The following is a 57,671-nucleotide window of genomic DNA, read 5'->3' on the forward strand; positions in this document are numbered from 1 at the left end:
AAAAGCGCAAGCTAAGAACATCGGGAGCCGTGTACACGGAAACGGGTACGCACGGAGCTAACTGAGAGGTGCGGGGAATAATATCCCCCATCGACTCAACCAAGGATATGCTTGGCAAGTGCTACTGTTCAAACAGAATTACAGTAGTCCGGTAAAAGATTTACGGTTGCGCTTGGTTGCTTTTCCGGGTGTTGTTGAAATTGCTCACACCCAACCATTATTGATTGAGACAGTAGCAGGAAAATTGTTGAATGCATCGGATGCATATGCTCTAACTGCACCCGTCCCTAATGTGGGCGAATATAACTTAACTGATATCTTGCCTAAATTACCAACAACTGATGCACTCAAACTCTATGTGCCACTCTCTAGTGGACAGCAATTGGTTCTCAATATATCTAACACTGTAGTCACTGAGTGGCAATGGCTAGTTACAGAAATTGATTAATAACCCAATGGTGATGTGGGCTATGATGACTGCCTTCAAGACAGAAATCCTAGTCTTCATACGCTTATAGCCTCCCACATCACACGCAGCACTTGTAATGTTACTCTTGAGGCTCCTCAGAGATAGGTTCCGATTCGGTTTCAAGTTCTTCTGTTTGGACTTTGACTGGAGGTTTAACGGGTTTTGGGCCACGTGCTAGGGCAGGATTCCGCTGCTGCCTGTTTTCTTCTCCATAAGATGCTTTTTTCCCTTTGTCAGACGAGCGATTACGGCTGGGTTTTGAGCTTTTGGGGTTGGATTCAATAGGAGGTATAGAATCCGTATTTTCGGAATTATTGTCAGTGCTTCCTTGGGACTGACGTTCCGATTTCTTGATTGGGCGTTCTACCATTGTTTATTTTTGTAAACTTATCTGTATAGTACATCAGTTTGGTGAATATAAAACTGTTAAGTAGCATTTTGTAAAGATTTTACTGTCAAAATTACTTAATGGCTATATTTATTGATTTAACCAGAAAGCAGCCATCCGACTTGATCAACAAGCTCAAAAAGCATTCATAACCAATAAGCAATTAACTTACCAAATGTTTAAATGGGTGCGTTATCAATAACGTAACGCACCCTAAAACTAATCAACAAAATCAGGTCGTGCTTTCCCTGTTGATTTCAACTTTTGTTCTAAAACTGCCCAATCTTCTTGCTCAATTAAGTTAGTCAACTCATCGAGATTGTGACGATACTGTTGCAGCGATCGCAGCAAGGCTTGACGATTATACCGGGCCATCATCACACCCAACTCTGGATTCCCACCACCCACACGACTAGTATCCCGAAAACCTGAACTAGCTAACTTTTGGGCTAATTCCAAAACATTAGGGTCAGTTTCACTCAAACAAGCAGCAATCAACGAGGAACTGACCATTACAGGTAAATGAGAAATCCAACTAACAGCGCGATCATGTTGCTCTGGTTGACAATAGTAGATTTTAGCCCCAAGCGATCGCACAATCTCTTCCACAACCGTAATTGCACTAATTGGTGTTGTATTTGTCGGTGTTAGTACATAAGGTTTATCAACAAATAAATGTCGCTGTGCAGCTTCTATGCCACTGTCTGTCCTTCCTGCCATTGGGTGACCGCCGATAAAATTATCCCAGAGGGGAGAAATTGCCTTAACTATCTCTGCTTTCGCCGATCCCACATCAGTTACCACAGTAGCGGCAGACAAATGAGCGATCATTTGCTCAAATTGGGGCACAATAAGCGCTAGAGGTGTACAAATAAATACAACCTCTGCGGCTGCCAATAGGCTCAGATCAACGGATGCTTGATCAACACTTCCCAGAGCAACTGCCTTTTGACAGGTGGCTTCACGGCGACTGACTCCTAAGATATGATGTCCTTGCGATCGCAAATCAAAACCCAAAGATCCGCCTATCAGTCCCAGTCCTAAAATCCCAATATTCATTTTTGATTTTGACATTCCGTTTTTATGACTTTACCAACTATTAAAGTTGGCATCCAAGGGGTAGCATCAATGACTGTAGAGGAATTACTGGAACAATACGCAGCAGGAGTCTTAAACTTTAATGGTGTTGACCTTGCGGAAGCTAACCTAAGTGGGGCCAAACTCAGTGGGGTGAATCTTAGCAATGCTAATTTGAGTATAGTCAACCTGAGCGGCGCGAATTTGAGTGAAGCTAACTTGAGCAATGCCAAGCTGAATGTAGCAAGACTAAGTGGCGCGAATTTATGTAGCGCCATCTTGAACAACGCTAGTCTCAACGTCGCTAATTTGATTCGAGCGGATCTAAGTCGCGCTCAACTTAGAGGAGCTTTATTGATTCGTGCCGAGTTAATTCGTGCTGATCTAAGTCGCGCCGACCTGTTGGAGGCTAATCTCACCAGCGCCGATCTGCGAGAAGCAACACTCCGCCAAGCGAATCTCCGCCACGCTAACTTGAGTGAGGCGGTCTTGAAAGGCGGTTCTTTGACGGGAGCCAACTTGGAAATGGCTAACTTAAATGCTAGCGACCTCAGTCGTTGTGACTTGAGCGGTGCAAATTTGCGAGACACCGAACTCAGACAAGCGAATCTCAGCCATACTAACTTGAGCGGAGCAGATTTGAGTGGAGCGAATCTCCGGTGGGCAGATTTGAGCGGCGCAAATCTTCGGTGGGCAGATTTGAGCGGCGCAAAGTTGAGCGGGGCTACTTTAATTGGCGCAGATTTAAGCAATGCTAATTTAACGAATACAGTTTTCATCCACGCAAATTTAACTCAGGTCAAATTAATTAGGGCGGAATGGATTGGTGCTGACTTAACAGGAGCAACTTTAACAGGAGCAAAGCTTTATGCCACCTCCAGGTTTGGTTTAAAAACCGAAGGCATGATTTGTGAATGGGTTGATCTTAGCCCCGCAGGCGATCGCTCCATTATCCAAAACTTCCATGCCGAAGACTCACGAGATTTTTTTAACGAAACACCGCCAACAATCAGAATTATTGTTGACGCAGCCCTAGAACACGAAGCCAATTTTGCTCTTGCTGGTGCTTATTATCAAATTGCTCAAGAATACCGGGGGCTGAAACAACCCCCAAGTATGGAAAGTGGGCGTCGTCGAACTGTTTTCACATTTCATCTAGATAGTGATGAAGCATTATTTCCTACTGCTTACATTGTGATTCTTCCCTTTCTAGATGCGGTATCTACCCAAAAGAATATTTCCAGAATGGTGGAAATGATTAACAATGAAGTTGTTGTAAACCAAAATTTAAAATCGCTAAAATCACCCCAAAGCGTGAAAGAATTAAGTATTCTTATAGAGCAAGCGATGAGTCAGGCTACAACAATTAAACAGATGAAAAAAAATATCGAAGTAGCTGCAAAGTTAAATTTTTGTAAAGCGCCAACCCAAATAATTTTAACGAATTCCAGCGCCCAGACTTTGATTGCCCATGACAATCCTCACTTTGGAAAAAGATTTATTAATCGCTCTGCTCTCAATGCTTCAGCTTATGATGATACATCTAGTGAAGCAACAAAATATATATTGCCTTCGTTGAATATGGTTATGGATTTTGTCAAAGGATTTCACAATATCAATATTAGTTATTAGGCATGGGGCATGGGGCATTGGTCATTGGTCATTAGTTATTGGCCATTAATTATTAAACTAATATCTAATGAAGAAAATAAAATTTGGAGGAAAGAATGCGCGATACCTTTAATAGAATGATTGGTCGAACTCGCTATGTAGTCTTTCGCTTATTTCTGCACTTAGGGGGAGGTGAGGTAGCACCAATTTTGGGAGTATTAAATAGTGCAGGACGAGATGCGATCGATGCCGATGGTGATTTAGAAATTTTAGGAGAAGGATTGGTAGAAATTAGCCAAACCTTACTGCAATACGATGAATATTGGCTTTCTGCTGCTAACGAAGGTGACGTATTTTTTGATGAAGGCGAGGCAGGAGATTACGTGAATGAATTATTTACTGACTCTGCCCAAAGATATCTCAGCGAACCAGATTACAGTTCTGACTCTGGATTGAATGAACCTTTATCTATACCTGTAACCCGCAATGTCATTGTGATGCTAACAGTAGCTTATGAAGGAGAAGTACTAGAGCTAGAAACTGATCTGTCTAACGTTCAGGCACTTAAGGAAGGATTGAAAGCATTGATAAATTTGCATTATAAACATAGATTGAAGGCAATCCAAGTACATTTTTCGCCAGCACAATTAGGCGATGAACTCACTAGCGACCAACTGTTGCAATATTATCCAGAATTGATTCCTTTGTAATGTGTTGGGTAGTCCCTACTTACTACTCACATCGAGAAATTGTTAAGCTTGGAGATAGGACAATAATCCAATGATCATGACCATAGTGCGTAAATTTACAGCCGTTTTTTTAGCTATGAGTTTGTGCCTGACAACAGTGGCCTGTGGGGGAGGAGAGCAAAATACTACTACCCCTCCAGCTAAGAATGTTAGCCAAACTTCTCCTAACACCAAGCTGAGTGACGGAGAGTATCAAATACAGCAAGCTACATACGACGATGGAACTGGTGAGTACAGCCTGTTTTTACTTAACAATAATCCCCCAACCTTTGCAACCGAAAATTTGCAAATGGCACGGTTAACTGATGATGAAATCAAGCAGGGCAAGAAAACCTATCTGAAGGTAGACAAAGGTCAACCGATTTTATATTTGACGGAAGATTTTAAAATCGAGTACGTCCACAACGTTACCGAGAATAAAGTTAATCCTCAAACAGGGCAACAAGAGACGGTTGTAGTCCGTCGAGAAAATAACTTCTGGGCACCATTTGCGGGGTCTGTAGCTGGTAGCTTGGCCGGTCAGGCAATTGGTAGTATGTTGTTTAGACCCCAGTATTATGTACCCCCTGTCTATCAATCAGGACAAGGATTAAGTGGCTTCGGTGGATACGGTGGAAGTTATGGCCAAGCAGTTCAAAGCTACCAAAGCCGCTACAATACACAACCCGCAGCCGTGAGGAATCGCACTACGTTCCGCAATACAGGGACAATTAGAAGGTCATATCCTGGTAATTCAACTGTACGCAATGCACCGCGTAGCACTACTGGTAATAACCGTCCTTCTGGTTCTGGTTTTGGTGGTAGCACGTTGCGACCCTCTGGCAGAGCTACTTCACCCAGACGCAGTTCTGGTAGTAGTTTTGGTAGCGGACGTAGTTCAGCACCCCGCCGCTCAACTGGTTTTGGCAGCAGACGCCGTTAGAAAATTCTAAATTCAATAAATAGACTGCCTAAAAAGTGAAGGTAGTGTGTTGCATAAAGAAGTCGGAGGCTAACAAGTTAACCCTCCGGCTTCTATTTTTATATGCAATTGGTGACGATTAATTATGAATTATTCAGTAAAATAATATGAAATACTAAATACAAATATTGCTAATAGAACAGGAACCATTTTATTAAAGTCTATTTGCTTTTTTTGAACCATTTCTAAACAAGCCATCGGAATCATTAAAGGCCAGAAGATAGTTGTGACCAAAAACATTACAACCGATAAAAATTTGTCTTCTGGAGTGGAAGCAGGATGACGTAGGGAGAATATTAACCAATTTATTAAAAAATAGCATGTCATTAACAGGTAACCAATAGTTAAAGTCAGTTGTATCTGATTCATTGTAAGTACTCCTGAAGTTATTTGAGCTTTACTATAGCCCAATACAGATAGCACAGATACTCGTAGGTACACGACAATGCCTTGTCCCTAGCCAGTACTCATTCAAATGAGAATCGCTATAAATTTTCTAGCGTTGCAGAGAAAGCGCGATAATTTGGCAACTTCTAAAATTCCCCACCCTGCCTCCCCTGCTCCCCTTCCTCACCCGCCGACATGAACGCCAGGACGCATCTGGGGATTCTTTTCAGCCCGACGGAGCACTTCACGGGTGACCACAGCAATATCACCTTCCCCAAACAAGATAAAACGTAGTAAATATTGTATGGGGTTGCCCTCAGCCCAGCCGAAGTAGGCATGGGGAATCTTACCTGTTTGGTCACGAATATAAAGCAGTAAAGCCGCGATCGCATTAGGTACTGCTGCACTCTCAGCCCGAAGGATGCGGTAATCACCAACTTGCACCCCTTTTACATTGATGACATCTGCAAATTCCGATGCATCTGATACCTGAATCTCTAGAAACAGAATTGGATCGTTGGGTGGAATATGGTTGTCCTCGCGTACCTCTTTCTCTTTTAAAAAATACTCTTGGACATCACCTGCATTCAATCGATTAGCAATTAGCCGTATTACTCCCTGGCTCTCTTCGGCAAGGAATTGACTAGCAAGTTCGTCAACTTCGATTCGCTCTGCTCGCAGTTCTGTTGAACGCCAAACACGAGAAACTAGCGAGGTAAAAATGATCGCACCGATGAAAAAACCAGCGATCCTAATGCCTTCTGGTCTTTCGATGATATTAACAACAGTCGTATATAAAAATAACAGTGTGATAGTTGCAAATACTAGTCTTGCCCGCTTCTGTCTGTGACGGTGGGCTGATAAGGTTACGGCAAAGGCGGCTGAGGTAATTAGCACAAGCACACCAGTTGCATAAGCCCCACCTTGGGCTTCCACATTTGCTCTGAAGATAATTGTGACAACAAAGGCGATCGCTGTGTAGACTAATACTAAAGGTCGCGTTGCTCGGGCCCAATTGGGTGCCATGCCATAGCGTGGTAGGTAGCGAGGCACAATATTCAGCAACCCTGCCATTGCAGATGCACCTGCAAACCACAAAATCGAAATAGTACTTAAATCATAAATTGTGCCAAAGGCATTGCCTAGATGCAGATGTGCCAGGTAAGCAAGGGCCCGTCCATTAGCTTTGCCCCCAGATGCAAATTCTGCGGTTGGAATCAGTAGAGTAGTTATAAAGCTAGTGGTGAGCAAAAAGAAGCTCATAATCACAGCAGCAGTGGTAAGCAGCTTGCGTGTATTTTGAATCCGCCCCTTGGGATGCTGCGGAGTGTTGCTACTACCTTTGACTAGGGGCATAACGGTCACGCCAGTCTCAAAACCTGATAATCCCAGCGCCAGCTTGGGGAATATGAGCAGAGATATGCCAATAAGTATCAAAGGGTTGGAATGGCGGGCAAAAAGTGCAGTCTGCCAGTTAGCGATCGCTTCCGGGTGAGTTAAAATCTGATAGAAACCGACGCTAACGACAATGAAGTTTAACAGTAGATAAACTCCTACCAAAAAGACTGCAATCCCAATCGCTTCTCGGAAACCTCTCAAGAAAACTGCGCCTAGTAATACAACTAATATCAGAGTGATTGCGATCGTCTGATTGTGAAGCCAATGTGGGGTAAGCGGATTTTCGATAATATGGGCTGTGGCATCGGCAGCTGACAAGGTAATGGTAATAATAAAGTCAGTAGCTACAAAGCCGAGTAAGCACAGCACAAGTAATTTGCCTTGCCACCAAGGGAGCAAACGCTCTAACATTGCGATCGACCCTTCACCATGAGGGCTTTCGGCAGCAATGCGCCGATAGATTGGCAATGCTCCAAAGAGCGTCAGCAAAACTAGAATTAGGGTAGCTATCGGAGAAAGAGCGCCAGCCGCCAGTGCTGCAATCCCAGGTTGATAGCCAAGGGTTGAGAAATAATCTACACCAGTCAAGCACATCACCTGCCACCAAGGATGTTGGCGATGTGGTTCTTCCTTGCGGTAAGGCCCTTCCTTTTCTCCTCGGTCTTCTTCAAGCAACCAGTGGATTAACTGGTTACTGAGCCGTTTTGTTGAAACAATTGATTTAGCCATCAAATACGATTGTGTTGCAAAAGTTGGCTTTGTGGTTTATGAAAATTTTCAACTATAAACATATAGCACTATTATTGTAGATTAAGCATACTGTGCAATTTACAAAATAATAGTAGTTCTTTGTAGCCATTTGGCGTATCAATATCAATATATCTATTGCAACTTATGGTATATAAATAATCAATCTTATTAAGTATATTTCTTAATTAGCATCTTAGAACCTTCAAGCTACATCAGTTATAAAAAAAGGGTAATGCTAGGTAAGGCAGCTACGCAATTAAAAAATCTCTTCTAGCAAGTTGTTTTAAAAGCCACGAAAGGAATAATATTGGTATTCTGACTTAGCCATTTCGATTTTGTAGAAACTAGCAAACAGGCGAACATTATTCATCTTTTACATAGGCTGGATTTGGATAGTATTAAAAATTTTATGCTTGAAGTAAGCCTATAAATATTAATAATGACAAATTATAATTATTGCCTGTATAGTGCGGTTGTACAAATATTATCTATGGAAGACTTTATCACAGAAAGGAGTATTTTGTTGTGTAGATGATCTAGTCACCACAATAAACATTTAAAATCTCTAGCAGATGAGTAGGTAGATTGGTATGAGTGAAACTACAGAAACGATTTTCAGCAAAATCATTCGGCGGGAAATTCCCGTTGATATTGTTTATGAGGATGATTTAGCCCTGGCATTCAAAGACATCCACCCCCAAGCGCCTGTTCACATCCTCGTCATTCCCAAAAAACCCATTCCCACACTAGCTGATGCTGAATCTCAGGATCATGCTGTATTGGGGCATCTTTTGTTAACCGCCAAACGTGTTGCAAAAGAAGCTGGACTGGAAAACGGTTATCGAGTTGTCATCAACACTGGTGATGATGGTGGTCAGACAGTCTACCACTTACATCTGCATATTTTAGGAGGGCGGCAGTTGAGCTGGCCGCCTGGTTGATAAAACCATAAAACCGGATGAATTGTGTCTCTAGACGCGATTCATCACTAAAAATCAGTGTAATAATCAATACCTGTATAAAATTTCTTGACAAACCTCAATTTTGCTTCTAAATATAGTGAACATTGGGCAGATGTCATCAACCAGGCTAACCTGGGTATGGAAGTAATGCACAATCACAATGCTTACAACTTCCCCCTAGATTTGGCTGCTGGTGATGTTGATCTTGTTGCTCTTACCGCTTCTGCTATCAACGGATAATTGGGAAGTTTAGCCGAATCAAAAAGCGCTCTCCCATATTATTAGGAGGGCGCTTTTGTTTTTAGATGTATCGAAAACAGAAACCTTTTATAGTTCAATGTTGAGAAGAATGGACAATCACAGTCGTAATTTATCTTAAATGCTGACTTTTAGACAAGCAGAGCTAGCTTTTTCTTGTCAAACTCTTCACGAGTAATGATTCCAGCATCTCTAGCATTTTCAAGCTGCTTGATTTTACCCCCAAGTTCGGATTCTCTCTGAATCGTTGCCTTCTTGCTCTCGTACTCCTCTTGTGTAATAATCCCGGCAGCGAGAGCAGCATTGAGTTTAGAAATTTGGACATCTAATTCCGAATTAGAAGGCTCTCGCATCAATTCAGCCTTCTTCATTTCAAATTCACCTTGGGTTAAAATTCCTGCATCAAGCAAGCTCTTAAGTTGTATCAACTTTCCTTCAGTCTCGGCATTTTGGTAACTAACTCGCATTTGACCTTCAATTTATAGCTTCTTAGCATTGTATGCAACCTCATCAATAAAACCTTGGTCGTAGGCATTTTTAAGCTGCTTAATTTTCTCTTCCAAGGTGTTTTTAGTCTTGACAACAACTAACTCTTGAAGAGACTTAGCTTTTTCCCCAAACATAACCTTCTGGTCAATAAAATTCCACAAATCACCCTCAATCTTCTTTGACCAGCCTACGGCAAGACCACTAACAAGCAGAGTGACACCACCCGTCAATACTGCCGCAACACCACCAGCAGCTAAATTCGATGCCCATTCTCCAGTGCTAAGTTCCACAGAGAAATCTTTTGGTTGTCCTTGAATCAAAACGTTGAATGCTCTAGATGCACCAACTGCTTTCCGCCACATCTCAGTTTTTGCAGCTTGTAATAACCAAGTTCCATCTGTTTTATTGCTCTGTATCTGATACCCTTGTTCACTAAACCAGGTTTCAATATCTCTCAATAAGGCATCTAGATTACGGTCTTTATCTTGGTAGGTCTTCTTAGTCATAGTATGTTCTTTCTCAATTCTTACTGTCTAGCCAGAGATTTTTCAGGCTATCTTGCTTATGATTCCCTAAATAATTGCACCAACTTTTATGACGTGGTTTTTTGCAGTGCAGCTGGGCTGTGCAGATCCCGCTTGACATTTGATAAATTAAATGACTACTCCAAAATCCTGTAGGAATGTCATCATAGTTAAGGTAAAAACATTCTGGAGATAAGACAACGGTTTACGCACGCCCTTTAGCACGGTTAATTGAGCAATTGCAACGCCTACCAGGAGTTGGCCCCAAATCTGCCCAACGACTGGCTTTGCATATTTTAAAGCGACCAGAAGCAGAAGTAGAAGCTTTGGCACAAGCGCTGATTGAGGCAAAAAAACAGATCGGCTTGTGTTCTGTTTGCTTTCACTTGTCTGCTGAACCTGTTTGTGAAATTTGCCGTAATGTCAACCGTGACAACAATACTATCTGTGTCGTAGCAGATCCTCGTGATGTGATTGCGCTGGAAAAAACCCGCGAGTACAAAGGCAAATATCACGTTTTGGGTGGGGTGATTTCTCCAATTGATGGAATTGGGCCAGAACAATTAACTATAGTGCCTTTGCAGCGCCGGGTGAATCAGCAAAAACCTCAAGAAGTTATTCTGGCAATTAGTCCGAGTGTAGAAGGAGAAACAACAACACTGTATATCGGTCAGCTATTGAAACCATTTACCAAGGTAACGCGGATTGCCTTTGGTTTGCCTGTAGGTGGTGATTTGGAGTACGCCGACGAAGTGACCCTGGCAAGGGCATTGGAAGGACGCAGGGAGCTAGATTAGGCTTAATTAAGAGTTATAAACCAATACGCAACCCAACAAAGCCCGGAAATGTTGGGTTACCCTGCGCGGATATTGCTACGTTCTTCAACTTAACCTATTAATTATTATTTATGAATCATTTTGAATAAGTTTCAAAAGATTAATTCGGTTTACCTGTAATCGTGAATGCTGCCCAGTAGTAAGGATGATTATAAAGATTTTTATCTGATGCCATTTTACTATTTCTATATAGTTGTGTCGCTAAATAAGTTTGAATTCGTAATTCTTCAGGATGCAGATTATTCAAGATATCTTCATACCATTTTGTCAGTTCCCCAGCAGTTAGTTCTTTCAGCCATCGTATTGCCTCAGCTAGGGCAGTAACTGCTGACTTATTAGGCTGTAATCTTCTATAGAACTCTATCATCACCAAGGCACTAGCCGAAGATTCTACACTCCAGAGAGTACTCACTACATGAGGAACGCCCTGACTCACAAAACCAGTCACTAAACTTATATATTCGCTGCTGATAGTGTGGTTGCTAGTACTTAAATTTTCACAGGCAGATAGAGTAATCAGGTTGTAACTTCCTAGATTTTGTTGGCAGATTTCATCTAGAGTAAGTCTGTCTTCGCCTGCTAATGTTAATTCTGACTTTTTAGGTTCAGCTAAATTATTAGTTACACGACCCGTAAAATGAAAGATGTTGTAATTATCAAACAAAGCATTTTCGACAATATCTTTTGTAGCTTCTGATCCCTGAATTCGTTGGATATTATTGAACATCTGACTAATAACTTCAGACTCAAGTTTGGCAAATTTAAGTGTGGGAGAACCTGTACTCTCAGGATGTTCAACACTTAGCAATAATTGATTTTGCCACTGCCAAATATCTTCAGTTCTTATTGATAAACCTATTTGGGCACTAGGTAGATAGGTAACAGGGAAATTTGACTCCACATTCGGCAACTCTTCCTGTGATGGGGAAGAAAGATGGAAAAGGGTATGAATGGGCAATCTGTACAAATCACGGTGAGGAATTAAAACCAGTTGGGTGATGCCTTCGAGTTCCTGTGCAATTGTGGAAATATTTAATATTTCATACAGTTGCAACAGCTTCTGTTCCATATCAACTCGCCAAGAATGCTGACTTTTACTTTCTTTATCTTGTGATGTGGTGCGATATTCTTGATATTGTTGCTCCCAATCTTCTAGCCAAGTTTCAAATTCAATTAGGCGTTGCACTGCTTCGGGTAAGGGTAATTCATTTAGAAGAATTGCATCTTCTCCTAAAGGTATTGCCCCAGCATCTTGCATGGGTGTAAATAGGAGGATCGGTGATGGCGCTTGGTCTTTGAGAATGAAGGTATGTAGGGCAACTGGACTAATATGCCAGTAAATAATTGCTGTTGTGGGATTGAATAGCTGTTGAATCGCCCCATAATAAGGTGAGTAAATATTATCATTCCAACCAGAAAGCAGCCAGTTTAAACAAGCATTTTTACCTTGTTCGGCAATTTCCCAAGCTTCAACTAAATCACCGGACTCTACGGCTAAATCAACTGCCAATTGATCAAAGCCTGCAAATTTTAAAGCTAGCTGTTTTTTGCTTTCGTCTGAGCGAGTTTCTTCACTTAGTAATTGCCGCAATAAATCTGTACCACGTTGCAGTAATTCTTGAACTTGTGTTGTTTGTCCCAAACCCATCAGCACTTTGCTTAGAGATTGCAGAACTTCTAGGTGCAAGTGGGGAAAGTATTCTAATGTGAGGGTTAACAGCGCCTGGTGATACTCAGATGCGGCTTTGCGCCAATAATCGCGGGGATTGGTATGTTTTTTGCCTTGCTCATAGTAAGTATTAGCGATCGCAAAATGCAATCTACCCCAACCTTCTGGGTGGGTATCTGTCCGCAGATGCTTTAACCCTTCTTCGTAACTGGCTAATTTTCCTTCGTAGCCGACCTGTTGTAAGGCGGGATTTGTCGCTGTGATACTACTCGACAAGTTCAGTAAGGCGTCAGAATCTACTAAATTACCGATCGCAGTTCCCCTACCAATCCAAGCTTCCCAATAGTCTTGTTTAATTTGCAAAGCACTGTCATAGCAGGCGATCGCTTCGGCAAATTGTTCTAAATAAAACAATGCTACTGCCTGATTATACCAAGCTAGGTGGAAGTCGGGTTTAATGGCGATCGCTTGCCGATAGGAGGCGATCGCTTCTTGGCGGCGGCCTAAGTTGTCTAAGGCTATACCCCGGTTGTACCAAGCTAAGTAGAAGTCGGCTTGAACTGACAGTGCTTTATCCCAGGAGGCGATCGCTTCTGACCACTTTCCTAAATTAAACAGCACTACACCCCGGTCTATCCAAACTTCGTGATACTCTGGGTCAATTTCTATAGCTCTGTCGTAAGATATAATCGCCTCTGTAAATTGTTCGCCGACAGCTAGGGCTATACCACGGTGATACCAGTTTTCCTGGTCTTCTGGTTCCAGATGTAACGCTTGGTCATAACTAGAAATAGCTTCGGGTAGCCAACCTAACTTCAGCAGTGCCAAACCCTTGCTAGCCCAAGCTTCTTGGTAATCTGGTTTGATTTCTATGGCTTTGTCAAAAGAAGCGATCGCTTCTTCAAAATATCCTAATTCTCCCAGAGTTCCACCCCGGTTGTACCAAGCTTTGTAGAAGTCGGGCTTCAGTTGTGTGGCGGTTTCGTAAGATGCGATCGCTTCATCAAAACGTTCTAAATGGAACAGCGTCAAGCCTCGGTTAAACCAATATTCTGAAAATTTAGGTTGAAGTTCAATAGCTTGATCGTAAGATGCGATCGCACCCAACAAATCACCTGTTTTTGCTTGCTGAAGACCTTGGTAAAACCACCCTTGAGCGTTGGTAATCGGATTATCGCTATGTCGCTCAATAATACCTGGGGAACTTGGGGTACTACCTTGAACAGCCAAGTTAGAAGCAAGTTGCTGGATTAAATTGGTACTTTGATCCAACCTTACCCACAACTCATCCAGGGTATAAGCCACATTTGCCTCTAAATTCGTCAGAGTGTTATCCCAGGTTTCTTCCGAAGCAGATGTTGTTAATTCAGTTCTTTGCCTAGTGGAAAGGAGATTTGCTCTTGTTGTAATTGGAGTAACCTCCTCTTCATCACCGAACTTTAGTTGGGCTAATGAGGTGATTGAATCTTCGGCTGCGGGGAGAGGGACATTTTCGAGGATCGTGGGTTGGGTTTCCCTTTCAGACTCCAATGCCATTTCCTCTAAATTCTCGGACAATCTTTCCTCAAAAGTGGCATTTTCAGGCGTTGGCGTTATTGGTTCAATATCGGGCGCATCATATTCCCATAACTCTTCACCTAAGCTACGAATTAGCTCTTGTCCAGGCGAAGTTGGGAGAATTTCTTCATGGGTTGTGATTTCGACAACATCTGGCTCATGATAATCCCATAACTGCTCGCCCAAATTGCGAATCAGTTGTTGCCCAGGAGTGGTTTCTATGACATTTGGCTGATCATACTCCCATAACTGTTCGCCGAAATCGCGGATTAGTTCTTGCCCAGGAGTAGTTTCTACCTCTTCTTGCGTGTGATTGTCCTCATACTCTATCTGTGTAGGTAAGTTTTGCATCAGCCGGATGCCAATGTCATAAGCAACATCGCCAATTCTACCAACACCAAGTTCCCCCAATTGCACCATCTTTGTTGCTAAAAGAGGATCTGACGTAGGTGAAGCTAGCAAGCTTTCGCCAAACATCACCAACCAATCTATCCAGCGTTCAAGCGGAACCCGATTTTCGATTCGTTGCAGAAACCTCAATGCCCACTGTCGTCCTCTTGCTTGATGCACGCCTTCTAACAATTGGATAAATAATTGTTCCAGATCCGCATTGGTTAATTCTGGTAGTACCTCCACCAGATTGTGTCCTCTCGTACCCTTGAGAGAATTACCCTGCTTACTTTCAAGGAGGCGCTTTAAAAACCTTTTAAGCGACTGCGATATCCGCCTGAGCATCTGCCACACTCTTGGATTTTGTTTTTCTAGATTGTAGCCATCGTTGTGTTAAAAAAATCATCAATTACGTAAAAATCCATTAGATCAGGACAGCGCTTTCGTCGCAAATTAGCAAAAAATATACCAAACTACAAGAGCATAGCATTACAACGTTACAATTCCCAGATTCAACTCTTGGTTTTGACTTTGCGAAGCAGTTAATTTTCTGTTTGCTCTGTAGTCAATTGACCAGCAGGATATAATTGATTAATCAATGCCTGGACAAGCACTTCTGGGTCATCCGTCTCAACGGCAAGCTGTTGAGCAATCTGCTGGCGTAAGTTTTCATCCTGCTGTAACATCACAAACAACTCTTCTAGGGTAACAGTTTGGTATTCTCCTTCTGGAAGGTTTTCTGGGGCATCTGCTGACTCTGATATCGGGGCGGTTGGCTCAGATGGCAAAGTCGTGCTGAGAACATCTGGCCCTTCATATTCCCAAATTGGCTCACCTTGATTGCGTGTCAACAACTGCATCCCAATACTATAGGCAACATCTCCGATTTCTCCGATGCCCAACTCACCCAGTTGCACTAACCGCGCAGCTATTTCATTATTGGGCGTGGGTGATGCCAGCAATCTTTCACCCAAGCGTCCTAACCACTCAACCCAGCGTTCAGTTGGGATGCGATGTTCAATATTATGCAACCACTTCCGGGCCCACTCTTCCCCTCGTGCTTGATGTACTCCTTCCAACAGTTCGTTGAAGAGAAATTCCAGATCCGTATCGCTTAGGGGTGGTGCTGGTTTTCTTTCCACATTCGCCCTAGATTTTGAAACAGTCTGTTTTCCACCAAACAAGCTCTGAAAGAGCTTTTTGAACCATTGAAATAGCCGCTTGAGCATCTGCTGCACCATCGAGTTTTGCTTATCTTAAAATTGTAGCGATCGCACTGGGCTATGGCGCTAGTTCATTCAATAAAATGTATAGTCATTAGTCAAGAGTTATTCTCTCCCGCTCAAAAACAACTTCCCCTGCTTCCTCATCTCCCTACCTTGTTAGTAGAACAAATGTACTAAATGCTATGCTATAATTCCGATATATTGATGTTGAAATCATAGTAAAAAATATGATCTACTTGCTTGCTCTCCTGAGTGCCGAAATTAACAGCATTAGTTGAGTGTAAGCAGTATGCCGGCATCGATAAACAAAGCAGGTACGAGAGTTTAAAATAATTGAATCCCAAACTCGACTCGGTGCTAGTAATTAACTTTGAAAGGCATTGAAGTCTATTTTTCCATGTCTTACGAACCCCTGCACCACAAATATCGCCCCAAAAGTTTTGCTGAACTGGTGGGCCAAGAGGCGATCGCTACCACCCTCACGAACGCGATCGGCACATCCAAAATTGCCCCCGCCTATTTATTCACTGGGCCCAGAGGTACGGGGAAAACTTCTAGTGCCCGGATTCTGGCTAAATCTCTCAATTGTCTCAAAAGTGACAAGCCCACTGCTGAACCCTGTGGCGTGTGTGAAGTTTGTCAGGGGATCACCAAGGGCTACGCCTTAGACATAATTGAAATTGACGCTGCCAGTAATACTGGTGTCGATAATATCCGCGAGTTGATTGAAAAAGCCCAGTTTGCTCCTGTGCAGTGTCGTTATAAGGTTTATGTAATCGATGAGTGCTTAACTGGAGATTCTCTGGTTTTGACTGATGAGGGACTTCAAAGAATTGATGATCCTAAAATTAAAGACAAGAAGGTTCTGAGTTACAACGACTCATTAAGTAAGTGGGAGTTCAAGAAAGTTGTTAGGTGGTTAGATCAAGGAGAACGGCAAACCCTGGTTATCAAAACAACTAACCGAGAAATTAGATGTACGGGTAATCATTTAATTAGGACAAACCAGGGATGGCTACCAGCAAAAGACGTAAAAGAAGGAGTGAAGATACTATCCCCTGTGAATGTGGATGCGGCATCCTCATTTACAAATTTGGTATCGACGGACGTACCCGAAGATTTGTTAGCGGACACCAGTTTAAAGGCAATACATCTGGGCAAAAATCATACGACCTGGAATCTATCCTTAAACAAGCTGAATTACTCCGACCTTTCTGTGCTTGCGGGTGTGGAGAAAAGCTCGATATCCCAACCTTTTTACAAAAAAAATGGCTGGCAGACCTTAAACAATATTCCATCCCCTCGATGGATTACAAATTTGGAGACAGTCGAATCTGTTCACCTCGCTGGGGTTGAGCGAGTTTATGACATTGAAGTAGCAGATAATCATAATTTTGTGGCAAATGGACTTTTAGTTCATAATTGCCACATGCTCAGTACCCAAGCATTCAACGCGTTACTTAAAACCCTAGAAGAACCACCTAAACACGTAGTTTTTGTATTAGCGACAACAGACCCGCAACGGGTTTTACCAACGATTATTTCACGCTGTCAAAGGTTTGATTTTAGACGCATTCAATTAGAGGCGATGGTTAAGCATTTAAGTGCGATCGCATCTAAAGAAAATATTCATATTTCACCCGACGCTGTAACCTTGGTAGGCCAACTTGCTCAGGGAGGGTTACGGGATGCCGAAAGTTTACTTGACCAATTGGGTTTATTAGCAGGTGAAGTGACCCCGGATAGAGTTTGGGATTTAGTGGGGACAGTAAGCGAACATGACTTGTTGGGGCTTCTAAATGCGATCGCTCAAGATAAACCCGAAGCTGTTCTAGACTGTACCAACAAAATTCTTGATCGTGGTCGAGAACCCCTAACTCTTCTGCAAAATCTTGCCGCCTTCTACCGCGATTTACTCATTGCTAAAACCGCACCTAATCGTCATGATTTGGTTGCTTGTACTCAACAAACCTGGACAACGCTAGTTGAGTTTGCTCAATACTTCGATATGAGCGCGATTTTGGTAGGACAGGAACACCTGCGAAAAGCTGAAGTGCAAATTAAAAATAGCACCCAGCCGCGTTTGTGGTTGGAAGTGGCATTACTAGGATTGTTACCCAGTGCGAATATTCAGCTACAAACTCCAAGTGTTCCGCCGCGAGTTAACACACCTGCTGTATCTCCAAGCTATCCTCCAGCAGTTGCCCAAAATCATGTAGTCTCTCCTTTACCTGTAGCTGAACCGCAAACAAATCATAATTCTGCGCTTCTGCGCGAGACGCTGCACGAACAACAAGGCTCAGTGACTACAAACCATCATCTAGCGACTGCCCAAAATCAGCCCGTCACTTCATCTCCCCCAGTTGAACGGCAAACAAATCACAATTCTGTTGCTAACTTAGTTTCACCACCAACCCCAGAACCTGTAGCTGTTCCTGTGCCACCTGCGAATGTTGAACCAGTAACTTCAGAAGTTGTTGAGGAAGCAGAATATGACTTAACTCAGGTTTGGCAACAGGTGCTTGCTAACCTCCAGCCAAAATCAAGGCAAGAAATGCTGCGTCAAATGAGCCAACTCGTAGAGTTCGACGGTGTTGTGGCGCGAATTGCGATCAAACAGGCATGGTATGACAAGGGGAAATCTTATCTACCAATGATTACGGCAGCTTTCCAGCAGACTTTCCAGCGTGAAATCCAGATAAATTTAGAAAAAGGAAGTTCTTCAAACTCTACCTCAGCTAAAAAAAATCTTCCCCCAAAAGACTCTACTCGCCCTCAGCAGCCACCAACTCCCAGTTATAACCAGCAAATTCCGCCTCCAGCGCCAGTACCGCAGCCAGTAACTCCATCACCAGCACCACAAAAAACCGAGTTGGCAGCAAAGAACGGAAATGGAGTCAATGGAAATGGAGTCAATGGACATGGAGTAAATAGAAATGGTGTAAATGGAAATGGGGCGCAAACTTTGCCTCCACCGCCACAGCCAACACCTACACCTGATTGGGAAGTTGATGAAGTAGCGATCGCAGCTCAACGTCTAGCAGAATTTTTCAACGGACAAATTATTCGTTTCGCAGAAGATTCACCAGAATTCTCCGATTCCATAACTTCATCTGAATGGGTAGAGGAATCAGATGTGGATGATGAATAAAAAAATGCAAAATTACTAAAAATAATTTTGCATTTTAAATTTTAAATTTAAAATTTTAAATTCCCTAAAAGGGCTATTCCCCATTCCCCGTATGCAAGGTTTTCACCCATTTTAGCCGCTTTGGTCTTACCGACATCCGGGCAGTAGTACTGCTCATGACGACTAACCAGTGCAACATATATAAACTGCCACGCAGGGTTTGCACCAGCATCAGAAAATATGTAGAAGGTGAAAATTTCTGATCTTGACGTATGCGCCTTAGACCTGTGTACATTCCCACCATCGACATAGTAACCGACAAGCTTGTGATGGGACTTAATATTGGTGGACGATGACGGGCGATCGCCATTAATAAATCTGGGACTGCTGCTGTCGGCAAGATATACATAATCAGCATAAAAATCAGCAAATCCCAGCTTTTGCGCCATCCCATGCGGTTTTTGAGAATTAAATCCCAATAATCGAGATAGCGCTGATAACCGCCTTCTGCCCAACGGTTGCGCTGATGCCAAAGTGCGATCGCACTTGTCACTCCTTCTTCTTGCACCGCCGGATGGAAAACACACTCAATGTCCCATTTATCCAAATGTAAACGGATTGTTAAATCCAAATCATCGGTAATGGTTTCCTCGTTCCAGCCACCGCAGCTTTTCAAGGCTGAACGCCGGACAAATTGACCATTGCCCCGCAGTTCGCCAATACCACCAAGGGCAGTACGCTGTTGCTGGAACCAGGTATCAAGTGCCATTTCGGCCATTTGACCCTTAGTCCAAAAGTTTTCTTTAGCGTTGGCGATCGCTTTTCGCACCTGTACCGCCCCCACTTTTTCTCTTTGAAATAAAGGTATTACCTGTTGCAGCAAGTCTGGTGTAACTTGGGCATCAGCATCAAATACTGCCACAATGTCGCCCTTTGTCAGGGGCAATACCTGATTCAACGCCCCTGATTTGCCACCACTAGCTTCTGCTGAACGCCTTAGTACTTTCAGTTGATCGTGTTTCTGTTCTAGTTCTGCTAATAAATTTGGTGTGCTATCACTGCTGTGATCGTCAATAATCCATACTTCGTACTGCCCACCTGGATATTCCAGATTACAAAGATTTTTGACTAATTTAGCAATTACTGCTTCTTCATTTTTCGCAGCCACTAACACAGATACAAAAGGCAAATCTCCCTTTATTTCTTTTGGATAGCGACGGGATTTAGTAAACACTACCACCAAGGCATGAAAGCCTAAAATGGTGGTCAGTCCTAGAATAAATATGGAAGCCCAAGAAACTAAATGTAGAGCGATCGTGCCACTCCAGACAACAGTCAAGACTAGAGCTGCTTTGCGTCTACGACCTTGAAACCGGGATGTTAGAGACACAGGATCTGTCTCTAGCACTGACTCCTCATCTACTGATAGGTCAGACAACAAGGAGTTGAACGGATCAAGCTCTTGATAAGAATCTTCTTCGGGCCAGGAATTCGCTGGCATAGGTTAGGTTGCTTAATTCAAAGACCACTATTTGTCTACAGTTAGTAATTTTACGGACAAATATCCCTAAGCTACTTTTCCCGATATTAATCGGAATGGGCAAACTGCAATACCCGCTATCCCTAAATCAAAAGCTGCTGGGACTAACTTTTTTGTCACCGCCACTCTGGGTAATTACCTCGAATTAACCACGTTTGCTACTCTTAGACAGAGGCTTGATTCCTTTGATAGCCACTTGGCCAGGAAGCTTGTAAAATGGTGCTTTCTCCAGTGAGAACTCCAGTTTGAGCAAAGTAATAGCAAGCTAGCAACAGCTAGTTTTTGGGAGAAACAGCAATAATAACATCCATAACTTTACATTGGGGATTTTTTATGTTATTGCGCCCAGCTTTGATAAAAGTTAATGCAGCCTTATTCTAACCGAAATTTTAATATTTCTTTGCAGTAACTTCATTTTTGAGACATGGGGCATGGGGCATTGGGCATAAGGGATGAGTCTTTGAACTCCACTCCTCTGCTCCCCATGCCCTATTCCCCATTCTCCACTGTGTGCTTTAGACACATCTTTTGGGAATACTACTAACATCCAATAAGATCCCCAGTTGCCAACTAACTTAAGGAATATTTAATAATGTCTATTGACCAACTCCAGCCTGCCACTCAACAGCAAGCCAGTGTTTACTTACCTTACGTTCAGGGCACTAAGCGCAATTTCTTACCTTATGCCATCAGTCTCTATCAAAAAGGGGTCTTGGAGGGACACCGGAAGATAGAGGGCAGCGAACATGTTCCCTTCGTCGCCTCCTGGAATGTTGCTACTTTACCCTCAGACTTAACCCGTTGCCGAATTCAGTTTGATGGCAACGCTGACTTGAGTTATGAACTGATGATGGCTAGTTTTGAGTTTATTAATTTTTTAATTGAACTTATGGATAATTATAAACGTCATCGTGCGACCGATTTTTCACAACCGTTTTATCGCAAACTACTGCGAATAGACGATTGATTAAATTCAGCCGGACTTTTTCCAGTTCGGCTCGTATTTAGAAACATAATCTCCATTGCCTCTCTTCACAAGCCACTTCCTCCATTGCGTAGCTTGCTGCCGTAGGCATCGCGCAGTATCTCCAAAATTTGCTCGAGTCTTATGGACTGCTCATCAAGCTTTGCAGTGTCAATATTCAGTATTTCTGTTTGCTGAGACTGGACAGTAAGGAGTTGGGCGATGCATACGGCGGGCGAAGCCATCGCGGCGCTATATGTTTTACTCATTGTCTGCTTTTAGCCCCTGTTCAAATTCATCAACAGCCTGAATTGAATCTGAAATTGTAATGCATTCCTCTAGCAAGGAAATGTCTAATCCTGGTAGTATCTCACTTGTTGTTATTTGCTCATACCCATAGGTATCAGTGTAAACAGTGGCTTGATCTTCCTGAGAAGTGTCGCGTAGATGATATAGCTTAAACTGGTTTCTCTCCCAAAACCAAACTTCTGCAACTCCTAATCTTCGATAGATTTCCAATTGTCTTATGTTGCCACTAGTGAGAACTACTTCTATAGCTAAGCCCGGTACTTTTTTCTCTTCACCTATGCAGTAACATTCGTCTGGTTCCGCACCTGCTTTTTTTGCTTTGTTTCTAAAAGTAGAACTTCCCATAGGTACAAAACGAATACGCTTGCTGTAAAAGAAACGCTCTAAAAGCATCCCTAAATTCGTTTTGATTTTTTCATGCCTGATTGATGGCGACACTATCTCTAATATTCCATCTAAATAAGTAACACGGTAATGAGAGTTGTTTTCTAGTTTGACTAGTAGCGATTCATAGCTTTCCCAACTTACGCCACTGCTAATAAACCTTTCCTCTGGGTCGTCAGTATGTCCCAATTCTGGCTGATCAATTAGTTCTTTAAGACTGCTGACCATTGTCAATTCTCCTGTTTATCTTTTGGCGTTAGCGTAGCTCGCCGTAGGCATCGCCTCTCTTCACAGTCCACTCCCACCATTGCTTAAGCATTCTTTATTTCTTGAACCTCGCATTGACGTGAAGTCACGCGATTCCTGCTTCAATGATCTGAGCTTGAATATTTTCAGGACTTACAAGTTCTCCACAGGCGTTTAGAGCCTCCCGGATACCCACGGCGACATTAGCTGTGGTCTTTGGACAACTATCTCTTCCGGTTTCATGCCTGCGTTAATAATCGATGGCAACAGCAAAATAAAACATTTATCCCTAATGATTAGGAGTCTAGTACTAATCCAAGAATATCAAACATCCTGCCTAGATCGAAGACGATAGACTTTTTATAAGAGTAATTTTTGCAAAAGCTCGAATTTCCCAACATTTCAAAGCAGGTATGGGGCAATGGTGCGATTAAAACCGTGGCAGTGGGTAGTCTTAGCAATCCCGATCGCGTTTATCATTATTTTCTTACTGGTATCCGCCGGTTTACAAATCCATGCGTGGGGCATTAATTGGATTTGGGGTATATTCACCCTTTTATTCGTTGGTTGGCGTTGGCTGTTGGTCAAATGGACTCAACCAGCTGTTAACCAAGTTGAAGCTGTATTAGCCCAAGTCCAAGAAGAATTAGAATCGACAGCAGAGGATACAGTAAGTCCACCAGTAGGAAGTGATGTCACAAAGCTTGCAGAAGCCGCCCTTCAAGAGATTCTGCAAGCAGCACAAAGGGATCGCCCGATTTGGGAAGACTGGGCAACTTTTTGGACGCGATGCCAAAATTTGGTGGTAGCGATCGCTCATATCTACAATCCTCAAATTCAATATCCTCTGTTGAATATTTACGTCCCCCAAGCTTACGGGCTGATTCGAGGAACGGTGGATGATATGGATCGGTGGATGCAAAAGTTATCCCCTATCCTCAATCAGCTAACAGTTGGACAAGCATACCAAGCATACGAGGTTTACCAAAAGTTGGAGCCATCGGCTCGGAAATTCTGGAAAGCTTGGAACTGGGCACAGTGGGTTTTAAATCCTGTCGCGGCGGTGGCAAAACAAGCCAGCAAGGGTTCTAGTAACCAGGCAACTCAGCAATTGTTGGGGAATTTGAGCCAGTTATTTCGGGAAGCTGCCCTGAGAAACTTATGTCAGCAGGCGATCGCACTTTATGGACGTAGCACATTACCAGTTTCAGCAACCGTATCCACACCAACTCTACCCAAGGCAAAAACCCAAACACTCCGAGAAATCCTGACTCAAGCTCAACCAGCTGAAGTGGTTGAGCAAAAACCCGTGAATATTCTGCTGGTGGGGCGCACGGGATCGGGAAAAAGTAGTCTGATTAACACGCTATTTCAGGCAGATTTAGCAGCTGTTGATGTTTTGCCCAGTACCGATCGCATTCAAAACTACCAATGGCAGACTGAAAGTGGGGAAACTCTAACGCTTTGGGATACACCTGGTTATGAACAAGTCAACCGTGCCGATCTCCGAAACCTAGTGCTTGATTATGCCATCAACGCAGATTTGCTGCTGTTAGTCACCCCTGCCCTCGATCCTGCCCTGCAAATGGATGTAGACTTTTTGGAAGATATGAAAGCAGAAGTTGCAGATTTACCTGCAATAGCGATCGTCACTCAAGTAGATCGTCTGCGTCCCATCCGCGAATGGCAACCACCTTATGATTGGGAATGGGGTAATCGCCCCAAGGAAATTGCTATTCGAGAAGCTACTGAGTATCGTGCCAAACTGCTGGGAAACTTTTGTAATCTAGTTGTGCCTGTGGTTACAGGTGACAGCAAAACAAATCGAATCGCTTGGGGAGTGGAGGCGCTATCGTTGGGATTAGTAAATGCGATCGCACCTACTAAGCAACTCCGTCTCGCCCGCTTTTTACGTAACCTCGAAGCCCGCATCGTCGCTGCTGCCAAAATCATCGACCATTACACTTTCCAGATGACGACAACACAGGGACTAACGGCATTGCTCAAAAGTCCCGTTCTCCAGTTTGTTTCTACTTTATCAACGGGATCTCCAGCCCTAGCGTATATGCTGGCAGAGCAAATTCCTGTGGAACAGTTGCCGATTGTAATTGGCAAACTCCAAATGGGATATGAACTTTTCTCGCTCTTAAATACAGGTAATCTTAACCCGCTCAACTTTGAATTGCTATCCCTCTGGCCGCTATTGCGGGAAAACTCCGCTTCACCAGATCGCAACGCCTGGGCATTTGGTCACGCCCTAGTGGAGTACTGGACTCAAAATTTGACGGTTGAACAACTCCGGGAGCGATTTGAGTATTATCTCTCGATTGCCAATTGAAGAAGGCAGGAGGCAGGAGGCAGAGGGCAGGGGGCAGGGAGCAGGGAGCAGGGGGAGGGAAAGTCGTAGTGAAGTTCAGAAATTGGATAATTTATTTTTTGGAGTTCCCCAAGATGCTAAACATAAACAGGTATAAGATTTTAGGAAAAATCACATAAAAATGCTTACTGTTACTAAACCCAAGCGAATTGCAATGGCTATGCCCACCGCAGGCATCGCAATCTTTTCTTTCACTCTCTTTGTTTACACCCAAGTTGCATCAGCCGCCTTAACTTTACCCCTACGCAGCAAAAAGGGAATGGTGGTTTCAGCCCATCCCTTAGCAAGTGAGGCGGGAATTTTAATCTTACGCAAAGGTGGTAATGCAGTAGATGCAGCTGTAGCCACAACCTTTGCAATCTCGGTAGTTGAGCCTTTTTCGGCAGGAATCGGTGGCGGCGGATTTTTGCTGATGCACTCTGAGAAAACTGGCGATATGAAAGCGCTAGATTTCCGCGAACGCGCACCCCTGAAAGCTACAAGAAATATGTATCTGGATGCAGAAGGCAAAGTGCGTCCCAATGCAAGTATTAATGGTTATTTGGCAGTAGGGACACCAGGAACTGTGGCGGGACTTTATGAAGTGCATCGTCGCTATGGTAAGCTTTCTTGGCAAGAGGTGATGAAACCTGCGATCGCACTCGCTAAAAATGGCTTTATTGTTAGTAATGTAGTAACTTGGCGTTCTCTGCAAGCAAACAATCCCCGCAAGAAAGTAGTTCTCAACAATCCAGCCGCGCAAGAAATTTTCACTCGCAACGGTGAATTTTATAAACCAGGGGAGAAACTGGTGCAGCGTGATTTGGCAGGCACTTTAACAGCAGTTGGCCAAAATCCCCAAAGTTTTTACACCGGAAGTATTGCTCGGGCGATCGCTTCTGATATGGTAAAAAATGGTGGTTTAATTACTCTAGAAGACCTCAAAGCCTATAAACCAATCTGGCGTACTCCCGTTTGTGGAAACTTTCGCAAAGCTAAAATTTGCTCAATGCCACCACCATCATCGGGAGGCGTTCATCTATTGCAGATTTTAAATATTATCGCTGATACTGATTTTAAATCTTTAGGATGGCATCATCCCGATGCTTTACATTTAATGATAGAAGCAATGAAGATTGCTTACAGCGATCGCTCAGAATATTTAGGCGATCCTGATTTTGTCAAAGTTCCTGTACAAGAACTTCTCAGTTCAGCTTACGCCAAAAAACGCCGTCAAGAAATTAATATGCAAGTGGCTAGACCCTCGACCGAAGTCAAGCCAGTAGACAAAAAGACGCTACAACGTTTTAGCCAAGCTAATATTCACAAAGGGGAAGAAAATATTATCCCATCACAAACTAATACAAGCCGACATGAATCTCCTGAAACCAGTCATCTTACAGTTGTGGATGAAGAACGCAACGCTGTAAGTCTGACTTTCACGATTAATCTCAGTTTTGGTGCTGGTATAGTGACACCGGGAACTGGAATTGTTCTCAATAATGAGATGGATGACTTTGCTGTTGCGCCAGGAGTGCCTAATGCTTTTGGTTTAGTTGGTAACGATGCCAATGCCGTCGCACCCCGTAAGACTCCCTTATCCAGCATGACTCCCACAATTGTCACAGAAAATGGTCATTTCCGAATGGCAACGGGTGCGCCTGGCGGTAGCACCATCATCACCCAGGTTTTGCAAGTCATCTTAAATGTGCTGGAATACAACATGGATGTTGGTACAGCTGTTTCGGTTCCACGCATACATCATCAATGGCTTCCAGATGAGTTACGCGTTGAACCTTGGAGTTTGGATGCTCTGACTATACAAGACTTACGCAGACGGGGGCACAAAATAAAGGAAACTACTCCTTGGGGTAATATTAACGCGATCGCTGTAACATCTGATGGAACTTTAGAAGGGGCGGCTGATCCTCGCGGTGAAGGTTCTCCCAGAGGTTTGTGAGGGAGATGAGAGACTGGGAAGACGCAGGAACGCAGAGAGTAACGAATGACTAATAACTAATGACTAATGACCAATAACTACTGATTTTGGGCTGTTGACTCTACGTAGCTGCTCCTGCCAAACTCATTTGCCCGTGCGCTAGGTACTAGTGTCCAACCTGCTTTGAGAAGTTTTTGATAAGTTGCCCAACCTTTAGAACCATTTGGTATTTGATAATCTGGGACTTTAAAATGTCCAAAAGCAGTGTAAGGACGCCAAGGTTGATTGGGTTCTGTTTGCAAATACAAAATTTTCTCTCCGTTGCCACCAGACTTAGGTAACCAGCACATTTGTCGATGCATTGCAAACTCCTTTGCCTTTAGATAATAATGCATAATAACAGATTTTTGTCAAGGACATTGTCACCCTTGTGGGGTACTTTTTTGCCTAATACTTTAGACAAAGTGTAATTAAGTTCTATCCACTAAGAGTTAATTACTTAACAAGTCCTACCCTGAGAAAGCTGCTAGTCGGATACAAAAATAAACAGCTTTCTCTCACCTTCCTTGTAGGGGAGATTTTTCTAATGTTATCCGCGCTTTTTATGATTGTGTGTAACAATAACTACTGTTTTGACTAAGGTTCGCAATCTGGCTATTTGTTTTTCTGCTTACATACATAAGCGCAGATTTTGGAAACTACTTATTGAAAAGGAGGCAGAGGGCAGAAGGAATACTGCCCTCTGCCTTTCTTGTTGAATATAATACTTTAGCCTAGTTCAATAATTGTATTTTTAATTAAGCTGGAGTTGCAGTTGCGCTAGGCGCAACCGCCATCTCCTCATGCGCCTTGGCATTCAATAAAAAATTGGTCTTTGATAACCCGTAACTTTGGTTATCACAAAGATGGAGCATACAACTTATCGCCAACAATCTGGCGAATTGTCTCTACTAGTTGCGTGTATGCAAAGTCAGATAAAACTGGTTTTGCTCCTTGCAAGTCAATTGGTTGATCTAAATCAATCCATGACTTGCAACCGCCGTATTTAGGTTGGTAGGGAATTTCTTGTTGGCGTAGTTTATATGTCCGTAGGAGGAGAATATAAAGCGGCTGGCGTGGTTTCCATTTGAGGCGATCGCTAATAAAATGCTCGTTCCAAATATGGAAGGGAAGCAAGGTGTTGACAATAGACTCATCACTAACTGGCAAAATATCTGTAATTTCAGCCCAACTGCCGATGGGAACTGTCTCTGGATGTCAACCTGATGTTACTGGATAAACACGATCGGCATACTCAGCTTTCAGCATGAAAGCTTGTTGATGTTCATAAGTAGGATAAAGTAAAACTTGCTTGTGGGCAACTTGGAAATGTCCATTTCGTTCATGGATACCCCCTTTGCGGAGCAACATAATTGTTTTGCCACTTTCTAAGGCATTTACGGCGACTGCCCATTCTTTGAGAGCATGAAAACTTGTAGTTAATTCCATCAGCATCTACTGTAACTCTGATTTAATTTCAATCTAAAACCGATAAGGTGTAAAACTATCCAGGGAAATGAATTAGGAAGCAGTTATGGAAAAGCGCTCGCTTGGTACAACTGATTGATGTGCAAATCACACCCATCTTGATGGGAACTTGGCAAGCTGGTAAAAGAGCGTGGGTGGGAATTGAGGATGCTGACTCGATTAAAACGCTCCGAGCCGCTTATGAAGCTGGGATCACCACAATTGATACTGCTGAAGCTTATGGTGAAGGGCACTCTGAGCGAATTATCGCTGAAGCTTTGTCTGATGTACGCGTAGACGCGTAGCGGCTTGTCGCCAGACATCGCGTGGAGTATGCCAGAAAAGTTTTCGCTAACCATCTAAAGTATGAACAAGTCATTCAAGCTTGCAATCGTTCCTTAACCAACCTGAAAACTGATTACATCGATCTTTACCAAATACATTGGCCCTCCGGTGCTTTCAATAGCGCAATAGTACCTATTGAAGAAACTATGAGCGCTCTTAACCTGCTCAAAGAGCAAGGTAAAATTCGAGCCATTGCTGTTTCCAATTTTTCCCACGCCCAATTAGCAGAAGCATCAAGCTATGGACGTATTGATAGTTTACAACCACCTTATTCTTTATTCTGGAGGCAGGTAGAACAAGATGCATTGCCCTATTGTATCGAAAACAATATTTCTATCCTTGCTTATTCGTCTTTAGCACAGGGATTATTGACAGGTAAATTTGCTATTGATCACAAATTTGACCCGGCAGACAACCGTGCTAAAAATAAACTCTTTCAAGGCGAAAACTTTGAAAATGCTCAACAAGCACTACAAAAATTGCGTCCCATAGCCCTTGTTCATAATTGTACCCTTGCTCAGTTAGCTTTAGCGTGGTTAATTGCCCAACCCCAAACAAATGCCATCGTCGGGGGGCGTTATCCCGAACAAGCGCTAGACAACGCACTAGCCGCCCAAATTAAGCTTTCTGCCGCCCAATTGGCAGAAATTGATGCCATTGGGCGTATTGTCACCGACAATCTAGATGATAGCCAGATTATGTGGAATTGGTGACAATTTAGTTTGGTTAGGTATGCTGGTCTATCCAAGATCCCATTAATTCTCTTAAAAAGAAAGCTGGGGATCAAATCTATGGGTCTAGATTGCAAAATCTAACAGAACATCAACTTTAGTAAACTAAGAGTTGTAACTCACCAAAGTAAGTGATAACTTAAATAGTAGGACACCAAACAAAGCAAAACCAAACAAAAAGGGTCAATGACTTAGTGTCCCCTTGTCATGAACCCAAGCAAATGTCAGCATATCAAATAGAGAAGTGGTAAAAAGCCTAATGTAGAAGGCAAAACCAAATTTTAAAGCGGAAAAACGCAAGAATGCTGAATTTGTTCGCTGTTTAGTCCACCTTAGTTATTAACTTTCAATTACTTAATTAGTTTAACAATTTGAAGCCTGTAAACTCGATAAAACCTGGTCAACCTCGACCAGGTTTTTGGTGTTTTACCAAAACAGAATTCGGGAGTCAGGAGTTAGAATCCAGTTGGATATTCTGACCGATAAAACAGATAGCGTACCCGCATTTCTCACAAGCGCTACGATCTCTATGACCAAACCTTTATCAGGGTCAGATTTTGAGCGTTTTAGACACTGCATGAATCACAGCAGTATGTGAACGGGGTATTTTATCTCAAGTCTAAGTGGCATAAGGGTTTTGGGCTACTTACTTATTTAAACCTTGGTGAGAAATCCGGGCGTAGCGGTAGCGAGTCTACGAGCGATAAGATTGTGGAAGCTTAGGCATGAGTAATGAATGCAAATGCTAACATTACCGTGGTAGTCCAAATACCTACAGTTAATCCTGTACGTTCCTGGTTATCACTTACCTTTTGTCATGCTTATGGCTAAAACAACTAGGATTTTTAGCGCGAATTTTATAAAAATTAAAAAACAAAGGCAGTCAGGGCGTTGGCAGAACACGAGGCTGGCTTACTTTTTACGCTTGCCTTTGTACTTCCTGATAGGATTGCTATGCATCCTTGGTTCACCTGTGCTGGCAAAAGTTCCTGGCACAATTAATTCTTCATCTCAACTACCAATTAACAGTATTACGTCGCTAACTGTGACCTCTGACCCGGCCTCACTACTACAACAAGGCAAAGTTTTATACGATAGCGGAAACTTTGCCAAGGCGGTAGAAGTGTTACAAGGGGCTGTCCAAGCATATAGGCAACAAGGGGAGAGTCTTAGACTAGCAGCAACACTGAGTAATCTTTCTTTAGCTTACCAACAACTCGGTGCGTGGAATCAGGCACAGCAGGCAATTACAGAGAGCTTAAATTTGCTCAATGAACAGGGTGACAACCAAAATCTGCAAATATTTGCCCAATCACTGGATATTCAAGGTCGTCTCCAACTGACAATGGGACAGGCAGACAAGGCTTTAGCAACTTGGCAGCAGACAGAAGAAATTTATAGGCAAGCAGATAATAAAAGTGGCGTGGTGCGATCGCAAATTAATCAAGCACAGGCGTGGCGAAGCCAAGGATTTTATCCTCGCGCTATCAAAACACTCGAACAGGTGAGCCAGACGTTAAAATCTCAACCAGACTCTATAGAAAAGACAGTGACTTTGCGATCGCTCGGTGATACCCTTTTGGTATTGGGTGATTTGGAAAAGTCACGTCAGGCGTTAGAAGAAAGTTTGATAATTGCTCGAAATCTGCAATCAAACGCTGATATTGGGGCCAGTCTGTTCAGCCTGGGAAATAATGCCCGTAAACAAGAAGACATACCAAAGGCGATCGCCTATTATCAACAAACAGTTGCAGCATCTCCCTCACCCCTGATAAAAGCCCAAGCGCAACTCAATCACTTGAGCCTACTCATTGAAGATAAACGAGCCGCAGAGGTTCAAACTATCTTGCCGTTGGTAGAGTCTCAAATCGAGCAACTCCCCCTTAGTCGTGCTAGTGTTTACGCTCAAGTTAACTTTTCTAAAAGTCTGGCAAAAGTCAAGAGTGGTATATTGCAAGCATCAAGTCAAAATTATTACTCAGGATTCAGCACTAAAGACTCAGCAGTATTACTTGCCAACGCCATCCAAGAATCTCAGAGTTTAGGAGACAAGCGAGCAGAAGCCTATGCGCTGAAGAGTTTAGGCGGCTTGTACGAAGAAACTAAGCAGTGGAAAGAAGCGCAACAGCTTACCCGGCAAGGATTAGCCTTAGCACAGAGCAGCAATGCACCAGAAATTACCTATTCCTTAGAGTGGCAATTAGGTAGATTGCTCTGGGCACAAAAAGATATTAATGGTGCGATCGCAGCGTATGATTCTGCTGTAGGCACTCTCGAGTCTCTTCGCAGAGACTTAGTAGCCAATAAAGACGTAGTGAACCAGGATGTGCAATTCAACTTCCGGGACAGCGTGGAACCCGTTTACCGAGAGTCAGTAGAATTACTGCTGAAATCCCAAGAAGGAAAACCACCAGATGAAAAAATATTGGAGAAAGCACGAGAGCGGATTGAAGCACTCCAGCTAGCAGAATTGGACGACTTTTTCCGGGAAGCTTGCCTACAAGGCCAGAGAGTAGCCCTCGATCAAGTGGTAGATAAAGATAATCCCACGGCTGCCATCTTTTATCCGATTATTCTTCCTGACGAACTCCAGGTAATTGTCAAAATTCCCAAACAACCTCTACAAAGCTACAGTAACAAGATACCCCAAGCAAACGTAGATAAACTCCTAGTAGAACTGCGAAAAAATCTTGTCAATCCTACCGCCACCAAAGTCGTTCAAACCCAGGCACACCAGGTTTACGACTGGCTGCTCAAACCTATGGAGTCACAATTGCAAAAAAGTGGAGTAAATACCCTAGTGTTTGTGCTGGATGGCCAGTTACGCAATTTACCAATGGCTGCTCTCTATGATGGTAAGCAATACTTGGTAGAGAAATATGCAGTTGCTCTGAGCCTGGGTCTGCAACTCCTCGACCCTAAACCGCTAGTACAACAGCAATTAAGAGCGTTAACCGCAGGACTAACTCAGCCGCCACCAGGTTTTTCCGAGTTTGCTCCGTTGCTTGCGATTAAATCTGAATTCGAGGGCATTACCAAAGCAGGTGTCTCGACAACTAGCTTACTAGATGGAGATTTTAAGAAAAAGAATTTAGAGAGTGAAATTGGTGATACTTCATTCAACATAGTCCATTTAGCAACCCACGGTCAGTTTAGTTCTCGTCTTGAAGACACTTTTATTTTGGATTTTGATGGTCAGATTAATGTCAAGGATTTTGATACTCTCTTTCGCAGTCAGGGGAAAAGTATAGTAGAGCTATTAGTTTTGAGTGCTTGCCAGACAGCAACAGGAGACAGCCGTGCAACACTCGGTCTTGCAGGAGCAGCTGTACGAGCTGGGGCACGCAGTACTATAGCCTCCCTGTGGCAGATTGATGATCAATCGACAGCAATGTTTGTTAGTGCCTTCTATCGAGAACTCAAGAGTGGCAAAATCACCAAAGCCGAAGCAATCCACCGTGCCCAGCTAGAGCTGCTGAAACATCCTAACTACAAAGCACCAAGCTTTTGGTCTGCTTATGTGTTGATTGGGAATTGGTTGTAAATAACTCCATACAACTTAAAAAACCGGGGATCTCGACTGAGCAGTTTGTTGTAGCTAACTTGACTCTGTTACCCTCTAGAAAAAGTGCTGATAAATAAACTCACCAGCTTTCTCCCAAAAACAAGCCAATCCAACCAAAATACAATGTGAACAGCTACTATTATCCAAAATACAATTTGGTATGAAACCTTGCTACTTTTATGACGTAATTTTCGTTGAGCAATAAATGCCCCCAACCATCCACCCATAAATTCACACAAGTGTAATCTCTTTTCTGATACTCTCCAACGCCCCTGTTTTGCACGAGATTTATCATCCGCATACAGTGTAAAGGTAATAAAACTCATTACAGGATAAAGAATCAGAGGAATTGGGTTGAAAGTTGTAAATGCAAAATGTATTGCTCCTAAACCTGGTAATAATGATAAGAGCAACACTTCAAATATTAAAGAAGATTTCACTGTGGGCTTGAATATTTTTTTCCCTATTGCAGAAGATGAGGTTATTGGCATAGATTTGGATACCAGTCCCTGAATGAAGGCGTTGCAAGCATGAACTCTTCCGTCTTTATCAACTGTTAGCTGATAGCAAATTACATCACCAACTTGTGGACGATGATTTGTTTCTTTGAGTGCAGTGATATGAAGAAAAACGTCTTGACTGCCATCACTGGAGCGGATGAAGCCAAAGCCCTTGTCATCTTTCCATGTTGTTAGTTGACCTTTACGCAAAACAGGTTTCATAAAAAACGCTGATCTTAATACTTTATTGTTAAGGTTCCCATCTCAATACCAACAGACAACATTAATCCTGAACCCGTTCACAAATGACTTTCAGGGCTACGCCTACGCAAAACCCATTGAGCCTTTATATCCTGGGGTTGATTGTCATCGTCTGCCTACTCAATAAGAGCTAATACTGGAACAATGGGAGTAATGCTAAACCGATATAATCAACTATGAGTGAACTTCCCAATAGTCTTGAAGATGCGATCGCTCAATCTCGTGTAGCCGTCCAAGCTGCTCTTGCAGATGGTTGTACCCGCATACAAGTTGAGTTCCTGTTTCCAGAACTCAAGTTTATGCCGGTGGCGGAACAATTTCTGCCGCTGTTTACAGAATATGATTCCCGTTTGAAGATTTTCTTTGCTGACGCTGGTGCTGCGGCCTTAGCCCGACGCGATTGGACTGATGCACCATTTCAAATTTTGGATATCGGGACGGGAAGGGCTGCTTCCTTAGAAACCAAAATTCAGCCAGAGGATGAAATTTTCTTATTCATTGCCCCCACTTCCGTAGAAGTACCGCAGGTGGAAAAGTTGTGTGAAATAATAGGCGATCGCCCTTTAGTTTTGTTAAATCCTCGCCTAGAAGATTCTGGAACTGTGGGCATTGGTTATACAGCTAGAAAAATCCGCGATCGCTTTATCAGTACCATTGAATCCGCCTATTACCTCCGCCCTATAGACGATGAAACCGCCGTGTATCGCTCCTACCCAGGACAGTGGGAAGTTTGGCTGGAAACCGACGGCGAATATCAAAGAATTGCCGAATTACCCAAAAGGCCATCGGGTGATGAGTTGGATCTCATCCTCTTGAAGGGACAACCGCAAACAACAACAGATACTGCACCTGTGAGAAAGCCCAATGTGTTTAAGAGTTTGCAACGGTTTTTAAAGGCATTGAGTAGTTAGGAGAAAGTAGAGGTAGCAGAGGTAGATTTTATTATCTGCTACCTCCTTCTATGCAAAAGCTACAAAATAATGCACTGTTTAGACAATTATTATATAGAAAGCTTTTAGATGATTACGATTTAATGCTCTACACCAGACATATAAATACTTTATAAATCAGAGCATTTGCTTGGCTAGGATGGATGAGTTTATTTAGTAGTAGTTGTATATTTGAACTAGTTGAGTAAAGAGCTTGATGTTCATGAATATAAGTACTCTACATGATATTGAGTGTGCTGTCAGTCAACTTTCACCGGAGGAGCTTGCTGCTTTCCGCGTCTGGTTTGCAGAATTCGATGCGGCTGTATGGGATCAACAGCTTGAGGCAGATGTAGCTGCGGGTCGGCTTGATGCTCTGGCTGAGAAAGCGTTGCAAGATTTGAGAGCAGGACATTGTACTGAACTGTGAGACACCGAGCAAGCCCAAATTTTTGGTATTGCTATCGACAATTGCCAAGTGATGTTCAAGAATTTGCAGATCGATGCTACGAGTTACTAAAGCAAGACCCTCGTTATCCATCACTGCATTTTAAGAAAGTAGGACGTTTTTGGTCAGTACGAGTGGGTTTACACTATCGTGCGCTAGCTGTGGAGCAGGATGATGATTTTGTGTGGTTTTGGATTGGGTCACACGCAAAATATGACAAACTGTTGGAGTATTAGGTAGCCAGTGGTCTTTTTGCAATCCCCCGCAATCGGGATAAGTTACCTTTATTTTGTAATGCGCGGGTTTCCTGCTGTAAGGATTCCGGCAAGGTTTGGACTAATGGCCAGCGATGCCTGCGGCGGGCTACGCCTACGCTAGTCGATAATTGTAGCGCCTGTTTTTGCAAGTTCTGTAATGTCATTAGCTTTTTCGTGCCTTTATCTATGCCATCTAAATTGGCAATTTAATAGCACTTAGACAACAAGCCTTTATCCCACAGCATAATCTGTATACTGCCGGATGTAAGGCGGGTGAAATCCAACGACAATATCTTGTTTTGCTACTCCCATTGCCACCAGTTGCTCACCGACATCCTCTTCTGTACCATTCCACTGAATCCAAATTTTGCCGTTTTTGATATCAAAATGCATCACAGGGCCAAAAACCCTATGTCTATTTTGCCAACCAATATATATCAATTGGTAATGGTCTTGTTCTCCGTCAAAAATTGTTTGAGCTTCAATTTCATCATTAGATGAGGCACGTTGAGCATATTCTGTAAGTAATTGACGAATACAGTTTCGATATTTATCTAAATCTGCCATCGGATAATTTCCTCCGTTTCCACATCATAAACTATCAAATTGATTTGACTGCGCTGGATAATAGTTTTAATAAATGGTTTATTTAAAAAATCGTTATAAGTGTTTAAGGGCACTGCTAAATATAAAACTCGCTCTGAATTTATCTCTTCTAATGCATATCGATAATTAATAAACTGTCCAACCGCCGTATGAAACTCATAAATAGTTGAAGTGCCGATAAAACTTTTAACTTCTACCGCAATTATTTCTCCTTCTCTTTCTGCCGTAATAATTCTCTCTGCCCCCAAGTCTATGTACATATCGGTAATATTTTCTATGCGAATTAGCAAAGGGTCATGAGTAATTCGCCACCCGTCCTTCTGTAATGCCGATTTCACAACATTGTGAAATTTATCTCTAGCTGACATAAACTGTTTTCTCAGCCTGTATGGGCATCTAAATATATTTTGCCGAAGAGACGCGATTAATCGCGTCTCTACAACTTTTTTAATTCGCTTGCAACGGCGCATTTAATACTTTCTCGATGCGATCGCGCGTTTCTAGTAAGTGCGCTTTGGTATATTCATCATCTGAATTAACCTCTTTGAGCTTATCATTAAGTTGTCTAAGTTTATACCAAGCTAAAGTACGAGCATCTTCTGGCACATATTCTTTTCGCAACACCATACCAGTCAAAATGTCTAGGTATTGTCGCTGTAAGCCTCGCCGTAAGCTAGCAATCTTCATTGGTTTGCCTTTTGGTTGGATTACTTCTGTCCAGATACCTGACTGCAAAGTTTCAAATAGTTCTGGTAGAGTCAGTGCATTTTCGAGCTTCGTTTTCAGTTCGATATCCTTGAGACGAGAAAGGCGATCGCCTGAGAGTAAATCCCGCAACACAGAACCCTGCATGAATAGCACTAAGTCATGAATTGGAAAATCCAAACGACCAACTTGCGGTGTACTACCCCAATGTCGCCAACGGGAAGGTGCTAATTTATTCAGTAGTTCTGGGGAAAAGCTCAGGGCATCTTCTGCAAATATATATTTTTGCAGCGTTGCTAAAGCCTGTCGTTGTTCTTCAACTGGTACTGGTTCAAATGGTAGTCGGCGTTGGCCGACTTCGGAGGTGTTCCCGGAAGGAGTCTCGCTAGGATGAATGCGAGAGAAAGACTGTCCCCCAATGTATTTTGTCGTGTAATATATTTGCTGAAAATAGTTACCCAATACTGTACTAAAACGTTCGCTCACATCGCTGTAACTATCACCAGCCATTGGGAAACGCTTATCGAGACGTTCCCACATCACCCGCGAATTATTCAACTGCCACTGAGAATAAAGCAGCACATTGCCGCTGTTATCCCAAGCATCGGCTGTGGGGTCAAGGTCATACACATCTTCATCTGTGGAATAACTCAACTCTGGCTTGTAGGATTGTCCAGCAATTTCCTCTAAAATTGGCTTTTCTGCTATGGGAGTTGATGTCTGAATTGATAGGTAGCCGTATTTAATCGCCCACTCATCATAAGGCCCCACCATACTGGGAAAATAATCTCCCTGTTTTGTCCCTTGAGGGGCAATATTTGGAGGAATATAATCCATCACCGAAGTTGTCAGACCTTTAGTTTTGGTAATTTCCGTATTATTCATCTCCTGTGGTGATAGCAGTGTACTACCACGGAAATTATGGCGCAAACCAAGAGTATGTCCAACTTCGTGAGCGATGATTAAACGTAAATATTCGTTGATATATTGTTTCATCTGGTCTGGAGTGGCCGTCGTCTCTGGCAGCAGTGACATTGCCAGTGAACCAACGGCAAACTGGTTAGCAGCTTCCATCCCGTAGCATAAATCGTACTCGCCTGCCATTTTCGATAAACGACTCAACAACCCTTGTTTTCCTTGCATCTGCTGGGGGACACCGTTATTTTTTGCATCTAAACCATTGGCGCAAAGTAGACGATTTTGCATCAAAGCTGATAAAGTGGTGCGATTTTCTGTTTGGCTAGGTTGGACGATTTTGCGATACTCACTCTTGAGTACTCGCACGAAGCTAGCATCTACAAGAATATCTGCATCCAAAATTTCCCCAGTCAATGGATTAACGCGAGATGGCCCCATTGCAAAATAACCATCTACTGTGTTGATCCAGCGAATCGTGTTATAACGAATATCTGCTGGGTCCCATGTGGCATCATCTGGCATTTGGCGAACTTCAATTGCATCCTTGAATCCCGCTTTAAGAAAGGCTTTGTTCCACATTAAAACGCCTTCTTTGATAGGATCGCGGTACTCTAAGGGCACAGCGTTATCAATCCAGAATACAATCGGTTTTTTGGGTAGAGAAATTGCTGCTTTCGGGTCTTGTTTTTCCAAATTCCAGCGATTGATGTAGCGGACAAAAGAATCGCCGCGATCGTCTTTGGATAAATCTTGGTAGGCGGTGATGAAATAGCCGATGCGTTCGTCAGCAATGCGCGGGCGATAATTTTTATCGGGTAGTTGGGAGAGACTGTAGTGAACACGCAGGGTATAACCACGGTTATCAGCTAGCGATGCAAATTTTGCCACTTCACTGTCACTACTACTGCCACCAGAGAAATTTAAAACTGACTCAATTTCTAAGTTTTGGGGAAAAGCTTTAGCAGTACCAAAATAAGATTGGTCTGTGGTTTCTGGGACTCCTAAACTTCCAGCTAATCCACCTAAATCTTTCAGTAGCAAATCTCCTAAGTCGATAAGAAGAGTTTTGCGTTCTGGATGAATGCTTTTAAGGGAAATGCTGTAGAGAACAGAATCACTAAAAGACCGGGCTAGCGATCGCACTTGAGGATCTCCCTCACGAGTGCGAAAATTAACATTGCGGATGACAAAGTTTAATTTATCATCCACGCGCTGGAAATAAAACAAAAAATCTTGTAGAGGCATACCACTGTAAATACCTCGTTCGCCAATACCCGATTCCAGAGTTGCCGTAGCTAAGTAATTTTTGTTAAGTTGCTCTGGCTTAATTTCTAAATAAATTTTATTCTTTTCTTTATTACGATAAAGAGTGAACAATCCTCCTGACTTTTGCGTGTCTTTGATTACTTCATCAAACGGCTCTAAATCATCCTTTGCCGTTGATGTTGGTGTTTTGCCAGGTTTAGGTTTTTCTGCGGGTTTTGCAACTTGTAAAAATGGTTGCTGTCCTGCTTTTTTAAGATCTTCCACTACCCAAATAAACGGTTGAGGCTGTGCGTGTTTATTTTGATTAACCACCCAAACTTGCCCTGAAGGTAGCGTCTGCTTCTGAGAAATATTGATATTGTTTAGCGATAATGCTGAGGTTTTAGTTGAAGAAGTTTCTATCTTTAACTGACTATTGGATTTCTCTTTGCTTCTGGCTGTTACTACGGCTTCTACAACCCGCGCAGCTTTACGGTTAGCTGACAACTCTGTATCAATGTTAACAGACGGTGACTTGGCGCTAGCTGTTGCTACTCCTAAAAATAAACCATGTAACAAAATCATATAAAAAGTTAATCTGTTCTTCATACCATGTATCCCCGATAGCTATCTCGTCATTAATTTTTAACTTTTGCAAAGCTATGTAGCCTGCTTTTTGCAGATTCTCTAAACTGCTTTATATCAAGCAGCAAACTTTAGACTTCAATTTTAGTTGCTATTCTTCAACAAGATTCACACTGTTGTCCAGTAGGATTTTTCCTGACAATTGCAACTCTCACAAACAGTAAGTATTATTTTTACATCAGACTAATAAATATTTTGGGAAAAAAGTATAACAAATTAGCCAAAGGTGGAAAATTACTTGATTTTTGAAATAATTTTTTTGATCACACTTCATTTGCATCAGCAAAAGAAGCTTAAGCTTACTACGGGTTAGCAAGAAGCCGACCTCCAGGAACACCGTCGGTATATACCAGTGCAGATGTCGCCAACGGATGATATTTATCGTGTAGTATTTATTGATACTATTAACTTCCGGCAATGAAAAGCAAACCAGCATAGAAAAATTTTTAATTCAGAATTATCAAAACAGTAATTTAAATGTAACAACGGACACAGAAATGTCAACATATTTATCTCAAGTCTGGCAACTGCTGAGAAATTATGTGAGGGATATAAGGTTAGAAGAGATGCCAAAGACCACATCTGTAAAAACCGAAGCAGTTTTACCTCTAGGAAAAAGTATTAAAGAACCATATAAAAGCGTTAATTTTGCTCAAGATAATTTACAAGAAGATTTATGGTTTCAAAGACTGCAAAAAAGCTTAGAAAAATGGACAATACCAAAGAGCAGTTTTACTTCTGAGATAGTTGATCAGACATCTGACGCACTAGCTTCTGGGTTCTCTTTCGGAGTGTGCGATCGCCAGATGCATGAAGAGATTTATGATTTACTGGGAAATCTGGCGCTAAAACCAGAAATAGTTAACCAACTAATGGAATTGGTTGTGAATAGTCAAAAAAATCGCCCAGAACTGCTTTTTTGGCGGCTAGAAGATTTTTATCGTCGCTGGTGTCAGGGAGAATTTATCGATGAGACACCAGATGATAACCTACCTCAGAAAACAATGATAAAGCTAGCGGCACAAAATATTGCGATCGGGCTGAGGCAGGTAGACATATATACAGGGCTGAACGTATTGATTTTACTGTTAGAGTTACACCGTTACGCCCAAGAGCGAGATGAACTCAAACAAAAAATCACTTTTTTTCCATCTGCTCAACCAGATACAGACAATTTTTTCACATCCCAACTGCTGCGGATCATCAACTATAGTGATGCCCTGGAAATTGGTAATTTTAGTAATATAGTCGGGCAATTCCTCAAAGGCGGAAACTTTAGAGGTGCTTATCTGGGCGATGCCAACCTCATCGGTGCAGACTTTAGGGGGGCTGATCTAAGCCTTGCTTATCTCGGCGATGCCAACTTGACTGGCGTAAACTTCAGTGGTGCCAACCTTAGCGGTGCCAACCTCGGCGATGCCAACCTCAGCAGTGCCAACCTCAGTGGTGCTAACCTCAGTAGTGCCGATCTCAGCAGCACCAACCTTAGCGGTGCTAACCTTAGCTGTGCCAACCTTAGCCGCGCCGACCTCAACCGTGCTGACCTTAGCAGCGCCAACCTCAGCCGCGCCGAACTTAGGCGTGCCGACCTCAACCGCGCTGACCTCAGCAGCACTAACTTTAGCCATGCCGACCTAAGTAACGCCATCCTTTTCGGTGCGAATCTAAGTGAAGCCAACCTCTGTAGCGCCAACCTTAACCATGCTGATCTCTGTCGCGCTGACCTCAGTGGTGCTGATTTGAGTCACGCCATCCTCAATGGTACTAACCTCAGTGACACAATTCTTTTTAGTACCAACCTTAGTGATGCCATTCTCATGGCCGCTGACCTCAGCTATGCCAAACTTAACGGTGCCAAGCTTAACAACGCCAGACTCAACGGTGCAATGTTCTTAGGCGCAGACCTTAGCGGTGTAGACCTGAGTGGGGTTATTCTCAACGAAGCCGACCTGAGTGGGGTGCTTCTCAGCGAAGCCGACCTCAGTGGTGCCGACCTCACCGACGCGATCCTCTTCGGTACAGACTTCAGCTATGCCAACCTTAACAGTGCTAACCTCAGTGGCAGTAACCTCAGTGGTGCTATGCTCAACGGTGCGGATCTCAGTCATAGTAACCTCAGCTACGCCATTCTCGGTGGTGCCGACCTCAGCGATGCCAATATGGAAAAAATGACCTGGGGTAAAAAGCAGCAGTGGGAAGGTGTGCGGGGATTAGAGACAGCAGTGAATGTGCCGGAGGCATTGAAGGAAGAATTAGGGCTGAATTGAGATGAGGAGGTAAGAGGGACAAGGGGACAAGGGGACAAGGGGACAAGGGGACAAGGGGAAGGTAAAATCCAAGCTTTGAACAGCAACTTTCGAGTTATGAACACGACTTTTCGAGTTATGAACACGACTTTTCGAGTTATGAACACGACTTTCCGAGTTCCGAACACGACTTTCCGAGTTCCGAACACGACTTTCCGACTTCTGAACACGAACTTCCGAGTTCCGAACACCAACTTTTGAGTTCCGATCTCAAAAGATGGGGATCTGAGCTTAAGCAGTGATGAATACTAGCTCGAAGCCCGCTCTGAGTATGTTAACTGTACATAAGATGCCTATATCCCGCTTGCTAGAGTGTGAGTAGTTCACGTAAAATATAGTGCCATTGTTGCAGCAGTTCTCATGACCTCATCTGCGTCTTTTGACACATTAGAGTCTTTACAGGCGGATATCGCTGAATTGATCGTTCGCTTACCGACATTAAAAAATCGGCAATTTATTCAGCAAGCACTTGCTACTATTCTTCGTCTAGCTGATACCGAAATTGAACGTCTCGATTGGAAAATCTTGTCGGCTGCATTAGTAGATATGGAGAGGGGTTTCCAGCTATTTTATGATTACCGACACGTTCGCAAAGTCACCATCTTCGGTTCTGCTCGTTTAGCGCCAGATACACCAGATTACCAAATGGCTCTTAAGTTTGCTCGCGCTGTTTCTCAATTAGGATTTATGGTGATGACAGGCGGTGGCGGTGGAATCATGCAAGCGGGTCAGGAAGGGGCTGGGCGAGAAAATTCTTTTGGATTAAACATTCAGTTACCCTTTGAGCAAGAAGCGAACCCGTTTATAGAAGGTGATCCTAAGCTAGTTCACTTCAAATATTTCTTTACCCGCAAGCTGTTTCTCCTCAAAGAAAGTGATGCTGTAGCCTTGTTTCCTGGAGGTTTTGGCACTCAAGATGAAGCTTTTGAATGTATGACATTAAGCCAGACTGGTAAATTTGGGCCAGTACCTGTAGTTTTAATTGATCACCCTGGTGGCGATTATTGGCGATCTTGGAGCGAATATATTGATAAGCAACTAGTGCAAAATGGTCTTGTCAGTCCTGAAGACCCCAACCTTTATACGGTGACGGATAACGTGGATGTGGCTTGTGATGCTATTACCCGTTTTTACCAGGTTTATCACTCCTGCCGATATGTAAGCAATAAATTAGTCATCCGTCTGAAGACAGATATATCAGATACTCAGGTAGAGCAACTCAATGCTAATTTCAGCGACATTATTATTCAAGGGCGGATTGAAAAAAGTCAGGCATTACCCCAAGAAGCACAAGATGAAACTGTTGGACTACCCCGGCTGATTTTGTGTTTTAATCAACGTGACTTGGGGCGCTTGTATCAGATGATTGCCACAATCAACCAGATGGGTACGCCTTCACCAGAAGATGCAGCGCATCCAGAAAGAAAGTAGGCCTTAACTAATTCATAATTCGTAATTCGTAATTACGTTCGCGGACTCCTTCTCTTTGAGACGCTAAGAGCGAACGCGCTACGCTAAAGTAATTTTTGGGTTTGAGTCCCATACTAAATTCTAAAATTGCTGCTCTATAATTAGTCGGGGTATGAATCCTTAATTAATTCAATTACGAATTACGAATTACAAACTATTTTGATTTTTATTGCGAATTGCGTTAGCGGAGCGGGGCGTTAGCCCATTGCGAATTGCGAATTTAATTTATGCGGCTATCTTCATGATCAATGGGCACTTTGACATTGTCAAAGGAGCCGTGAAAACAATATTATTCACCCTACTTACAGATTAGAAAAACAGCAGTTATTATGACTCAATACTGATTCTTGTAAAAAAGCTTGTATATTAGCACAGTAAACTCAAATCCTAACAGAGGAATAAAAAATGCTGGAATTATTGGGTTCAGGTTTAGTGTCGCTCTGGCTAGAGATGGCCGGGGTACAAATCAAACCTCTAGATGCCTTAGATGCTTTGACTTGGCAAAGTAGCCCTGGCTTGGTTCTTGCCCCTGATCCCAATCCAGCTGGGGCGACTACGGTGCAGCAATATCTGAAACAGTTAGTAACATCGAAACTAATAGCCCAAAATCTGGCTGAGAGTCAGGGGATTTGGATGCAGTCGGGGCCGATGCTAATGGCAAATCACCAAGGTACAACTCCTCTGCCGGCTGCCTCTTTAACCAAAATTGCCACTTCACTAGTTGCTTTGAAGACTTGGGGACCAGACTTCCAATTTGATACCTTAGTCAGTGCTACTGGGCGAGTAGTAAATGGGGTTGTGCAGGGCGATTTGGTGATTACTGGTGGTGGTGATCCTTTGTTTGTTTGGGAAGAAGCGATCGCTCTTGGCAATACTCTCAATAAAATGGGCATCAAGCAGGTAAAGGGAAATTTGATCATTACTGGCAATTTTGCCATGAATTTCCAACGTCAGCCGATGCTGGCGGGTCTGATGCTCAAGCAAACACTAAATCGTGCTACTTGGGGCCGTCCCGCTATTTATATACACTCAATCATGCCCAAGGGAACGCCCAAGCCTGAAGTTGTGATTGCGGGTGCTGTGAAAGTTGAAGCGCAACCAAATCCTCGACAAACTTTGTTACTGCGTCATCGCTCACTGCCCTTGAAGCAATTAATCAAAGAAATGAATGTTTACAGTAACAACGAGATGGCAGAGATGCTGGCAGACTCAGTGGGAGGAGCCACTGTAGTGCAGTCAACTGCTGCTAACCTTGCTAGGGTGCCACAAGTAGAAATTCAGTTAATCAATGGTTCTGGATTGGGACCGGAAAATCGTATTTCTCCCAGAGCTGCTTGTGCGATGTTGATGGCTATTCAAAAAGAAGCAGCTGCCCATCAATTGAATCTGGCTGACTTGTTCCCCATGTCTGGATTTGATCAGCGGGGGACACTACACTCCAGACACATTCCGGCCGCAACTGTAATCAAAACTGGTACTCTTCGGGATGTGAGCGCTTTAGCTGGAGTGATGCCCACACGCGATCGCGGTTTGGTTTGGTTTGCTATTATCAACCGTGGGACAAATGTCTGGGGTTTGCGGACTGGACAAGACCAACTACTGCAAAATGTTGTAAAACAATTACAACTACCTTTGACTGTTCCTGTTAATCTCACTCCCCACTCAGCCATCAACTCTTTACCCCAGCTAGGCGCAGCCACTCGAAATGAAATTTTATTCAAAAGTTAGTTCATCGTCTAGAGTCACATCTGACAAGGTTTTGAACTAAAAGTAAGTATGGGTGTCTACGATCTCTTACCTCCTTTTGATGTGTGTCACTACCTCGAAGGGTCTAGTACAGCACGGCGTAAATAAGCAGACCATTGAAAAGTCCTAAAGAGCTTATTCAATAAACCTTTTGACTTTTTATTTTTGACTTCCGCCTTACGGTACTAGTATTATTTAGAAATCCAAAAGTTTTATTAATGGGTAAAAACCGAACTTGTAAAGGGTAAATGTCCATAATAGCTTTTGGGTTAAATTTTCAATTAAGTTGATTACAAGTAGTTCGCAAAATGCCTCGCTTCCTGCTCCCCTGCCACTTCGGTCACGACTAAGCAACAATTAAGCTTATAAATTAGGTTGTGATTATGCGATTTCCGAAATCATCCCGGTCTATACGTCAACTCAGTAGTCATGTTTTAGCGATCGCGCTAGGAGTTTTGCTAACCGTTAGCACATTGCAGGTTTTGCCCTCCCAAGCCGAACCCGCACCCACAGTAACTGCTGGAGATACTTCGCAACTGATTGCCCAACGGCAATCACCAGCCACTGCTGCGATCGGTAGCAGTAGCTTTGTCACAACAGCAGTAAATCGTGTTGGTTCAGCAGTTGTTCGGATTGATACTGAGCGCACAATTACTCGTCGCGTTGATCCATTTATGGAAGACCCCTTTTTCCGTCGGTTTTTTGGTGACGGTTTCTCTCAACAGATGCCTCCTGAGCAGCAGTTACGCGGTGTAGGCTCAGGTTTTATTCTTGACAAGAGTGGGTTAGTTCTGACTAATGCTCATGTGGTCGATAAAGCTGATAAAGTAACAGTCCGGCTCAAAGATGGTCGCACCTTTGAAGGGAAAGTTCAAGGTATTGATGAAGTTACAGATTTGGCAGTAGTCAAAATTAATGCTGGTAACGATTTGCCAGTAGCGCCCTTGGGTTCTTCCAGTAATGTCCAAGTAGGAGACTGGGCGATCGCAGTTGGTAATCCTTTGGGATTTGATAACACCGTTACCTTGGGAATTGTCAGTACTCTCAAACGTTCCAGCGCCCAAGTCGGCATTAACGACAAACGCTTGGATTTCATTCAGACAGACGCTGCCATTAACCCTGGTAACTCTGGTGGGCCGCTATTAAATGGCCAAGGTGAAGTGATTGGCATTAACACAGCCATTCGTCCTGACGCGATGGGTATTGGGTTTGCCATTCCTATTGATAAAGCTAAAGCGATCGCAGCCCAACTACAACGTGATGGCAAAGTTGCTCACCCTTATTTAGGTGTGCAAATGCTAACTTTAACACCCGAACTTGCCAAGCAAAATAACACCGATCCCAACTCTCCTATTCAGATACCAGAAATTAATGGTGTTTTTGTAATGCGAGTTGTCCCCAATTCTCCAGCTGCATCTGCCGGTATCCGACGCGGAGATGTAATTCTTCAAATTGATGGTAAACCAATTACCAGCGCTGAACAATTGCAGAATTTAGTGGAAGACAGCCGCCTTGGTCAAGTATTACAGGTGAAAGTGCAACGGGGTAATCAGACACAGCAGCTTTCAGTCCGTACTGCTGAGCTGCAAAATGCTTCGTAGGGGCAATACAGCAGTTTTTTTGCATGAGGTACAAAGTCACTGGTTTTGAGGCAGAAGGCAGGAGGCAGGAGGCAGGAGGAAGAATAATTTGATTTGTGAATCCTTGGTTCTGTACCTCATTTAGTTACAAAGTGCTGTATAGCCGATTTTAATAGTGTGGAATAGTAGCGGCACCATTGGTGTCAACTTAAGCTTAGGTTTTACCTTAAGTTGACATCAATGTGCCGTACCCCTACCAAATCAGGCGATATCTACGAAGGGCCGCGCCTATGCGCCATTTCTCTACAGTTTTAGCGCTAACTCCTGGAACTCTTTCCAAGTCTTGTAAAGATGTAAATTTTTGCTGTTGACGGCTAATAATTATCCGTTGTGCTAACTTCTTACCCACACCAGGGAGAGTTGCTAATTCTTCTAGACTTGCAATGTTGATATTTATTTGTTTAATTTCTTGTAGTTCAGTTGATGAAGAACTTTTGATTTGGGGACAGCGTATTTGTTCTAATTTAATTTTTTCTTGAATTCCTGGTGGTAAACCGGGTTTAACTTTGGTATAAAGACGAGCAAATTCGCGCACATAATGGGCAGCAACTATAGGATTTTCAATCACTACAAGTGTCTCATCGTTACTGTTATTGGCAGCATCTGACCAATTATGAGAACCTGTAATTACTGTTTGGCTATCAATAACACCAAATTTGTGATGTAATAAATCACCTTTGGGTAAAACAGGTACGCCTACAGTAGTAATTGGATTTTGCCAAGGATGGTTATCAACTTCATATTTACATTTGTTACTAAGAGCAACCCCCATCATATCCAATGCCTCGCTATAAGGACGATAGGCAAATTGTGGTTCAATTAAAGCGCGAATTTGTACACTTTGTTGATGGCGATTTTCTAAGATATTGCCAAGGCGCTGTTCGGAAAAGACAAATAACGCCATATCAATAGATTTGGTTGCTGAATCTAAAGTTTTGCCAATCAAACCATTACTACTGTTACTCCAGGGTTGAGTTGGGGAAGTAGGCGAAAATTGCACAGTAATTTGGGTGTTACCTAAAGTTATTTGTTTAGGTAAACGCATTGGTTTGTGTATACCAAATTGACTATCTGGCTTACCTCCTGCCCCATCTCCCCACATGAAGTTAAACTCTTCTGTAAATAAAGATGCTAATTCCGAACTGTCAATCTGCAATAAGTTATTAGCATTGCCTAAACTGCTGGAATTTGTGTAATCACCATAAGTATCACTCAAAGTAAAATTGGCAGAAGTTATAATTACGATGCGATTATCCACAATCACAAATTTGTGGTGCATCAAACTACTACCCGCAGAACCATCTGCTTGATCATCTATCCAAGGAATTTTGGCATTCTGCAAAATTATCAAAGCATCTCTTTGATTTATTTCTGTTGGACTAAGTTGATTATCTTGGTTAATATCGATAAATTTGCGAACTTCGTTGTAGCGTTCCTGCTCCCTTTTATCTAACTTACCTACTTCAGCAGATGTTAAGCTACTCCAAGGTCGGCTATAGGTATTTTCTAAAATTATCCTGATTTTTACCCCAGCTTTTTGTTTATCAACCAGTGCTTGGGCAACTTTGGGTAAACGTAATTCTTGCACCGCCACATCTACTGTAGATTTAGCTTGAGAGATAGCATCGACAATCTGTTTTTCTAAATCATCCCCAAGTCGAGTTTGCTGACGGTAAAGTTCTTTGTATTCTGAAGACTCAGAATGGTTAAAGTAAACTTGAACTAACGGATCTTGTGGTAAAGCTGCTGGACGCTGATTGAAAGATTGCGCTCGTTGACAAGCAGCAAGGGGAAACATCAGTAAAAAGATATATAAAAAATACCTTCGTCTAGATAAAAGTTGCACTGTAATCTGTTAAAAGTGGATTGTGAGGGGACATATTTATCATTCCCAAAATTTGGTCTTCTGAATTAAGTAGAAAAATAACTTTCTAAGTAAAGGGAAAAATCCACTGCTAAAGGCAGAATTACAGAGATTTTTTCAGGATTTGTCCACTCAAACTGGATATGCTGACAAGATCGGCAGCCTACTACCAACGTGTGTTCTCACCATTATCGGTTATATGCAAATTTATCTAGATTACAGCGCTACGACTCCAACTCGAAAAGAAGCGATCGCAGTTATGCAAACAGTCCTTACCCAAGAGTGGGGCAATCCTTCCAGCTTACATGAGTGGGGACAACGGGCTGCAACGGTTGTGGAACAAGCCAGAGTCCAAGTTGCTGGATTAATTAATGCTGTCGATCCAGCATCAATAATTTTTACCTCTGGTGGTACAGAAGCAAATAATCTAGCGATTATGGGTATGGCTCGGTTGTATGCTGTTCCTCAACATATAATTATCTCCACAGTGGAGCATTCAGCAATTTCTGAAACAGTAAGGTTGCTAGAAATGTGGGGTTGGGAAGTTACACGCCTATGTGTAGATGTTAAAGGCAGAGTTAACCCCTTAGATTTGAAAGCAGCATTGCGACATAATACAGTTTTGGTTTCTATAATTTACGGTCAAAGTGAAGTTGGAACTGTGCAACCGATCGCAGAACTAGGTAAGATTGTGCGATCGCATGGTGCTTTGTTCCACACAGATGCAGTGCAAGCTGCGGGACGTTTACCCATAGATGTGCAACAACTCCCCGTAAACTTACTTAGCCTTTCGAGTCATAAAATATATGGGCCTCAAGGTGTAGGGGCACTGTATGTGCGTCCTGGTGTGGAATTGATGCCTTTACTGGCTGGTGGTGGGCAAGAAATGGGACTGCGTTCTGGTACGCAAGCAGTACCTGTAATTGCTGGCTTTGGTATAGCAGCAGAATTAGCAGCGCAAGAATTGGCTACAGAAACACCACGATTGATTGAGTTACGCGATCGCGCTTTTGCCCAATTAGCTGAAATTCCTGGTTTAATCCCTACAGGACATCCCTGCGATCGTTTACCTCACCATATCAGTATGTGCTTAGAAAACGCTGATGGAGAAAAATTGAGTGGTAAAACCTTGGTACGACAATTGAACCTTGCAGGTATCGGCATTAGTGCTGGTGCTGCCTGTCACAGTGGCAAACTTAGCCCTAGCCCGATACTGTTAGCAATGGGCTATTCCGAAAAAGCTGCCTTGGGGGGAATTCGCATCACATTGGGGCGTGATACGACGCAAGCTGATGTGGATTGGACGGTAATGGTGTTGAAGCAAGTTTTGCAGAGGCTGACACCGCCTTTATCTTTAGTTAAGCGTTAAATCAATTGGGAAGCACTTTAATAATAGATGAGCCGTTTTTTTGTCGCCCTTTTACCACCACAAGACATTCAAGACTACGCCAACCAGATTAAGCAGCACTTTGCCGATTGCTATGCTAGTAGCGGGGCGCTAAAATCTCCGCCTCATATTACCCTGCAACCACCCTTTGAATGGGCAGATGCTAACTTGCCACTGCTAGAAGCATCTTTAAAGGAATTTGCTAGTGGACAACAGCCAGTAGCAATAACACTCAGGGGGTTTGATGCCTTTGCGCCTCGTGTCATATACATTAATGTGGTTATAAGTCAAGAACTTTTGACTTTGCAAGCTGATTTAATGGCTTATACAGAAAACAACTTGGGAATCGTTGACAAGGTTTCTAAAACTCGCCCTTTTGCACCCCACATGACGGTTGCATTTCGAGATTTAACAAAACAGAACTTTAAAGCTGCTTGGCCAGAGTTTGAAAAGCGCCAGTTGGATTTTGAGTTTACTGCCGACAAATTAACACTACTGCTTCACCACGGTAAGCGCTGGAATATTAAATCAGAGTTTGGTTTTTTGCTTACTGAGCAATAAGTAAATATTGATTACTAAATAACTTAAAAATTAATACATTCATTAGGCAGGATATTAACGGCTTACTGATATTATTTTGATGCACTAACGCAATGATAATAAACCACAATGGATGAGAATCAGCGCCGTGCTTATTGGCGTGCTAATACTGCTTTAATTCGTAATCTTTTAATTGTCTGGGCATTGGTTTCCCTCGTTTTTAGTATTTTATTGGTTCAACCTTTGAATGCGATACGGTTTTTTGGCGTACCCTTTGGCTTTTGGATGGCGCAGCAAGGATCAATCCTGGTATTTGTGGCCTTAATTTTCATTTATGCCTTTCAAATGGACAAGCTAGACCAAAAATACAATCTCAAAAAGTGAGGAAAAACCATGTCAGTTGAAATTTGGACTATTGTATTGGTTGGACTTTCTTTTCTTGCCTACATTTATATAGGTTGGCAATCACGAGTCGAAAATAGTAAAGACTTTTTTATAGCAGGTCAAGGAATACCTTCAATTGCGAATGGTGCGGCTACTGCCGCCGACTGGATGTCCGCAGCCTCGTTTATTTCAATGGCGGGGCTGATTTCTTTTTTGGGCTATGACGGTTCTATTTATTTAATGGGCTGGACTGGCGGCTATGTACTGCTAGCATTATTACTGGCTCCCTACTTACGGAAATTTGGTAAGTATACAGTGCCAGATTTTGTAGGCGATCGCTACTACTCTAATATCGCTCGTTTGGTCGCAGTAGTGGCAGCCATTTTCGTTTCCCTCACCTATGTTGCTGGACAAATGCGGGGCGTGGGCATTGTTTTTAGCCGCTTTCTACAAGTTGATATCAATACAGGCGTGATCATCGGTATGGTGATCGTCGGCTTTTTCTCTGTGTTAGGGGGGATGAAAGGCATTACCTGGACACAAGTAGCACAGTACTGTGTGTTGATTTTTGCCTACCTGATTCCAGCAATCGCGATCGCCTGGTTTCTCACTGGTAACCCTGTTCCCCAATTAGCATTTACCTTCAGTGATATTGCAGACAAACTTAATAAAATCCAAGTTGACCTGGGTTTTAAGCAATATACTGAGCCATTTGTGAACAAGTCGATGCTAGATGTGCTGTTCACCACCATTGCTTTGATGGTAGGCACGGCTGGCTTACCCCATATTATTGTCCGGTTTTACACAGTAAAAAGTGTGCGTGCAGCCCGCTTTTCTGCTGGTTGGGCACTACTATTTATTGCCATTCTTTATACAACTGCTCCAGCCCTCTCCATGTTTGCCCGCTACAACCTGATCGATTCCCTGCACAATCATACGGTGGCAGAAGTACAGCAGCTAGACTGGGCGACTAAGTGGGAAAAAACTAAACTTTTGGGTTTTGATGACATAAATAAGGATGGGCGTCTCCAGTTAACTCCGAGCAAAGACACCAATGAAATAAACATTGACCGAGATATCATTGTGCTTTCCACCCCAGAGGTAGCTAACCTGCCTCCGTGGGTGATTGGCTTGGTAGCGGCTGGCGGTTTGGCAGCTGCCTTGTCTACGGCATCAGGTTTGTTGCTAGTAATTTCTAGTTCCATTGCTCACGATATTTACTACCGCATCATAGATTCATCAGCCTCAGAACAAAAACGGGTATTTGTCGGGCGGATCATGGTAGGTTTTTCCCTGGTCCTCGCCGGATATTTTGGGGTGAATCCGCCGGGATTTGTGAGTGAGGTGGTAGCTTTTGCCTTCGGTTTAGCCGCCGCTAGTTTCTTCCCGGTGATTTTTCTGGGAATTTTCGACAAGCGCACTAATTCTGAAGGTGCGATCGCCGGTATGGTGACGGGTTTAATTTTTACGATAATCTACATTATCGGCGTTAAGTTTGGAGGTATGCAACCCTGGTTTTTTGGGGTTTCTCCTGAAGGAATTGGTACTTTAGGTATGCTAATTAACTTTGCAGTTACCCTAGTAGTTTCTCGCCTAACGCCACCTCCTCCAGCAGAAATTCAAGCTATGGTAGAAGACCTCCGCAGCCCATTGATTGAAGAATAGGCAATAGGAAGCAGAGGGGCAGGGAGCAGGGGGCAAGGGAGAGAATTAAAATTACCTCTTTCCCCTCTGCTCCCTGCTCCCTGCTCCCATGCCTCTTCTCCCCCTGCTCCCTCACTCCTTCTACCTATTGCCCAAGTTCTTTGATGTTTTTCATCACTTGTTGGTATAAGTCATTGTTACCCTGAGTTTGAAAAATGCTTGCTGCTTGTTCCAAGTCTTTAAGCGCTCCCTGTTTATCTCCATTAGTGGCGCGAGCATTTCCCCGGTTATTATAGGCAGCAGCAAAGTTAGGGTTAAAGCGAATGGCTTGATTGTAATCTGCGATCGCACCCTGTCGATCTCCATTGGCAGCACGGGCATTCCCTCGGTTATTGTAAGCGATCGCATATTTGGGGTTGAGGAGAATTGCTTGGTCAAAATCATCTAGCGCCCCTCTTTTTTCTCCCAAGGTGGCGTGGGCATTTCCCCGGTTGTTGTAGGCTTCGGCATAGTTAGGATTAAGGCGAATCGCTTCACTGTAATCTTTAACTGCTTCTCTGTTATTTCCTAGTGAGGCGCGGGCATTTCCCCGGTTGTTGTAGGCTTCAGCGTTGTCAGGGTTGATGCGAAGGGCTTCATTGTAATCTGCGATCGCTTTTTCCTTATCTCCCAAATCAAAGTAGACTAATCCCCGTCCGTTGTAGGCAGCGCCATATTGAGAGTTTTGATCAATTGCCTTATCATAAGAAGCGATCGCAGCTTGCAAATCACCGTTTAAATGCTGATTCTTTCCCTGAAGATAAAATTCCCCACCAATAGAAGCTGTAGCTGAACGACGGCTAGGTGGAGTGACTTTTATTTCTGTTACCAAAACATTATCATTTTTACTGCAAGAAACACTGCTAATTGCAATCAATGTAGTAAAAATAGCTATGGTAAATAAAGTATTTACCCTTGTTCCCTTTTGCCTAAATAAACGCCGTCTCATAAGTTAATATAAACTGCCACAACGCCTGAATGAAATTAGTACCAAGCTGTAAATTTTAATTCTTTAACTCAATAATTCTTCTAACTTTTAATATAAGTGTAAAATTAATTGACTAATTTACCTGATATTCAATAGCTTTATTTAATAGTTATATATAGGGGCGTTCGCACAGCGTATCGCAGACAAGCCTCTTGTTCACGTTAGCATCACCATTGGCGCAGCCTCTCGTAGAGAAAGGAAGGCTTTACGCAGTGCGTCTACGATAATTTTGATAACTCAAATAAAATTGCTATATAAATTTTGGTATTTGTAACTATGTAAACAGTTTACTCATTCTGTGTCTCACTATCTTGAGTTTTGGAAGCTAGCCGCCAAGAGGTAGTTTTTTCAATATCTACAGAGAGTTGCTCCAAATTTTGCCCTAAATCTTTCTGGAGTTTTTGAGTTAGTGTGATGGGAAAATCTAAATTAATATCTTGGGTTTGTGCTAGCCTTGCCAATTCTGAAAAAGTAGCTTTGACTGTAGTACGCTCATAACTAGTCAGCTTGTGATCAGAAGTTTCAGATATATTCTGAGCTTGCATAGCTTTTTTCATCCGTTCTTGCAAATGCTCAAATTCGGAATTGATCAACTTCCATTGTTGCTCAAGTTGTGAGTACCTATTACTTAGTAAGATTAAGTCTTCCGTTGCAGGTTCGGGGCTGGCTTGGGCTTGTAAACCTAACAAATTTAAGTGGATTTGAGCAAGATAAATACAATCTAAGTAAGCATACTCTATTTGTTCTTCACTTAAGGGGCGTTTTCCCCAATTGCTGGTTTGTTCTTGTTTATCGACATTGTTAAAGCTACAAAGTGCCGTAGCTATGGTTTTGAGTTGGTAATTAGGTAATGGCAAGAGATAGTAGGGAATTTTTTTTGCCAGTTCCAAAGTACAAGTAATATTTTTAGCTTTCTTGTTACCGAGAAGTTTTATATCATAACTGGCGTTGTGAAAAACTTTTTCAATAGTAGGATTTATCATAATTCTTTCAATAAATTCAGCTATAATATTAGGCTGATCTAAGACATCTAAAAGGTAGACGCGATCGCCACTCATATCTTTGGGATCATCTAATACCTGAATTAGCGATAGTCTAGGATTACGACTTTTATAGTCAGCTACTTCTGTATCTATCCACAGCGTTTTAGCGTTGGTATATTCAGCAACAATGGCACTAATTTCGCGGGCGGAAGTAAGGTATGGCATTGGCTAATATTTCCTGATATTTAGGGCATTGTAAGAAAGCCATAGTTTTCTAAAGTAACATTTTGTTGGTAATTTTGCTGCCATAGTAATTGCCAAAATGCTGAAGTTTTGAGTTGGGTAGGCTTAAACATCGCCAAACTGACTTAAATTTGATAACATCGAGTCACCCCTGTGGGATGGCATAGTCTACCATTGAAAGAGCTACTCGGCATCTACATCATAGAGAGCTACAGGCTGTATGCAGAGCCATCCTAGTTAGCAGCCGTCAGGAAAATTGAATTGGCATTTCTTAAAACTGGCAGCAAAACCTTAGCTTCAAGAAATCGTCCAAGTTTCAATTTTTAGTAACCTAAGCGATTGCTTGGGCACTTTTGCTACTTCACATTTAATTGGTTTTTAACATCTGCTCCTCACCATGACACACACTTCAATTAATCGCTTCAAATACTCAATTCGGAGAAGATAATGAAAAAGCTAATTCCATTACTAGTTAGTAGCATTTTGGTAATTGGTGCTTTTGGCTGTCAAGAGGCTCCTAAAACTGGTTCCGAAACTCCTAGCACTACAAATGAAGCCGCTCAAGTACCAGCAAAACCAGCTTCTCAGATAAATCAAACTGCTAAAATTCCAGGAAAAGAAACAACTCCTTTAGCAGCTAGCACAGATACTAAAGTTAAAATCAGTTCTGAAAAAACGGCAGCAACAAAAGCTAAAAGCGACTTAAAAACTGAAGTTAGCGAAAAATTGAATAAAGGCTTACCAGGTAATAAGTTAGTAGTTGAAAACCAAGAGGATGAAATTATCCTCAAAGGCACAGCAACTTCTACTGAAGAACTCCAAAAAGCTGAAACCTTGGTTAAAGAAGTTCAAGGTGTGAAAACGGTAAAGGTGGAAGCAAAAGTTGAAGCTATGAAGCCATAAAAGAATAACTGAAGTTCTCAGTTAACATCGGTATAAAAGCTAAACAGGGACTTACATTTGTGTAAGCCCTGTTTTTTTGCCTAAATAAGCGTGAGTTCATTAGTAAGCTGTTACGCATTTAACTTGAACATTCACATGAAGGCTGATGACTGATAACGGTTAACCGTCAACAGTTAACACTTAACGATCGTAAAGAGTGTTTATAGAACTTAGGCGCGAATGATTTGATTTAGTTGCTTTTGAGCGCCTGTAATGAAATCTCGTGCTTGTCCTAACTCTATTGTGTCTTCTCTGAACGATGATTCTCCTACCTTCTCTGCGGTAGCCTGCGGCAAGCCGCTACACGTCTACAATAATCCCTAATTTTCCCCTACCCTCTTGCGAATTTTTAATTAGTTGATACACTTGTTCTTCATTAGCCCAGTTAACCAGCGCCTATGGTTCATATCAAGCGCGTGGAACTTACGAACTTCAAATCCTTCGGTGGCACTACCTCAGTCCCTTTGCTACCGGGGTGTACTGTCATATCTGGGCCAAATGGTTCGGGTAAATCTAATATTCTAGATGCACTGCTATTTTGCCTCGGACTCTCCAGTTCTAAGGGAATGCGAGCCGATCGCTTGCCAGATTTAGTAAATAACACCCAAACCTCTAAAGGACGCGCTTCTATTGAAGCTAGCGTCACAGTCACCTTTGATTTGTCGGGGGAAGATTTACCACGGAAAGCTGCACAGGCGCAGACTGAGGAAGCAGAGGAGGCAGGGGAGGCAGAGGAAGCAGGGGAAGCAGGGGAAGAAAATCCAAAATCAAAAATTCAAAATCAAAAATCGGGAGAGTGGAGTGTTACTAGAAGGCTGCGAGTCACTCACCAAGGGAGTTACACGTCGAATTACTATATCAATGGTGTACCTTGCACGCTGACGGAGTTGCATGAGGAACTAAGTAACCTGCGGGTTTATCCTGAAGGCTACAACGTCGTGCTACAAGGGGATGTTACCAGCATTATCTCGATGAATGCGCGGGAACGCCGGGAAATTATTGATGAATTGGCTGGGGTAGCGGCATTCGATCGCAAAATTATCCAAGCCAAATCAACTTTAGATGAGGTAAAGGAAAAGGAAGATAGCTGTCGGATTATCGAGACAGAATTAACTGCACAGCGCGATCGCCTTTCTCAAGATCGGGCTAAAGCTGAGAAATATCAAAAACTCCGCACGGAATTTCTGGCGAAACAATCTTGGGAAGCTGTTTTATCATGGCGATCGCTACAAGCACAACAAGAGAAGTTAGTTCACGAAATTCAAACAGGCGATCGCAATTCTAGTGAACTCACTATCCAACTCACAAATCTAAATTCCCAAATCGTCCAAAAAACTGCTGAACTTGAACAACTCAATGCCCATGTCAAAGCATTGGGAGAAGAGGAACTTTTGGCGGTACAATCTACCCTCGCCACCCAAGAAGCAGAACGAAAACAACTCCAACGTCAGCTAACGGAATTAGAAACGGCTTCTCAAGAAACTGCCAAACGTCTCGCTCAAACTCAGCAAGAAATTCAAAAACACCATTTTTCCTTAGAAGAAATTGCCGAAACACAGATTGTAGAGAGACAATCTATTGTCTACTGTCAGCAGCAAAGAGATGAGGCGCAGCAAGCGCTACAAACCTCCCGCGAAGCAGCAGCAGAAATCGCCTCGGCTTCGGAAGCGTGGGTGCAGCAACAAACGGCATTCAATCGTCAAATTGAAACTTTGCTGCAAACTCTAGAACCTCAACGTACTGAACAAGCACAACTCACAGAACGGAATAATCAGTTACAGCAACTCATCCAGGAGCAAACCCAGTTAATTGAACGCGATGAACCGCTATTAGCCCAAAAACAAGCCGAGTGTAGTCGAGTTGAAATCGAATTTAACGCCTCTAGCGAACCCATCCAAAATTTAGCTCAAAATCTCTCAGCCACAGAACAAGAATTACAAATCCAACAGGAAACCCAAAAGCGGTTACTTTCTGAACAACGGGAAAAACAACGCCAGTTGGATAAAATAGAGGCGCAAGCGCAAGCACAGCAAGAAGTCCAAGGAACCCAAGCGAGTAAAGTCATTTTACAATCGGGAATGCCTGGACTTTGTGGCTTAGTTGTGCAGTTAGCAAAGGTGGAACCGCGCCATCAGCTAGCTTTAGAAATGGCTGCCGGTGGACGTTTGGGACATATCGTGGTGGAAGATGACAGCATCGCCGCAGCAGGAATTGAATTGCTCAAACAGAAGCGTGCAGGGAGAGCAACTTTTTTACCACTGAATA

Annotated in this window: 45 protein-coding genes and 3 pseudogenes (1 of these 48 running past the window's edge); 26 read left to right on the forward strand and 22 right to left on the reverse strand. The window is 42.9% G+C overall.

All coding sequences use genetic code 11. The features are described 5' to 3' along the window. Positions 1-82 precede the first annotated feature (82 nt). A complete protein-coding gene (locus tag H6G26_RS21255; RefSeq protein WP_347242490.1) occupies positions 83-448 on the forward strand; it encodes a DUF3122 domain-containing protein in 366 nt (121 codons plus the stop codon). A gap of 100 nt (positions 449-548) precedes the next feature. On the opposite strand, the gene H6G26_RS21260 is transcribed toward H6G26_RS21255, so the two are convergent. Beyond that, on the reverse strand, positions 549-839 hold the full coding sequence (locus H6G26_RS21260; protein ID WP_190731147.1) for a hypothetical protein: 291 nt from the start codon (positions 837-839) through the stop codon (positions 549-551). A 237-nt stretch (positions 840-1,076) separates the two neighbouring features. Continuing rightward, entirely contained in the window at positions 1,077-1,916 is an 840-nt protein-coding gene (locus H6G26_RS21265; protein ID WP_190731191.1) for a prephenate/arogenate dehydrogenase, read from the reverse strand. A gap of 69 nt (positions 1,917-1,985) precedes the next feature. Between H6G26_RS21265 and H6G26_RS21270 the strand changes: the two genes are divergently transcribed. The 3 genes from H6G26_RS21270 to H6G26_RS21280 all read left to right on the forward strand — a co-directional run bounded on the left by H6G26_RS21270 (position 1,986) and on the right by H6G26_RS21280 (position 5,216). Continuing rightward, positions 1,986-3,566 carry a pentapeptide repeat-containing protein gene (locus H6G26_RS21270; protein WP_190731192.1) on the forward strand — a complete coding sequence of 527 codons (1,581 nt, stop codon included), beginning with the start codon at positions 1,986-1,988 and terminating at the stop codon, positions 3,564-3,566. Positions 3,567-3,661: 95 nt separating this feature from the next. Beyond that, positions 3,662-4,255 (forward strand): DUF1517 domain-containing protein, encoded by a 594-nt coding sequence (locus tag H6G26_RS21275; protein ID WP_190731148.1) that lies wholly within the window; start codon positions 3,662-3,664, stop codon positions 4,253-4,255. 70 nt (positions 4,256-4,325) lie between these two features. After that, entirely contained in the window at positions 4,326-5,216 is an 891-nt protein-coding gene (locus tag H6G26_RS21280) for a hypothetical protein (RefSeq protein ID WP_190731149.1), read from the forward strand. A 129-nt stretch (positions 5,217-5,345) separates the two neighbouring features. Here the strand turns inward: H6G26_RS21280 and H6G26_RS21285 are convergent, their stop codons facing one another. Both H6G26_RS21285 and H6G26_RS21290 read right to left on the reverse strand, forming a co-directional pair. Continuing rightward, positions 5,346-5,624 (reverse strand): hypothetical protein, encoded by a 279-nt coding sequence (locus H6G26_RS21285; protein WP_190731150.1) that lies wholly within the window; start codon positions 5,622-5,624, stop codon positions 5,346-5,348. A gap of 201 nt (positions 5,625-5,825) precedes the next feature. Beyond that, entirely contained in the window at positions 5,826-7,769 is a 1,944-nt protein-coding gene (locus H6G26_RS21290) for an amino acid transporter (RefSeq protein WP_190731151.1), read from the reverse strand. A gap of 611 nt (positions 7,770-8,380) precedes the next feature. On the opposite strand from H6G26_RS21290, the gene H6G26_RS21295 reads away from it, so the two are divergent. Then, on the forward strand, positions 8,381-8,731 hold the full coding sequence (locus H6G26_RS21295) for a histidine triad nucleotide-binding protein (RefSeq protein WP_190731152.1): 351 nt from the start codon (positions 8,381-8,383) through the stop codon (positions 8,729-8,731). A gap of 126 nt (positions 8,732-8,857) precedes the next feature. Beyond that, a pseudogene (locus tag H6G26_RS21300) lies at positions 8,858-8,992 on the forward strand (photosystem II q(b) protein); the annotation flags it as partial. A gap of 149 nt (positions 8,993-9,141) precedes the next feature. On the opposite strand, the gene H6G26_RS21305 reads toward H6G26_RS21300, so the two are convergent. After that, positions 9,142-9,477: an SHOCT domain-containing protein gene (locus H6G26_RS21305; protein WP_190731154.1), complete on the reverse strand. Its 336-nt coding sequence runs from the start codon at positions 9,475-9,477 to the stop codon at positions 9,142-9,144. Positions 9,478-9,489: 12 nt separating this feature from the next. Then, the gene (locus H6G26_RS21310; protein WP_190731155.1) at positions 9,490-10,005 is read right to left on the reverse strand and encodes a hypothetical protein; all 516 of its coding nucleotides are present in this window, start codon (positions 10,003-10,005) and stop codon (positions 9,490-9,492) included. A gap of 257 nt (positions 10,006-10,262) precedes the next feature. Between H6G26_RS21310 and recR the strand changes: the two genes are divergently transcribed. After that, positions 10,263-10,820, forward strand: a complete 558-nt coding sequence (gene recR, locus H6G26_RS21315) for a recombination mediator RecR (RefSeq protein ID WP_199327011.1) — start codon at positions 10,263-10,265, stop codon at positions 10,818-10,820. 139 nt (positions 10,821-10,959) lie between these two features. On the opposite strand, the gene H6G26_RS21320 is transcribed toward recR, so the two are convergent. Then, a complete protein-coding gene (locus H6G26_RS21320; protein WP_190731156.1) occupies positions 10,960-14,820 on the reverse strand; it encodes a tetratricopeptide repeat protein in 3,861 nt (1,286 codons plus the stop codon). 197 nt (positions 14,821-15,017) lie between these two features. Continuing rightward, positions 15,018-15,716 (reverse strand): hypothetical protein, encoded by a 699-nt coding sequence (locus tag H6G26_RS21325; RefSeq protein ID WP_242053820.1) that lies wholly within the window; start codon positions 15,714-15,716, stop codon positions 15,018-15,020. A 382-nt stretch (positions 15,717-16,098) separates the two neighbouring features. On the opposite strand from H6G26_RS21325, the gene dnaX reads away from it, so the two are divergent. After that, positions 16,099-18,852: a DNA polymerase III subunit gamma/tau gene (gene dnaX / locus H6G26_RS21330; protein WP_190731157.1), complete on the forward strand. Its 2,754-nt coding sequence runs from the start codon at positions 16,099-16,101 to the stop codon at positions 18,850-18,852. 73 nt (positions 18,853-18,925) lie between these two features. Here dnaX and H6G26_RS21335 read toward each other — a convergent pair whose 3' ends face one another. Continuing rightward, positions 18,926-20,332, reverse strand: coding sequence for a glycosyltransferase family 2 protein (locus H6G26_RS21335; protein WP_190731158.1), 1,407 nt, complete (start codon positions 20,330-20,332; stop codon positions 18,926-18,928). Positions 20,333-20,963: 631 nt separating this feature from the next. Between H6G26_RS21335 and ebsA the strand changes: the two genes are divergently transcribed. Further along, the gene (ebsA, locus tag H6G26_RS21340; RefSeq protein ID WP_190731159.1) at positions 20,964-21,338 is read left to right on the forward strand and encodes a type IV pilus biogenesis protein EbsA; all 375 of its coding nucleotides are present in this window, start codon (positions 20,964-20,966) and stop codon (positions 21,336-21,338) included. A 65-nt stretch (positions 21,339-21,403) separates the two neighbouring features. Here ebsA and H6G26_RS21345 read toward each other — a convergent pair whose 3' ends face one another. Together H6G26_RS21345 and H6G26_RS21350 are read right to left on the reverse strand one after the other, a co-directional pair. Continuing rightward, complete coding sequence (locus tag H6G26_RS21345) at positions 21,404-21,580, reverse strand: hypothetical protein (RefSeq protein ID WP_190731160.1); 177 nt, start codon at positions 21,578-21,580, stop codon at positions 21,404-21,406. 16 nt (positions 21,581-21,596) lie between these two features. Next, the gene (locus H6G26_RS21350; RefSeq protein ID WP_190731161.1) at positions 21,597-22,256 is read right to left on the reverse strand and encodes a Uma2 family endonuclease; all 660 of its coding nucleotides are present in this window, start codon (positions 22,254-22,256) and stop codon (positions 21,597-21,599) included. Between the two features lie 439 nt (positions 22,257-22,695). On the opposite strand from H6G26_RS21350, the gene H6G26_RS21355 reads away from it, so the two are divergent. Then, the gene (locus tag H6G26_RS21355) at positions 22,696-24,612 is read left to right on the forward strand and encodes a GTPase family protein (RefSeq protein ID WP_190731162.1); all 1,917 of its coding nucleotides are present in this window, start codon (positions 22,696-22,698) and stop codon (positions 24,610-24,612) included. Between the two features lie 160 nt (positions 24,613-24,772). After that, positions 24,773-26,590, forward strand: coding sequence for a gamma-glutamyltransferase (ggt, locus tag H6G26_RS21360; protein ID WP_190731163.1), 1,818 nt, complete (start codon positions 24,773-24,775; stop codon positions 26,588-26,590). A gap of 77 nt (positions 26,591-26,667) precedes the next feature. On the opposite strand, the gene H6G26_RS21365 is transcribed toward ggt, so the two are convergent. Together H6G26_RS21365 and H6G26_RS21370 are read right to left on the reverse strand one after the other, a co-directional pair. Further along, positions 26,668-26,931, reverse strand: a complete 264-nt coding sequence (locus H6G26_RS21365) for a hypothetical protein (RefSeq protein WP_190731164.1) — start codon at positions 26,929-26,931, stop codon at positions 26,668-26,670. Positions 26,932-27,466: 535 nt separating this feature from the next. After that, a pseudogene (locus H6G26_RS21370) lies at positions 27,467-28,063 on the reverse strand (DUF1802 family protein). Between the two features lie 79 nt (positions 28,064-28,142). On the opposite strand from H6G26_RS21370, the pseudogene H6G26_RS21375 reads away from it, so the two are divergent. After that, positions 28,143-29,133 (forward strand): annotated as a pseudogene (locus H6G26_RS21375) (aldo/keto reductase). An 841-nt stretch (positions 29,134-29,974) separates the two neighbouring features. After that, positions 29,975-32,695, forward strand: coding sequence for a CHAT domain-containing protein (locus H6G26_RS21380; protein WP_190731165.1), 2,721 nt, complete (start codon positions 29,975-29,977; stop codon positions 32,693-32,695). Positions 32,696-32,763: 68 nt separating this feature from the next. Here H6G26_RS21380 and H6G26_RS21385 read toward each other — a convergent pair whose 3' ends face one another. After that, on the reverse strand, positions 32,764-33,438 hold the full coding sequence (locus H6G26_RS21385) for a cold shock and DUF1294 domain-containing protein (protein ID WP_190731166.1): 675 nt from the start codon (positions 33,436-33,438) through the stop codon (positions 32,764-32,766). A gap of 215 nt (positions 33,439-33,653) precedes the next feature. On the opposite strand from H6G26_RS21385, the gene H6G26_RS21390 reads away from it, so the two are divergent. The 3 genes from H6G26_RS21390 to H6G26_RS21400 all read left to right on the forward strand — a co-directional run bounded on the left by H6G26_RS21390 (position 33,654) and on the right by H6G26_RS21400 (position 35,090). Further along, entirely contained in the window at positions 33,654-34,388 is a 735-nt protein-coding gene (locus H6G26_RS21390) for a DUF1995 family protein (protein WP_190731167.1), read from the forward strand. Between the two features lie 241 nt (positions 34,389-34,629). Next, entirely contained in the window at positions 34,630-34,836 is a 207-nt protein-coding gene (locus tag H6G26_RS21395; RefSeq protein WP_199327014.1) for a hypothetical protein, read from the forward strand. Further along, the gene (locus H6G26_RS21400) at positions 34,833-35,090 is read left to right on the forward strand and encodes a hypothetical protein (protein WP_109011469.1); all 258 of its coding nucleotides are present in this window, start codon (positions 34,833-34,835) and stop codon (positions 35,088-35,090) included. Before H6G26_RS21395 ends, H6G26_RS21400 begins: the two co-directional genes overlap by 4 nt. Here the strand turns inward: H6G26_RS21400 and H6G26_RS21405 are convergent. The 4 genes from H6G26_RS21405 to H6G26_RS21420 all read right to left on the reverse strand — a co-directional run bounded on the left by H6G26_RS21405 (position 35,087) and on the right by H6G26_RS21420 (position 39,194). Then, the gene (locus tag H6G26_RS21405; protein ID WP_190731168.1) at positions 35,087-35,275 is read right to left on the reverse strand and encodes a hypothetical protein; all 189 of its coding nucleotides are present in this window, start codon (positions 35,273-35,275) and stop codon (positions 35,087-35,089) included. The genes H6G26_RS21400 and H6G26_RS21405 overlap by 4 nt on opposite strands. A 67-nt stretch (positions 35,276-35,342) precedes the next feature. Next, positions 35,343-35,678 carry a XisI protein gene (locus tag H6G26_RS21410; protein ID WP_190731169.1) on the reverse strand — a complete coding sequence of 112 codons (336 nt, stop codon included), beginning with the start codon at positions 35,676-35,678 and terminating at the stop codon, positions 35,343-35,345. Further along, positions 35,666-36,085 (reverse strand): XisH family protein, encoded by a 420-nt coding sequence (locus H6G26_RS21415; protein ID WP_190731170.1) that lies wholly within the window; start codon positions 36,083-36,085, stop codon positions 35,666-35,668. The genes H6G26_RS21410 and H6G26_RS21415 overlap by 13 nt, the downstream gene beginning before the upstream one ends. Positions 36,086-36,164: 79 nt before the next feature. Further along, the gene (locus tag H6G26_RS21420; protein ID WP_190731171.1) at positions 36,165-39,194 is read right to left on the reverse strand and encodes a zinc-dependent metalloprotease; all 3,030 of its coding nucleotides are present in this window, start codon (positions 39,192-39,194) and stop codon (positions 36,165-36,167) included. Between the two features lie 533 nt (positions 39,195-39,727). Here H6G26_RS21420 and H6G26_RS21425 point away from each other — a divergent pair. The 4 genes from H6G26_RS21425 (at position 39,728) to H6G26_RS21440 (ending at position 46,353) form a co-directional block, all read left to right on the forward strand. Next, the gene (locus H6G26_RS21425; RefSeq protein ID WP_190731172.1) at positions 39,728-41,497 is read left to right on the forward strand and encodes a pentapeptide repeat-containing protein; all 1,770 of its coding nucleotides are present in this window, start codon (positions 39,728-39,730) and stop codon (positions 41,495-41,497) included. 399 nt (positions 41,498-41,896) lie between these two features. After that, positions 41,897-42,967 (forward strand): LOG family protein, encoded by a 1,071-nt coding sequence (locus tag H6G26_RS21430; protein ID WP_190731173.1) that lies wholly within the window; start codon positions 41,897-41,899, stop codon positions 42,965-42,967. Between the two features lie 444 nt (positions 42,968-43,411). Continuing rightward, the gene (locus H6G26_RS21435; RefSeq protein ID WP_190731174.1) at positions 43,412-44,734 is read left to right on the forward strand and encodes a D-alanyl-D-alanine carboxypeptidase; all 1,323 of its coding nucleotides are present in this window, start codon (positions 43,412-43,414) and stop codon (positions 44,732-44,734) included. Positions 44,735-45,135: 401 nt separating this feature from the next. Continuing rightward, positions 45,136-46,353, forward strand: a complete 1,218-nt coding sequence (locus H6G26_RS21440) for an HhoA/HhoB/HtrA family serine endopeptidase (RefSeq protein ID WP_190731175.1) — start codon at positions 45,136-45,138, stop codon at positions 46,351-46,353. Between the two features lie 232 nt (positions 46,354-46,585). Here the strand turns inward: H6G26_RS21440 and H6G26_RS21445 are convergent, their stop codons facing one another. After that, a complete protein-coding gene (locus tag H6G26_RS21445; RefSeq protein ID WP_347242488.1) occupies positions 46,586-48,238 on the reverse strand; it encodes a DUF655 domain-containing protein in 1,653 nt (550 codons plus the stop codon). Positions 48,239-48,455: 217 nt separating this feature from the next. Here H6G26_RS21445 and H6G26_RS21450 point away from each other — a divergent pair, with 217 nt between their 5' ends. From H6G26_RS21450 to H6G26_RS21465, 4 genes are all read left to right on the forward strand, one after another. Next, on the forward strand, positions 48,456-49,625 hold the full coding sequence (locus H6G26_RS21450; protein ID WP_190731196.1) for a cysteine desulfurase family protein: 1,170 nt from the start codon (positions 48,456-48,458) through the stop codon (positions 49,623-49,625). A gap of 27 nt (positions 49,626-49,652) precedes the next feature. Further along, entirely contained in the window at positions 49,653-50,204 is a 552-nt protein-coding gene (locus H6G26_RS21455) for a 2'-5' RNA ligase family protein (protein WP_190731176.1), read from the forward strand. A gap of 108 nt (positions 50,205-50,312) precedes the next feature. Further along, on the forward strand, positions 50,313-50,567 hold the full coding sequence (locus H6G26_RS21460; protein WP_190731177.1) for a DUF4212 domain-containing protein: 255 nt from the start codon (positions 50,313-50,315) through the stop codon (positions 50,565-50,567). A gap of 9 nt (positions 50,568-50,576) precedes the next feature. After that, positions 50,577-52,232, forward strand: coding sequence for a sodium:solute symporter family protein (locus H6G26_RS21465; RefSeq protein ID WP_190731178.1), 1,656 nt, complete (start codon positions 50,577-50,579; stop codon positions 52,230-52,232). Positions 52,233-52,356: 124 nt separating this feature from the next. On the opposite strand, the gene H6G26_RS21470 is transcribed toward H6G26_RS21465, so the two are convergent. Together H6G26_RS21470 and H6G26_RS21475 are read right to left on the reverse strand one after the other, a co-directional pair. Then, on the reverse strand, positions 52,357-53,199 hold the full coding sequence (locus H6G26_RS21470; RefSeq protein WP_190731179.1) for a tetratricopeptide repeat protein: 843 nt from the start codon (positions 53,197-53,199) through the stop codon (positions 52,357-52,359). Between the two features lie 326 nt (positions 53,200-53,525). Continuing rightward, entirely contained in the window at positions 53,526-54,446 is a 921-nt protein-coding gene (locus H6G26_RS21475; RefSeq protein WP_190731180.1) for a ribonuclease D, read from the reverse strand. A 465-nt stretch (positions 54,447-54,911) separates the two neighbouring features. On the opposite strand from H6G26_RS21475, the gene H6G26_RS21480 reads away from it, so the two are divergent. Beyond that, on the forward strand, positions 54,912-55,367 hold the full coding sequence (locus H6G26_RS21480; protein WP_190731181.1) for a BON domain-containing protein: 456 nt from the start codon (positions 54,912-54,914) through the stop codon (positions 55,365-55,367). Positions 55,368-55,576: 209 nt separating this feature from the next. Here the strand turns inward: H6G26_RS21480 and H6G26_RS43860 are convergent, their stop codons facing one another. Continuing rightward, the gene (locus H6G26_RS43860; protein ID WP_277883914.1) at positions 55,577-55,702 is read right to left on the reverse strand and encodes a hypothetical protein; all 126 of its coding nucleotides are present in this window, start codon (positions 55,700-55,702) and stop codon (positions 55,577-55,579) included. Positions 55,703-55,804: 102 nt separating this feature from the next. Here H6G26_RS43860 and smc point away from each other — a divergent pair, with 102 nt between their 5' ends. Further along, positions 55,805-57,671, forward strand: the 5' portion of a protein-coding gene (gene smc, locus H6G26_RS21485) for a chromosome segregation protein SMC (RefSeq protein ID WP_190731182.1). 1,787 nt of this gene lie beyond the right edge of the window; only the first 1,867 of its 3,654 coding nucleotides appear in the window; its start codon is at positions 55,805-55,807; its stop codon lies off the right edge, out of view.

Source organism: Nostoc sp. FACHB-888 (genome assembly GCF_014696655.1).
Classification (GTDB): Bacteria; Cyanobacteriota; Cyanobacteriia; order Cyanobacteriales; family Nostocaceae; genus Nostoc.

Bases quoted from the DNA above. Each gene is read 5' to 3' on its own strand.
- H6G26_RS21260 (WP_190731147.1), bottom strand. From the start codon at position 839: ATGGTAGAACGCCCAATCAAGAAATCGGAACGTCAGTCCCAAGGAAGC.
- H6G26_RS21265 (WP_190731191.1), bottom strand. From the start codon at position 1,916: ATGAATATTGGGATTTTAGGACTGGGACTGATAGGCGGATCTTTGGGT.
- H6G26_RS21270 (WP_190731192.1), top strand. From the start codon at position 1,986: ATGACTGTAGAGGAATTACTGGAACAATACGCAGCAGGAGTCTTAAAC.
- H6G26_RS21275 (WP_190731148.1), top strand. From the start codon at position 3,662: ATGCGCGATACCTTTAATAGAATGATTGGTCGAACTCGCTATGTAGTC.
- H6G26_RS21280 (WP_190731149.1), top strand. From the start codon at position 4,326: ATGATCATGACCATAGTGCGTAAATTTACAGCCGTTTTTTTAGCTATG.
- H6G26_RS21285 (WP_190731150.1), bottom strand. From the start codon at position 5,624: ATGAATCAGATACAACTGACTTTAACTATTGGTTACCTGTTAATGACA.
- H6G26_RS21290 (WP_190731151.1), bottom strand. From the start codon at position 7,769: ATGGCTAAATCAATTGTTTCAACAAAACGGCTCAGTAACCAGTTAATC.
- H6G26_RS21295 (WP_190731152.1), top strand. From the start codon at position 8,381: ATGAGTGAAACTACAGAAACGATTTTCAGCAAAATCATTCGGCGGGAA.
- H6G26_RS21305 (WP_190731154.1), bottom strand. From the start codon at position 9,477: ATGCGAGTTAGTTACCAAAATGCCGAGACTGAAGGAAAGTTGATACAA.
- H6G26_RS21310 (WP_190731155.1), bottom strand. From the start codon at position 10,005: ATGACTAAGAAGACCTACCAAGATAAAGACCGTAATCTAGATGCCTTA.
- H6G26_RS21320 (WP_190731156.1), bottom strand. From the start codon at position 14,820: ATGCTCAGGCGGATATCGCAGTCGCTTAAAAGGTTTTTAAAGCGCCTC.
- H6G26_RS21325 (WP_242053820.1), bottom strand. From the start codon at position 15,716: ATGGTGCAGCAGATGCTCAAGCGGCTATTTCAATGGTTCAAAAAGCTC.
- dnaX (WP_190731157.1), top strand. From the start codon at position 16,099: ATGTCTTACGAACCCCTGCACCACAAATATCGCCCCAAAAGTTTTGCT.
- H6G26_RS21335 (WP_190731158.1), bottom strand. From the start codon at position 20,332: ATGCCAGCGAATTCCTGGCCCGAAGAAGATTCTTATCAAGAGCTTGAT.
- ebsA (WP_190731159.1), top strand. From the start codon at position 20,964: ATGTCTATTGACCAACTCCAGCCTGCCACTCAACAGCAAGCCAGTGTT.
- H6G26_RS21345 (WP_190731160.1), bottom strand. From the start codon at position 21,580: ATGGCTTCGCCCGCCGTATGCATCGCCCAACTCCTTACTGTCCAGTCT.
- H6G26_RS21350 (WP_190731161.1), bottom strand. From the start codon at position 22,256: ATGGTCAGCAGTCTTAAAGAACTAATTGATCAGCCAGAATTGGGACAT.
- H6G26_RS21355 (WP_190731162.1), top strand. From the start codon at position 22,696: ATGGTGCGATTAAAACCGTGGCAGTGGGTAGTCTTAGCAATCCCGATC.
- ggt (WP_190731163.1), top strand. From the start codon at position 24,773: ATGCTTACTGTTACTAAACCCAAGCGAATTGCAATGGCTATGCCCACC.
- H6G26_RS21365 (WP_190731164.1), bottom strand. From the start codon at position 26,931: ATGCATCGACAAATGTGCTGGTTACCTAAGTCTGGTGGCAACGGAGAG.
- H6G26_RS21380 (WP_190731165.1), top strand. From the start codon at position 29,975: ATGGCTAAAACAACTAGGATTTTTAGCGCGAATTTTATAAAAATTAAA.
- H6G26_RS21385 (WP_190731166.1), bottom strand. From the start codon at position 33,438: ATGAAACCTGTTTTGCGTAAAGGTCAACTAACAACATGGAAAGATGAC.
- H6G26_RS21390 (WP_190731167.1), top strand. From the start codon at position 33,654: ATGAGTGAACTTCCCAATAGTCTTGAAGATGCGATCGCTCAATCTCGT.
- H6G26_RS21395 (WP_199327014.1), top strand. From the start codon at position 34,630: ATGAATATAAGTACTCTACATGATATTGAGTGTGCTGTCAGTCAACTT.
- H6G26_RS21405 (WP_190731168.1), bottom strand. From the start codon at position 35,275: ATGACATTACAGAACTTGCAAAAACAGGCGCTACAATTATCGACTAGC.
- H6G26_RS21410 (WP_190731169.1), bottom strand. From the start codon at position 35,678: ATGGCAGATTTAGATAAATATCGAAACTGTATTCGTCAATTACTTACA.
- H6G26_RS21415 (WP_190731170.1), bottom strand. From the start codon at position 36,085: ATGTCAGCTAGAGATAAATTTCACAATGTTGTGAAATCGGCATTACAG.
- H6G26_RS21420 (WP_190731171.1), bottom strand. From the start codon at position 39,194: ATGAAGAACAGATTAACTTTTTATATGATTTTGTTACATGGTTTATTT.
- H6G26_RS21425 (WP_190731172.1), top strand. From the start codon at position 39,728: ATGTCAACATATTTATCTCAAGTCTGGCAACTGCTGAGAAATTATGTG.
- H6G26_RS21430 (WP_190731173.1), top strand. From the start codon at position 41,897: ATGACCTCATCTGCGTCTTTTGACACATTAGAGTCTTTACAGGCGGAT.
- H6G26_RS21435 (WP_190731174.1), top strand. From the start codon at position 43,412: ATGCTGGAATTATTGGGTTCAGGTTTAGTGTCGCTCTGGCTAGAGATG.
- H6G26_RS21440 (WP_190731175.1), top strand. From the start codon at position 45,136: ATGCGATTTCCGAAATCATCCCGGTCTATACGTCAACTCAGTAGTCAT.
- H6G26_RS21450 (WP_190731196.1), top strand. From the start codon at position 48,456: ATGCAAATTTATCTAGATTACAGCGCTACGACTCCAACTCGAAAAGAA.
- H6G26_RS21455 (WP_190731176.1), top strand. From the start codon at position 49,653: ATGAGCCGTTTTTTTGTCGCCCTTTTACCACCACAAGACATTCAAGAC.
- H6G26_RS21460 (WP_190731177.1), top strand. From the start codon at position 50,313: ATGGATGAGAATCAGCGCCGTGCTTATTGGCGTGCTAATACTGCTTTA.
- H6G26_RS21465 (WP_190731178.1), top strand. From the start codon at position 50,577: ATGTCAGTTGAAATTTGGACTATTGTATTGGTTGGACTTTCTTTTCTT.
- H6G26_RS21470 (WP_190731179.1), bottom strand. From the start codon at position 53,199: ATGAGACGGCGTTTATTTAGGCAAAAGGGAACAAGGGTAAATACTTTA.
- H6G26_RS21475 (WP_190731180.1), bottom strand. From the start codon at position 54,446: ATGCCATACCTTACTTCCGCCCGCGAAATTAGTGCCATTGTTGCTGAA.
- H6G26_RS21480 (WP_190731181.1), top strand. From the start codon at position 54,912: ATGAAAAAGCTAATTCCATTACTAGTTAGTAGCATTTTGGTAATTGGT.